Origin of the sequence: Streptomyces sp. NPDC006332 (genome assembly GCF_040612855.1) — a bacterium.
Taxonomy (GTDB): Bacteria; Actinomycetota; Actinomycetes; order Streptomycetales; family Streptomycetaceae; genus Streptomyces.
Map to the genome: position 1 here is coordinate 1 of NZ_JBEXRA010000044.1, position 56487 is coordinate 56487.

Annotated in this window: 47 protein-coding genes and 13 pseudogenes (1 of these 60 only partly in view); 30 read left to right on the top strand and 30 right to left on the bottom strand. The window is 69.2% G+C overall.

The window, feature by feature from the left end:
• Both ABZ027_RS31285 and ABZ027_RS31290 read left to right on the top strand, forming a co-directional pair.
• A pseudogene (locus ABZ027_RS31285) lies at nt 1-432 on the top strand (transcriptional regulator); the annotation flags it as partial.
• Between the two features lie 103 nt (nt 433-535).
• Nucleotides 536-1405, top strand: coding sequence for a helix-turn-helix transcriptional regulator (locus ABZ027_RS31290; RefSeq protein WP_356774145.1), 870 nt, complete (start codon nt 536-538; stop codon nt 1403-1405).
• Nucleotides 1406-1817: 412 nt separating this feature from the next.
• Here the strand turns inward: ABZ027_RS31290 and ABZ027_RS31295 are convergent, their stop codons facing one another.
• From ABZ027_RS31295 to ABZ027_RS31315, 5 genes are all read right to left on the bottom strand, one after another.
• Nucleotides 1818-1964 carry a hypothetical protein gene (locus ABZ027_RS31295; RefSeq protein WP_356774147.1) on the bottom strand — a complete coding sequence of 49 codons (147 nt, stop codon included), beginning with the start codon at nt 1962-1964 and terminating at the stop codon, nt 1818-1820.
• Between the two features lie 24 nt (nt 1965-1988).
• On the bottom strand, nt 1989-2858 hold the full coding sequence (locus tag ABZ027_RS31300; RefSeq protein WP_356774149.1) for a helix-turn-helix transcriptional regulator: 870 nt from the start codon (nt 2856-2858) through the stop codon (nt 1989-1991).
• Between the two features lie 169 nt (nt 2859-3027).
• A complete protein-coding gene (locus tag ABZ027_RS31305) occupies nt 3028-3726 on the bottom strand; it encodes a type 1 glutamine amidotransferase domain-containing protein (protein ID WP_356774151.1) in 699 nt (232 codons plus the stop codon).
• A gap of 25 nt (nt 3727-3751) precedes the next feature.
• The gene (locus ABZ027_RS31310) at nt 3752-4144 is read right to left on the bottom strand and encodes a nuclear transport factor 2 family protein (protein WP_356774153.1); all 393 of its coding nucleotides are present in this window, start codon (nt 4142-4144) and stop codon (nt 3752-3754) included.
• An 89-nt stretch (nt 4145-4233) separates the two neighbouring features.
• Nucleotides 4234-5226, bottom strand: a complete 993-nt coding sequence (locus ABZ027_RS31315) for an alpha/beta hydrolase (protein WP_356774155.1) — start codon at nt 5224-5226, stop codon at nt 4234-4236.
• Between the two features lie 236 nt (nt 5227-5462).
• Here ABZ027_RS31315 and ABZ027_RS31320 point away from each other — a divergent pair.
• Nucleotides 5463-5543, top strand: a pseudogene (locus tag ABZ027_RS31320) (hypothetical protein); the annotation flags it as partial.
• A gap of 216 nt (nt 5544-5759) precedes the next feature.
• On the opposite strand, the gene ABZ027_RS31325 reads toward ABZ027_RS31320, so the two are convergent.
• Both ABZ027_RS31325 and ABZ027_RS31330 read right to left on the bottom strand, forming a co-directional pair.
• Entirely contained in the window at nt 5760-6332 is a 573-nt protein-coding gene (locus ABZ027_RS31325; protein ID WP_356774157.1) for a TetR/AcrR family transcriptional regulator, read from the bottom strand.
• A gap of 117 nt (nt 6333-6449) precedes the next feature.
• Nucleotides 6450-6917 carry a helix-turn-helix domain-containing protein gene (locus ABZ027_RS31330; RefSeq protein ID WP_356774159.1) on the bottom strand — a complete coding sequence of 156 codons (468 nt, stop codon included), beginning with the start codon at nt 6915-6917 and terminating at the stop codon, nt 6450-6452.
• A gap of 93 nt (nt 6918-7010) precedes the next feature.
• Here ABZ027_RS31330 and ABZ027_RS31335 point away from each other — a divergent pair, with 93 nt between their 5' ends.
• Entirely contained in the window at nt 7011-7511 is a 501-nt protein-coding gene (locus ABZ027_RS31335) for a PaaI family thioesterase (RefSeq protein ID WP_356774161.1), read from the top strand.
• An 86-nt stretch (nt 7512-7597) separates the two neighbouring features.
• Here ABZ027_RS31335 and ABZ027_RS31340 read toward each other — a convergent pair whose 3' ends face one another.
• Together ABZ027_RS31340 and ABZ027_RS31345 are read right to left on the bottom strand one after the other, a co-directional pair.
• Nucleotides 7598-7978, bottom strand: coding sequence for a DUF6624 domain-containing protein (locus ABZ027_RS31340; protein WP_356774163.1), 381 nt, complete (start codon nt 7976-7978; stop codon nt 7598-7600).
• A 116-nt stretch (nt 7979-8094) separates the two neighbouring features.
• Nucleotides 8095-8583: a hypothetical protein gene (locus ABZ027_RS31345; protein WP_356774278.1), complete on the bottom strand. Its 489-nt coding sequence runs from the start codon at nt 8581-8583 to the stop codon at nt 8095-8097.
• Here ABZ027_RS31345 and ABZ027_RS31350 point away from each other — a divergent pair.
• The 3 genes from ABZ027_RS31350 (at nt 8526) to ABZ027_RS31360 (ending at nt 13635) form a co-directional block, all read left to right on the top strand.
• Nucleotides 8526-9236 (top strand): substrate-binding domain-containing protein, encoded by a 711-nt coding sequence (locus ABZ027_RS31350; protein ID WP_356774165.1) that lies wholly within the window; start codon nt 8526-8528, stop codon nt 9234-9236. The genes ABZ027_RS31345 and ABZ027_RS31350 overlap by 58 nt on opposite strands.
• A gap of 489 nt (nt 9237-9725) precedes the next feature.
• Nucleotides 9726-12818, top strand: a complete 3093-nt coding sequence (locus ABZ027_RS31355) for a glycoside hydrolase family 2 TIM barrel-domain containing protein (RefSeq protein WP_356774167.1) — start codon at nt 9726-9728, stop codon at nt 12816-12818.
• Nucleotides 12819-13197: 379 nt separating this feature from the next.
• A complete protein-coding gene (locus ABZ027_RS31360; protein WP_356774169.1) occupies nt 13198-13635 on the top strand; it encodes a VOC family protein in 438 nt (145 codons plus the stop codon).
• A gap of 516 nt (nt 13636-14151) precedes the next feature.
• Here ABZ027_RS31360 and ABZ027_RS31365 read toward each other — a convergent pair.
• On the bottom strand, nt 14152-15066 hold the full coding sequence (locus ABZ027_RS31365) for an MBL fold metallo-hydrolase (RefSeq protein ID WP_356774171.1): 915 nt from the start codon (nt 15064-15066) through the stop codon (nt 14152-14154).
• Nucleotides 15067-15554: 488 nt separating this feature from the next.
• Here ABZ027_RS31365 and ABZ027_RS31370 point away from each other — a divergent pair, with 488 nt between their 5' ends.
• From ABZ027_RS31370 to ABZ027_RS31380, 3 genes are all read left to right on the top strand, one after another.
• Nucleotides 15555-15764 carry a hypothetical protein gene (locus tag ABZ027_RS31370; RefSeq protein ID WP_356774173.1) on the top strand — a complete coding sequence of 70 codons (210 nt, stop codon included), beginning with the start codon at nt 15555-15557 and terminating at the stop codon, nt 15762-15764.
• A complete protein-coding gene (locus ABZ027_RS31375) occupies nt 15751-17142 on the top strand; it encodes an amidase (RefSeq protein WP_356774175.1) in 1392 nt (463 codons plus the stop codon). The genes ABZ027_RS31370 and ABZ027_RS31375 overlap by 14 nt, the downstream gene beginning before the upstream one ends.
• Nucleotides 17143-17207: 65 nt before the next feature.
• Nucleotides 17208-17771 carry a TetR/AcrR family transcriptional regulator gene (locus tag ABZ027_RS31380; RefSeq protein ID WP_356774177.1) on the top strand — a complete coding sequence of 188 codons (564 nt, stop codon included), beginning with the start codon at nt 17208-17210 and terminating at the stop codon, nt 17769-17771.
• 140 nt (nt 17772-17911) lie between these two features.
• On the opposite strand, the pseudogene ABZ027_RS31385 reads toward ABZ027_RS31380, so the two are convergent.
• Nucleotides 17912-18130 (bottom strand): annotated as a pseudogene (locus tag ABZ027_RS31385) (DSD1 family PLP-dependent enzyme); the annotation flags it as partial.
• Here ABZ027_RS31385 and ABZ027_RS31390 point away from each other — a divergent pair.
• Nucleotides 18086-18190: pseudogene (locus ABZ027_RS31390) on the top strand (NADP-dependent oxidoreductase); the annotation flags it as partial. The pseudogenes ABZ027_RS31385 and ABZ027_RS31390 sit on opposite strands and share 45 nt — an antisense overlap.
• A gap of 21 nt (nt 18191-18211) precedes the next feature.
• Nucleotides 18212-18561, top strand: a pseudogene (locus ABZ027_RS31395) (transposase); the annotation flags it as partial.
• A gap of 75 nt (nt 18562-18636) precedes the next feature.
• On the opposite strand, the gene ABZ027_RS31400 reads toward ABZ027_RS31395, so the two are convergent.
• The 4 genes and pseudogenes from ABZ027_RS31400 to ABZ027_RS31415 all read right to left on the bottom strand — a co-directional run.
• Nucleotides 18637-19374: a class I SAM-dependent methyltransferase gene (locus tag ABZ027_RS31400; protein ID WP_356774276.1), complete on the bottom strand. Its 738-nt coding sequence runs from the start codon at nt 19372-19374 to the stop codon at nt 18637-18639.
• Between the two features lie 110 nt (nt 19375-19484).
• Nucleotides 19485-19645 (bottom strand): annotated as a pseudogene (locus ABZ027_RS31405) (transposase); the annotation flags it as partial.
• 97 nt (nt 19646-19742) lie between these two features.
• Nucleotides 19743-20209: pseudogene (locus ABZ027_RS31410) on the bottom strand (MBL fold metallo-hydrolase); the annotation flags it as partial.
• Nucleotides 20210-20216: 7 nt separating this feature from the next.
• A pseudogene (locus tag ABZ027_RS31415) lies at nt 20217-20504 on the bottom strand (zinc-binding dehydrogenase); the annotation flags it as partial.
• A gap of 419 nt (nt 20505-20923) precedes the next feature.
• Between ABZ027_RS31415 and lanKC the strand changes: the two are divergent.
• Complete coding sequence (gene lanKC, locus ABZ027_RS31420; protein ID WP_356774179.1) at nt 20924-23575, top strand: class III lanthionine synthetase LanKC; 2652 nt, start codon at nt 20924-20926, stop codon at nt 23573-23575.
• Between the two features lie 25 nt (nt 23576-23600).
• The gene (locus ABZ027_RS31425) at nt 23601-23708 is read left to right on the top strand and encodes a SapB/AmfS family lanthipeptide (protein WP_356774181.1); all 108 of its coding nucleotides are present in this window, start codon (nt 23601-23603) and stop codon (nt 23706-23708) included.
• Nucleotides 23709-23857: 149 nt separating this feature from the next.
• Here the strand turns inward: ABZ027_RS31425 and ABZ027_RS31430 are convergent.
• From ABZ027_RS31430 to ABZ027_RS31445, 4 genes and pseudogenes are all read right to left on the bottom strand, one after another.
• Nucleotides 23858-24151, bottom strand: a pseudogene (locus ABZ027_RS31430) (transposase); the annotation flags it as partial.
• Between the two features lie 216 nt (nt 24152-24367).
• A complete protein-coding gene (gene fxsT, locus ABZ027_RS31435; protein WP_356774183.1) occupies nt 24368-26989 on the bottom strand; it encodes an FxSxx-COOH system tetratricopeptide repeat protein in 2622 nt (873 codons plus the stop codon).
• Nucleotides 26990-28990: 2001 nt separating this feature from the next.
• Nucleotides 28991-29205, bottom strand: a pseudogene (locus ABZ027_RS31440) (phosphatase); the annotation flags it as partial.
• A gap of 616 nt (nt 29206-29821) precedes the next feature.
• On the bottom strand, nt 29822-30202 hold the full coding sequence (locus ABZ027_RS31445) for a hypothetical protein (RefSeq protein WP_356774185.1): 381 nt from the start codon (nt 30200-30202) through the stop codon (nt 29822-29824).
• A 441-nt stretch (nt 30203-30643) separates the two neighbouring features.
• Here ABZ027_RS31445 and ABZ027_RS31450 point away from each other — a divergent pair, with 441 nt between their 5' ends.
• The 6 genes and pseudogenes from ABZ027_RS31450 to ABZ027_RS31475 form a co-directional block, all read left to right on the top strand.
• Nucleotides 30644-30937, top strand: coding sequence for a lamin tail domain-containing protein (locus ABZ027_RS31450; protein WP_356774187.1), 294 nt, complete (start codon nt 30644-30646; stop codon nt 30935-30937).
• Nucleotides 30938-31060: 123 nt separating this feature from the next.
• A complete protein-coding gene (gene dctA, locus ABZ027_RS31455; RefSeq protein ID WP_356774189.1) occupies nt 31061-32542 on the top strand; it encodes a C4-dicarboxylate transporter DctA in 1482 nt (493 codons plus the stop codon).
• The gene (locus ABZ027_RS31460; RefSeq protein ID WP_356774191.1) at nt 32542-33693 is read left to right on the top strand and encodes a glycerate kinase; all 1152 of its coding nucleotides are present in this window, start codon (nt 32542-32544) and stop codon (nt 33691-33693) included. Before dctA ends, ABZ027_RS31460 begins: the two co-directional genes overlap by 1 nt.
• A gap of 42 nt (nt 33694-33735) precedes the next feature.
• Entirely contained in the window at nt 33736-34635 is a 900-nt protein-coding gene (locus tag ABZ027_RS31465; protein ID WP_356774193.1) for a LysR family transcriptional regulator, read from the top strand.
• 112 nt (nt 34636-34747) lie between these two features.
• Complete coding sequence (locus tag ABZ027_RS31470; RefSeq protein ID WP_356774195.1) at nt 34748-35842, top strand: tartrate dehydrogenase; 1095 nt, start codon at nt 34748-34750, stop codon at nt 35840-35842.
• Nucleotides 35843-36182: 340 nt separating this feature from the next.
• Nucleotides 36183-36390: pseudogene (locus ABZ027_RS31475) on the top strand (cupin domain-containing protein); the annotation flags it as partial.
• A 111-nt stretch (nt 36391-36501) separates the two neighbouring features.
• Here the strand turns inward: ABZ027_RS31475 and ABZ027_RS31480 are convergent.
• From ABZ027_RS31480 to ABZ027_RS31495, 4 genes are all read right to left on the bottom strand, one after another.
• On the bottom strand, nt 36502-37581 hold the full coding sequence (locus tag ABZ027_RS31480; RefSeq protein WP_356774196.1) for an MBL fold metallo-hydrolase: 1080 nt from the start codon (nt 37579-37581) through the stop codon (nt 36502-36504).
• A gap of 78 nt (nt 37582-37659) precedes the next feature.
• Entirely contained in the window at nt 37660-39000 is a 1341-nt protein-coding gene (locus ABZ027_RS31485) for an MFS transporter (protein WP_356774197.1), read from the bottom strand.
• Between the two features lie 79 nt (nt 39001-39079).
• Entirely contained in the window at nt 39080-39859 is a 780-nt protein-coding gene (locus ABZ027_RS31490) for a class II aldolase/adducin family protein (RefSeq protein WP_356774199.1), read from the bottom strand.
• A 139-nt stretch (nt 39860-39998) separates the two neighbouring features.
• The gene (locus ABZ027_RS31495) at nt 39999-41621 is read right to left on the bottom strand and encodes a helix-turn-helix domain-containing protein (protein WP_356774201.1); all 1623 of its coding nucleotides are present in this window, start codon (nt 41619-41621) and stop codon (nt 39999-40001) included.
• Between the two features lie 153 nt (nt 41622-41774).
• Here ABZ027_RS31495 and ABZ027_RS31500 point away from each other — a divergent pair, with 153 nt between their 5' ends.
• Genes ABZ027_RS31500 through hpaD form a run of 5 tightly spaced genes read left to right on the top strand, consistent with a single transcriptional unit; the run spans nt 41775 to nt 47759 of the window.
• Nucleotides 41775-42851: a 2-dehydropantoate 2-reductase gene (locus tag ABZ027_RS31500; protein WP_356774203.1), complete on the top strand. Its 1077-nt coding sequence runs from the start codon at nt 41775-41777 to the stop codon at nt 42849-42851.
• Nucleotides 42852-42872: 21 nt separating this feature from the next.
• Complete coding sequence (locus ABZ027_RS31505) at nt 42873-44333, top strand: fumarylacetoacetate hydrolase family protein (protein WP_356774205.1); 1461 nt, start codon at nt 42873-42875, stop codon at nt 44331-44333.
• Nucleotides 44330-45256 carry a 4-hydroxy-tetrahydrodipicolinate synthase gene (gene dapA, locus ABZ027_RS31510; RefSeq protein WP_356774207.1) on the top strand — a complete coding sequence of 309 codons (927 nt, stop codon included), beginning with the start codon at nt 44330-44332 and terminating at the stop codon, nt 45254-45256. The genes ABZ027_RS31505 and dapA overlap by 4 nt, the downstream gene beginning before the upstream one ends.
• Nucleotides 45253-46752, top strand: a complete 1500-nt coding sequence (gene hpaE / locus ABZ027_RS31515; RefSeq protein WP_356774209.1) for a 5-carboxymethyl-2-hydroxymuconate semialdehyde dehydrogenase — start codon at nt 45253-45255, stop codon at nt 46750-46752. The genes dapA and hpaE overlap by 4 nt, the downstream gene beginning before the upstream one ends.
• Nucleotides 46749-47759 (top strand): 3,4-dihydroxyphenylacetate 2,3-dioxygenase, encoded by a 1011-nt coding sequence (gene hpaD / locus ABZ027_RS31520; protein WP_356774211.1) that lies wholly within the window; start codon nt 46749-46751, stop codon nt 47757-47759. The genes hpaE and hpaD overlap by 4 nt, the downstream gene beginning before the upstream one ends.
• A 210-nt stretch (nt 47760-47969) precedes the next feature.
• On the opposite strand, the gene ABZ027_RS31525 is transcribed toward hpaD, so the two are convergent.
• Nucleotides 47970-48329 carry a Beta-galactosidase C-terminal domain gene (locus tag ABZ027_RS31525; RefSeq protein WP_356774213.1) on the bottom strand — a complete coding sequence of 120 codons (360 nt, stop codon included), beginning with the start codon at nt 48327-48329 and terminating at the stop codon, nt 47970-47972.
• Between the two features lie 160 nt (nt 48330-48489).
• A pseudogene (locus ABZ027_RS31530) lies at nt 48490-48606 on the bottom strand (hypothetical protein); the annotation flags it as partial.
• Between the two features lie 26 nt (nt 48607-48632).
• On the opposite strand from ABZ027_RS31530, the gene ABZ027_RS31535 reads away from it, so the two are divergent.
• Nucleotides 48633-48923 carry a TetR/AcrR family transcriptional regulator gene (locus ABZ027_RS31535; RefSeq protein ID WP_356774215.1) on the top strand — a complete coding sequence of 97 codons (291 nt, stop codon included), beginning with the start codon at nt 48633-48635 and terminating at the stop codon, nt 48921-48923.
• Nucleotides 48924-49838: 915 nt separating this feature from the next.
• Here ABZ027_RS31535 and ABZ027_RS31540 read toward each other — a convergent pair.
• A complete protein-coding gene (locus ABZ027_RS31540) occupies nt 49839-50531 on the bottom strand; it encodes a helix-turn-helix domain-containing protein (protein ID WP_356774217.1) in 693 nt (230 codons plus the stop codon).
• Nucleotides 50532-50632: 101 nt separating this feature from the next.
• Between ABZ027_RS31540 and ABZ027_RS31545 the strand changes: the two genes are divergently transcribed.
• Nucleotides 50633-51571 (top strand): NADP-dependent oxidoreductase, encoded by a 939-nt coding sequence (locus ABZ027_RS31545; protein ID WP_356774219.1) that lies wholly within the window; start codon nt 50633-50635, stop codon nt 51569-51571.
• Between the two features lie 532 nt (nt 51572-52103).
• On the opposite strand, the gene ABZ027_RS31550 is transcribed toward ABZ027_RS31545, so the two are convergent.
• Nucleotides 52104-52826, bottom strand: coding sequence for a class I SAM-dependent methyltransferase (locus ABZ027_RS31550; protein ID WP_356774221.1), 723 nt, complete (start codon nt 52824-52826; stop codon nt 52104-52106).
• Between the two features lie 183 nt (nt 52827-53009).
• Between ABZ027_RS31550 and ABZ027_RS31555 the strand changes: the two genes are divergently transcribed.
• The 3 genes and pseudogenes from ABZ027_RS31555 to ABZ027_RS31565 all read left to right on the top strand — a co-directional run bounded on the left by ABZ027_RS31555 (nt 53010) and on the right by ABZ027_RS31565 (nt 54409).
• Nucleotides 53010-53627 (top strand): hypothetical protein, encoded by a 618-nt coding sequence (locus ABZ027_RS31555; RefSeq protein WP_356774223.1) that lies wholly within the window; start codon nt 53010-53012, stop codon nt 53625-53627.
• Nucleotides 53624-53939 (top strand): annotated as a pseudogene (locus ABZ027_RS31560) (Type 1 glutamine amidotransferase-like domain-containing protein); the annotation flags it as partial. The gene ABZ027_RS31555 and the pseudogene ABZ027_RS31560, both read left to right, overlap by 4 nt.
• A 266-nt stretch (nt 53940-54205) precedes the next feature.
• A complete protein-coding gene (locus tag ABZ027_RS31565; protein ID WP_356774225.1) occupies nt 54206-54409 on the top strand; it encodes a hypothetical protein in 204 nt (67 codons plus the stop codon).
• 283 nt (nt 54410-54692) lie between these two features.
• Here the strand turns inward: ABZ027_RS31565 and ABZ027_RS31570 are convergent, their stop codons facing one another.
• From ABZ027_RS31570 to ABZ027_RS31580, 3 genes are all read right to left on the bottom strand, one after another.
• The gene (locus tag ABZ027_RS31570; protein WP_356774227.1) at nt 54693-54956 is read right to left on the bottom strand and encodes a hypothetical protein; all 264 of its coding nucleotides are present in this window, start codon (nt 54954-54956) and stop codon (nt 54693-54695) included.
• Between the two features lie 770 nt (nt 54957-55726).
• Entirely contained in the window at nt 55727-56221 is a 495-nt protein-coding gene (locus ABZ027_RS31575) for an NUDIX domain-containing protein (RefSeq protein WP_356774229.1), read from the bottom strand.
• Nucleotides 56222-56466: 245 nt separating this feature from the next.
• On the bottom strand, nt 56467-56487 hold the 3' portion of the coding sequence (locus ABZ027_RS31580) for an NAD-dependent epimerase/dehydratase family protein (RefSeq protein ID WP_356774230.1). Its footprint extends 999 nt past the window's final position; 21 of the gene's 1020 nt are visible here — the last part of the coding sequence; its start codon lies off the right edge, out of view; the stop codon is at nt 56467-56469.

Sequence of the window (56487 nt, forward strand, 5' to 3'; positions counted from 1 at the left end):
GTCGCCCTGTTCACCGACTTCGCGAAGGTGCCGGAAGGCAGGCGGAACTGCGTCCGCATCCTCTTCACCGATCCCTCCATGCGGACGCTCTACGCAGACTGGCGAGCCGTCGCCCGTGACTGCGTGTCCCATCTGCGCAGGGAGGCCGCCAAACACCCCGAGGATCCGCAGTTGATCAACTTGGTCGGTGAACTCTCCGTGGAGGACAGGGAATTCGGTCAATGGTGGGGAAGTCGTTGCGCGCCGTCGCGCAGGGCGGGCGTCAAGAGATTCCGCCATCCCCTCGTGGGCGAACTCGTCCTGGACTGGGACACCCTCGTCTGCTGCGGCGATCCCGATCAGGAACTCGTCCTCTGGACGGCGGAGCCGGGCACGCCGTCATACGACGGACTGCGCGCCCTCGCCTCGCGGGCCACCGGTCTGCCCGGCTGATACGACGGTCTCACCGGCCCGCCGATTCGCGAAGGACAGACGACAGGCCTGGTAGAAAAACCTCCCCCTTACATTTCGGCTGAATACTGTGACACTCGCTGCCATGTACACCAAAGTGCGCTTTCCTGAACTGGGAGAATTCCTCAAGGTGTGCCGGGCCCAACTCAGCCCGCGGACCGTCGGTCTGCCCGAGTCCGGGACGCCCCGGCGAGTGCCCGGGCTACGCCGTGAGGAGGTCGCTCGACTCGTGGGGATCAGCACCCACGCCTACGCCCGGCTGGAACAGGGGCGAGCCCCGGTGTCGAGGTCGGTGCTCGCCGCGCTCGCCCACGTCCTGCACCTCGACGACGCCCAGCGCGACCACCTCTTCGAGCTGGCAGCGGGGGGCACGTGCGAACCGCGCCGCCGGCCGGTGCAGAAGGTGCACCCGCAACTCAGACGCATCCTGGACGAGCTGACCGCGACCCCCGCACTCGTCCTCGGACGGCGCCTCGACATCCTCGCCTGGAACCCCCTGGCGGCCGCTCTGCTCACCGACTTCGACAATGTGGCCGCCAAGAAGCGCAACTACGCGCGGCTGATGTTCACCGACCCCGCCTTCCGAGAGCTCTGCCTCGACTGGAGGACGCACGCCCGCACCTGCGTCGCCCATCTGCGCATGGAGGCCGCCCGGCATCCCAGCGACCCCGGACTGACGGCGCTCGTCGGCGAGTTGTCCGTCGCCGACGCCGACTTCCGGCAGTGGTGGGCAGGACGCCAGATGAACGGCCAGCTGATGGGCACCAAGCGGCTGCGTCACCCGATCGTCGGCGACCTCACCCTCGACTGGGACAGCCTGACCTGCACCGCCGATCCCACGCAGAAGCTGGTGATCGCGACCGCTGATCCCGGTACCCCCTCCCACGACGGGCTTCTGTTCCTGGCATCGTGGACCGCGGAGCAGGACCAGCCCGCACGGGATTCGGCAGCCTGAGGTCTCCGAGCCCAGGTGGCTCGCCGCCGGCCACAGGGTTGTCGGGACCGTGGAGGCTGGAGGCCACCCAGCGCGGCTGCCGGGGCCCGCCGCCATGGAGGGGCCGGACGCGGGGAGAGACGCCGCCTGCCCACACCCGGCAGGGCGCATGCTGGCGGTCCGCCGTGAGCCTTGCCACGGCCTTGCGTCCCGCGTCGGTGAGGGGCGGTTTCATGCCCTCGCGGTGCCCGTACGATGCTGTTCGAATACGACGCTGTTCGATCTCGTCCAGGGCGTCCTGGGACCACCGGCAGCGGCACCTCGCTGTACTCGACGAGCCGCGTCGGCGACAGCGACCGCGCCGGTCACAGCGCTCGCAGCAGCAGGGTGGGAGCTCGGCCGACTCACGATCGCCTCACGTGGTCACCGACGCTCAGGTCGTCTCGGTACCCGCGCCGATCTGGACCACGACGCCGGCGGCCTCCATGCAGGGAACGAACGGCGGTCGGGCGGGTCCGCTGGGCTGGAGGGCATCGACAGCGTTGACGGACGCGGCGCGCACCACACCGCCGGACAGCACTTGTGGACGGTCGTGGGGGAGGGCTCAGGTCGCCGCGTCGGATGCCGTCGGCTTCTGGTCGGCGGCCCAGGAGGCGAGGAGGCGCAGTCCGTCGTGGGAGGGGGTGCCGGGTTCGGCGTTCCACACGATGATGTGCTGGTCGGGGTCCGTGCCACAGGTGAGCGTGTTCCAGTCGAGGGTCAGCTCGCCGACCACCGGGTGCCGCAGCTTCTTGACGCCCTGGCCCCGCATCGCGACGTCGTGTTCGGTCCACCACTGCCGGAACTGCGGGTCACGGGCGGACAGCTCCTTGACCAGTGCGGTGAGGGGCTGGTCGTCGGGGTAGCGCGCGCTCTCCATGCGCAGTTGGGCGATGGCCAGCCGTGTGACCTCCTCCCAGTCGACGTACAGATCGCGCACCCAGGGTTCGGTGAACAGCAGCCGGACGAACACACGCTCCTGCTCGGGGTAGCGCCCGAAATCGGTCCACAGGGCGGCGGCGAGCTGGTTCCAGCCGAGGATGTCGGTGCACCGGCCGATGACGAAGGCCGGGGAGGCGGTGAGATCGTTCAGCATGCGCTGCAGTTGCGGGTCCACCTGCTGGCGCTCGCGGTACGTGGACGGGCGCACCCTCTCCTTCGCCGCGAGGTCGAAGAGGTAGGTGCGCTGATCGTCGTTCAGTCGCAGGGCCTGGGCGATCTCGTCGAGGAGGGGAGCCGACGCCTGGAGCCGACCCTGCTCGATCCGTGTGTAGTACTCGGTGCTGATCGCGGCGAGCAGTGCCACTTCCTCACGGCGCAGACCCTTCACACGCCGCCGTGGCCCGCCGCGGAGACCGACCTCGGAGGGGGTGAGCTCGGCCCGACGGGCCTTGAGGAACTCACCCAGCTCGTTCAGACGCGGATTGCGGTTCATGACCTCCAGCCTGGCACAGACGTTGCATCGTGTGAGGGGTACAGATCCTTCCCCTGTCTGATCGGCCAGTGGGCGACGGTCTCCTCTGGGTGTGGGCGGTACTGCAACGAGGCCGTCGGCCCGGGGCGCGAGAGTGCGTTGGGCCCCCGGCGGGAGCCTTTCCGGGGCGTCAGCTCAGTGCCTTGACCAGTTCCTGGGCCAGGGGGACCGCCGAGTACGGGTTCTGTCCGGTGAACAGGGTGCGGTCGACCTGGACGTACGGGGTGAACGGGTCGGCCTCACGGTAGTCGGCCTTGAGTTCGCCCACGAGGCGGTCCTGCAGCAGCCACTTCGCGCGGTCCGCGAGACCGTTCTGCCTCTCCTCGGCGTTGGACAGGCCGGTCAGGCGGTAGCCGGAGAAGGGGGACGAGCCGTCGGGGCCGATGGTGGCGAGCAGGGCCGCGAGGCCGTGGCAGACCAGGGAGACCGGCTTGCCGGAGGCGAGGCAGGCGGTGAGGAGCTTGCCAGAGGCGTCGTTGTCGGGCAGGTCCTCCATGGGACCCCAGCCGCCGGGATAGAAGACGGCCACGTAGTCGTCGATGTTCACGTCCTCGATGCGCATCGGGTGCGCCAGCTCGGTGGCCTCCCGCAGCGCGGCCCGCATGCGCTGGGCGCCTTCCTCGCCACCGTTGAAGTCGGGGGTGAGGCTGAGCGCGTCGGGGGTGGGCGGCACGCCGCCGGGCGTCGCCGCGGCGATCCCGTATCCGGCCTCCTTGAAGACCTGGTAGGGGCCGAGGGCCTCCTCGGCCCAGAACCCGGCGGGCTGGCGGGTTCCGTCGGCCAGCGTCCAGTGGTCGGACGCGGTGATCACGAAGAGGATCTTCGCCATGGGGAGCTCCTGATGAGGGGGAGTGTCAGGCCTTGAGGGCTTCCTGGAGGACGTGGCTGTCGGCGGCCTGCCGCATTTCCACGGCCTGGCCGTCACGGACGGTCCACAGGTGGATGAACCGGACGTCGGCCTTGTTTCCCGTCTTGGTCTCGGCGTGGTAATGGCCGTAGACGAAGACATGGCCGGTCTCGTCCGCGTAGAACTCCTCGGGCACCGCGCCGAAGGACTCGTAGTTCGGCATCGTCTTGCCGAAGAAGTCCTTGGCCACGCTGTCCCAGCCGTGGTAGACACCGCTGTTCGGGAAGCCCGGGGTGATGTCCCAGACGAAGTCCGAAGCCATCACCTCCTCGGTGACCTCGGGTGCCATTCGGGACTCGTAGACCCGGCGGATGAGGGCGAGACTCGGGGAATCGGACATGGTGTGCTCCTTGCAGGGTGGGGGCGTCGGGCGGGGGGCGAATGAAGGCGTCGGTCGGGCTCTGGGCTCCTCGAACGATTTCCTTCTGCTTAAAGGACGGCGAAGAACTTCACCATCTTGGTGAGCGCCTGGTCCATGTATTCGGGGACGTCGTACATGGCGATATGAGTCGCGCCGTCGACGACGAACAGTTCCTTCGGCCCCTTGGAAAGCTCGTACGCCTGGTCGCTGAACACCTTTGTGTCCGCCTTGCTCCCCGCGATGAGAAGCAGCGGCTGGGTCAGCAGTTCCGGAATTTGGTCGAACGCCGAGAACGCGTACATCTTGTCCATGCTGGTCAGCAGGAAACGTCCCTTCGAATTGGGGTGCTGACCACGCGGAGTCCGGTAGTAGTCGTATCCCTCACGCAGGAGGTCCGGGGTGTTGTCGTCGATCTCTTCCAGCGTCTCCGGGACGAACGGGGCGTAGACAGGATCTGCTCCCCTGGCCTCCGCCGTGCGCTGCTGAGCGACCATTTCCAGGGTCTTGATCTGCTCGGCCACCGGAGACAGGTGCCCCAGGAACCCTCTGGAGCCTTCGCCCATCGGAGCAGCGCTGACGGTGGCCACCGCCTTGAAGCGGCGTTCGGTCTGCGCCACGCTGATCGCGTAACCTCCGCCCGCGCAGATACCGAAGACGCCCATCCGCTCGGTGTCGACGTACGGGAGAGTGGTGAGGAAGTCCGCCGCGCAGCGGGCGTCCTCCACCCTGGTCGTCGGGTCTTCCAGGAGACGCGGTTCGCCGCCGCTTTCTCCCTGACAGGAGGAGTCGTAGACCACGGTGACGAATCCGTGGGCGGCCAGCCGCTTCGCGTACTGGCCGATGGTCTGTTCCTTCACGCCGCCGGCCGGGTGAATTCCGACGAGGGCCGGGTACTTCTTTTCTCTGTCGAATTCTTCCGGTAGGTGGACGTGCCCCGCGATTTCCACTGCCTTGTTCCTGAATGAAACAGTCTCGACCATGGCGCCTGTTCCTTTGTCGGCCGCGATCCGCCAATCGGCGGTCCGCACACCATGATTCGCCGGTGCCGAGATGATGTCCACTCGCGATAGGGGGAAGAAATTTTCCCCTGGATGTGAGACACCGGGTAGTCGACTCCCTGTCTCATTCCCCGCGTGCTTTCCCGTCTTCGCCTACGACCCCGTCGACGGCAAACTCGTTCTGATCAACGGTGTCCTCGGCGGGGTCGGCTCGCTGGCCGCCCAGCTTGCCCGCTGGCGCGGGGCCACGGTCACTTGAGCTCGAGCACGTCGACATCCACGGCTTCTCGATGGGCGGCATGATCGCCCAGGTGATCGTGCAGACTGACCCGCAGCTCGTCCGCAAGCTGATCCTCAGCGGCACCGGTCCTGCGGGCGGCGAGGGCATCAAGAACGTGACGGTGCTTCTCCAGGACCCGAAGCAGTTCCTCCCCTTCTTCACCCGCATCGCGAACGGGCGTCGAGCCGGGAAGGAGTTCCTGGCCCGCCTCAAGGAGCGCACCCGCGGTCATGCACTGCTGGGGTCTTCCAGACCGGTGTCGGGGGCCGCCATGCGCGACGTGTGTTTCTGGCTGGCGAAGCCCCGTCGGCGCATCTCAGCGCATGAAGGCGAGGCCGTTCTCGATGCCCTGCTCGAGGACCTCGTCGGCGAACTTCCGGTCGGAGAGGGCGCGGGACAGCTGCAGCGTTCCCACCATCATGGTGTAGAGCCCGATGGCCTTACCGCGAGCGGACTGCGGGTCCTCAGGTGACAGTCGGGCGGCGATCTCTTCGAGGATGTTCCGCGCGCCGTCGGTGTAGGCCTGCTTGGTTCCGTCTTCGCAGCGGCCGATCTCGTCGAGCAGGGCGGCGGAGGGGCATCCGGTGCCCGGGTGGTCCCGGTGCGCAGGCGACAGGTACTCGCGGATGAGGTCCTCGAGTCCAGCGCGGCCGGGCCGCAGTGTGCCGTACGCGGCGATCTGCGTGCCCAGTTGGTCGGCAATGACGTTGGCGACGAGGTCGTCCTTGGAGGCGAAGTGCGCGTAGAAGGCCCCGTTGGTGAGCCCGGCGTCCGACATCAGTGTGGAGATTCCCGAGCCGTCAATGCCGTCCTGCTTGAATCGCCGGCCGGACTTCTCGATGATCCGTTGCCGGGTCACCTGTTTGTGCTCCTTGGTGTAGCGCACCACGAGCTTCCTCCATTCGCTCCGCGAGGACATTGCCCCACGCCAAGCCTAAGGTATGACCTGACGCGCGTAATATCATGACCGTAGGCGATCACCGGCCCGCGAGTCCTGACCGATGGTTCAGGGCCGGCGGCGGGCGCCGGGTCCCAGCCGGGCGGTGACTTCCCCGGGGGTGAGGGTGGAGTGGTCCGCGGAGCACTCGACGACGACGCGGAGCGGGGCGTCGCAGTCGGTGTGGCGAACGTCCAGTACCGGGCCCTCGGGGCCGAGGGCGTACGCCTCGCCCCACTGACGCAGCGCCATCAGGACGGGCCACAGGTCCCAGCCCTTGCGGGTGAGCCGGTACTCGTTGCGGGAGCGGCTGCCCGCTTCCTGGTAGGGGACGGTCTTCAGGACACCGGACGAGACCAGTTTGCGGAGGCGGTCGCTGAGGACGGCTTCCGACAGGCCGATGTGGCGGTGGAAGTCGTCGAAGCGGCGGACTCCGTTGACGGCGTCACGCAGGATCAGCAGCGTCCATTTCTCTCCGACCACGTCGAGCGTGCGCTGGACGGGGCAGTTCTCCGTGCTCGCCTCAAGCCACTCCATCCCGCCATCGTAGGGGCCTGGCTTCGTCATTGACAGTCAGGTGAGCTCGCAACTAGCTTCATTTCTAAAAGTCAGATGGGAAGGCGCTGGGTCGTGGGCCGAACACGTACGTATCAATGGGAAGATCCCGCGATCCTGGCGGAAGCCGCCGGGCGCATGGCAGGCATCGATTTCCTGCGCGAGCTGCAGGCGGGGCGACTGCCGGGGCCGCCCATCAATTACTCCATCGACTTCACCCTGGACGAGGTGGAGCCCGGCAGGGCGGTCTTCTCGCTGACGCCGGGGGAGGAGCACTACAACCCGATCGGCAGCGTGCACGGCGGCATCTTCGCCACACTGCTCGATTCGGCTGCGGGTTGCGCCGTTCAGTCCACCTTGCCGCAGGGCGTGGCATACACCTCGCTGGACTTGACGGTGAAGTTCCTTCGGCGGATCACCGTGGACACGGGCACGGTGCGGGCGATCGGCACGGTAGTCAGCAAGGGGCGTCAAACCGCCCTAGCCCAGGCGCAGTTGTTCGACGGGACGGACCGACTGCTCGCCCATGCCACCAGTAGTTGCATGCTCTTCCCGGTGCCTTCCTCTCAAGGGTGAGCCTCAACGGCGATCGGTGAATCGAGCCCTGTCCGCGGCAGGTGAGCCCGGGCAGTGATCCACCGGACGCGACCGGGAAGGGGGCGTCAGGCCATGGAGAACTTGGCGACGTACTCGTCGAAGGGCTCGATGCCGACTTCCGCACGGAGTTCGTCCATGCGCTCGGGCTCTTCACAGGGCCACGGAACCGGCGCCCCGTCCTTCACGCCGGCGATCTGAGTTCCGTAGACTTGCTTGCGGCCCTCATTGACCAGCGTGCGGTCGCGCAGGAAGACCAGCTCGCGCGGCCTGGCCGAGCCTGCCGAGACCGCCTGCTGCATCAACTGCAAGGCGCGATGCTGAACGTCGAGCTGCCGGTCGGCGTGCTGAGCGATGAGCCATGCTGCGCGTGCGGCCTCCTCGCCGACCAGTTCCACCGCCAGCGCGGCAACGTCGTACGCCACTCTCAACTCCCAGGTCAGCTCCATGCGTTGCGTCCGCCGCAAGCCTAGAGGAGCAAATCGGGTGTAAAGGCAGTCGGCCGGAATGACTCAGAGCGGGCTCTGTCGGCGTGCGTGTGCCGGAAGAGCCCGCTCCGTGGTGTTCAGGACGCGGTGGTGAAACCAGGGAGGAAGCCCAGCAGGGGAACGATGGTCAGGCTGCATACGGCCATGGAGATCACGTTGCCGATGAAGGGGTGGAAGTCGTCCGGGAGCCGCTTGGAGATCCATGCCGCCAGCGGTGGGGCCGTGAGCGCCCCGAGCACCGCGCCGACGATCACGGCGGGCACGGTAGGGCCGTAGGTAAGGACGACCGCCGGTGCCGCCGAGACGACGGGGACGAAGGTGGGATACCAGCCTGCGGCGGCCCATCGGCGCTGATACAGCAGTACGCCGATGGTCGCGGTCAGGAACTGTGCGCTGAGGACCGCGGGGAGGAAACCGGTCCCGTAGACAGGGTTGAGCGGGTTGAGCAGATAGGTGAGGACAGTGCCGCCGATGAGGCAGATCGTGGCGATCTCGTTGCCGTAGAACTGTGCTTCGGAGAAGTCGGCGAGGACGCGGCGCACCACCCAGAGCGGGCCCTGCCGCATCGGCGCCGAGGCTTCCTGGTCGGCAGCGGTGGTGTCTTCCTGCCCGGCTCCGGATCCCCTTCGCGCTCGTCAACCGGCGAACGGGCGATCACCCCTCGGCAACCTGCGACGACTACCGTGGCGGCCGACTGGTCGCGGAGCATTTCCTGGAGCTCGGGCACGAACGCGTAGCGGTTGTCGCCGGGGAGCCGTACGCCAGCACGGGCATCGACCGGACAGCGGGATTCCGCGACCGCTACCGCGAGGCAGGGATTCAGCTCCCCTCCTCCCGGATCGTCCATTCCCGCTTCGATGCCGCGGGTGGCCGCCAGGCTGCCGAACAACTCCTGCGGGGGCGGACCCGGCCGACCGCCATCTTCGCCGTCAATGACTTCGCCGCGATCGGTGTCCTGGGCACCTTGCGCGATCATGGGCTCCGTCCCGGCAGGGATGTGGCGGTGGCCGGCTTCAACGACACACCACTGGCACGGGAGTTGCCCGTCCCGCTGACCACTGTCCGTTCCCCCATGCATGAGATGGGGGGTCTCGCCGTGGATCTGCTCGTCCGACTTCTCGACGGCGAGCAGGTGAAGTCCGAACGGCTGGCCCCCACTCTGGTGGTGAGGGCCTCCACCCACCTCGCCACGCTCTCGCCCGCCGTCACGGACCTGTGAGGGTCGGGGCTGGCCCCGCTGAGCGGCGCCTGCCTGCATCGACGGGATGAATCACGAGTAGTCGACTCAGTGGGCACCTCGTGCCGCGGCTGGCATCGTCGAAGGCGATCACCGCAGCGTTTCGCTGGGTGACGGGACAGCCTACCGAGGCAGGTTGGCTGTCGCTCCGGGTGGGCGGCGACGACGTAGCGCATGGCCGCCTGCACGGTGATGCCGAACAGCCGCATCAGCTTGAGGGGGCAGCGCTCTCGCACGCCTCGTTGAGGATCCGGTCCCGCCGGTTTCGATGGTCTCGGTGGGACAGACGGCGTCGTAGCGGGTGCGGAGGCTCGGTGAAGTGACCTCGGGCAAGGGGGAAATCCGGTCGTTGTGGCGACTGGGGCAGAAGTCACCGCCCGGACCCTTGACGGGCTCGTGTGGCAGCCCGTCAGAATCTGTTTGTTCGCGATCAGTTGTGAGTACTTCTGGGCCCAATTGAGGGAGAGCCGCATGCAGGTCACTCGCAGATCAGTCTTGCTCGCTTCCGCCGCGGCACCGGCGGCCGGAGCGCTGCTGGGCACCCCGGTGGCGCAGGCCACCGAGTCCGCGGGAGGCACGTCAGGCCGCAGCTTGGTCGCCCTGCGCGACGGCTGGCGCTTCGCGCTGGTCAACCCGGGCGGGATCACCGACCCGACGGGCGAGTACGCCGACGCCGCCGCACCCGGGTACGACGACTCCGGATGGCGGGAGGTGGCGGTGCCGCACGACTGGAGCATCGAGCTGGCGCCGACCACGCAGAACGGCACCACGAGCGGCACCGGCTTCTTCCCCGGCGGGCTCGGCTGGTACCGCCTCGCCTTCACCCTGCCGCCCGCCCTGGCCGGCAAGCGGATCTCGGTGGAGTTCGACGGCGTCTACATGGACTCGTACGTCTACTGCAACGGCACTGAGGTCGGCCGGCACCCCTACGGCTACACCGGATTCGCCTTCGACGTCACCGACCTGCTGCACGCGGACGGGACCACGGAGAACGTCATCGCGGTCAAGGTGCAGAACCGGCTCCCCAGCAGCCGCTGGTACTCGGGCAGCGGCATCTACCGCGAGGCCCGTCTCGTGGTCACCGAACCGGTGCACGTGGCCCGCTGGGGCACCCACGTCACCACGCCCGAGATCACCGACGAGCGCGCCATGGTGAGGGTGCGGACCTCCGTGGTGAACGAGACCGGTACCGCGCTGCCGGTGGAGATCCGGTCCCGGATCAAGGACCCGCGCGGTCGCACGGTGGCGCGCGTGGCGAGCACAGTCTCCGTCGAAGAACAGGCGACCGGGACGCAGGAACTCTCAGTTCCCGCGCCCCAGTTGTGGGACATAGGGTCGCCCCGCCGCTACACCCTGGAGACCGACCTGCGGGTCGGCGGCAGAACCGTCGACACATACCGCACCCCGTTCGGGTTCCGCACCTTCCGCTTCGACCCGGACGAGGGCTTCCACCTCAACGGCACCCACCACAAGCTCAAGGGCGTCGACCTGCACCACGACCTGGGCGCGCTCGGTGCCGCGGTCAGCAAGGACGCCATCCGCAGGCAGATGACGATCATGCAGTCGATGGGCGTCAACGCCTTCCGCACCTCCCACAACCCGCCCTCCCCGGAGATGATCGAGGTCTGCGAGGAACTGGGCATCGTGATGCTGGTGGAGGCGTTCGACTGCTGGAAGAGCCCCAAGACGCGCTACGACTACGGCCGGTTCTTCGACGAGTGGTCCGACCGGGACATCGCGGAGATGGTGCTCGCCGCCCGCAACTCGCCCGCCGTCGTCATGTGGTCGATCGGCAACGAGATCCCCGAGTTCACCGCCACCGCCGGGCTGGCCATCGCGGACCGTCTCATCGCGGGCATCAAGGCGCTCGACGACACCCGCCCGGTCGTGATCGGCTCCGACCGGCACCGCAGCGTGCCTGCCGAAGGCTCCCCGGCCGACCTGATCCTCGCCAAACTGGACGGCCTCGGCCTCAACTACAACACCGCCAAGTCGGTGGACGCCCTGCACGCCCGCTACCCCCACCTCTTCCTCTTCGAGTCAGAGTCGTCCTCGGAGACCTCGACCCGCGGCGCGTACCAGGAACCGGAGCACCTCAACACCGGCGAGAATTACACCCCGGGGAAGCGGGCGACCTCGTCCTACGACAACAACCTCGCCTCCTGGACCATGAGCGGCGAGTACGGACACAAGAAGGACCGTGACCGCAAGTGGTTCGCCGGGCAGTTCCTGTGGTCCGGCATCGACTACATCGGAGAGCCGACGCCGTACGACGTCTTCCCGGTGAAGGCGTCCTTCTTCGGCGCGGTCGACACGGCCGGGTTCCCCAAGGACATGTACCACCTGTTCCAAAGCCAGTGGGTCGACGAGCCCATGGTCCATCTACTGCCCATGACCTGGAACCACGAGGAAGGTGACACGGTCGAGGTGTGGGCGTACTCCAACGTCGGTACCGTCGAGCTGTTCCTCAACGGAAAGTCCCTGGGCACAAGGAAGTTCGACACCAAGAAGACCGTCGACGGTCGTGGGTACCTGGAGACCACCGAGGCGACCGGCGACGACAAGACCTTCACCGAAGGCCCCTACCCTGGCAGTTACACCAGTCCGAACGGCAGCGCGGGCAAGCTCCACCTGACCTGGAAAGTGCCCTACAAGCCGGGCGAGTTGAAGGCGGTGGCGCGCAGGCACGGCAGGGTGGTCGCCACCGACGTGCTGCGCACCGCCGGCGCGCCGCACGCCGTACGCCTCACCGCCGACCGCACGTCCCTGGCCGCCGACGGCCGTTCCCTGGTCTTCGTCACCGCCGATATCGTCGACGCCCGCGGGGTGGTGGTGCCCGACGCCGAGGACCTGATCGCCTTCGACGTGAAGGGCGGCTCGCTCGCCGGACTCGACAACGGCCGTCAGGAGAGCGCCGAGCGGTATCAGGCCCGCACTCGGACCGCCTTCCACGGGAAAGCGCTCGCGATCGTGCGGTCCGGCCCGAAGCCCGGAACCCTGAAGGTGACTGCCCGCGCGGCGGGTCTGAAGACGGGCACGGTGAACGTGCGCACCACGCCTGCCCGATCGGCAGCCACCACCCCGGCCGTCGTCTTCGAGCCCGACTTTCCTCAGTTGCCCAACTATCCGCACGGAGACGCCAGTTACTCCGGGCGCCCTGACACCCTGCCCGCGGCCATGCTCGACGGCGACCCAGCCACGGGCTGGTCCAACGCCTTCAGTAAGGCGGCTACGGCCCTGCTGCCCGCGTTCGGCGGGGCACGCGCCGAGGACTGGGTCTCCGTGGACTTCGGACGCACGCGGACCTTCGACCGCGTGGAGGCCTCCTTCACGCTGAGCGCGACCCACAGCCTGCCCGCCTCCGTCGGGGTCGAGGTGTGGGACGGGGGTGCGTACGTGCCGGTGAATGGAGCGGCCGTCGACTGGGGCACCGCCTCGGACGCTCCCACAGTCATCACCTTCGACGCCGCACGGGGCTCCCGGCTGCGGCTCGTGTTGACCAGCGCGCACCCGGGCGAGGCCCGCGGCGCGGTGCGCATCAGCAAGCTGGAGGTACCCGGCTGAGAGCAACGGGCCCCGCAGCGTCATTGAACCCTCCGGACGGGAACCAGCCCCGTCCGGAGCGTTGACGGAATGTCATGCCTCAAACCGGCCGCCCTTGAGCAGGGGAAGAAGGGCCTGTGCCGGTGAGTCCCGCGAGCTTCCCCGCCGCGCCCCCACGCCGACGAGATCCGCAAAGCTGACCCGCACACAGCTCCAGTCCGCCCTCAAGTGAGCCGACTGCGCACGGGCGGCACGCACGCCGCACACGTCCAGGCTGTGGCTCGGGCCTGCTCATCTGTCGGGCGGCGGGTACACGTTCGACGCTGGGTGTCTCTCCCTGGTACACGGTCGCGTCCTTGCCTGCAGTACCCGATCAGCCCCGCTCGGTAGCATGCAACGCATGGCCATCAAATTTGAGAACGTCGGCATCGCCGTTCGCGACCTCGAAGCGACGATCTCCTTTTTCACCGACCTCGGCCTCACGGTGGTCGGCCGTGACACGGTCAGTGGTGAGTGGACCGACACTGCTGTCGGCCTTGATGGCAATCACGCCCACATCGCGATGCTCCAGACGCCAGACGGTCACGGTCGCCTTGAGCTCTTCGAGTACATCCACCCCGAAGCGATCGAGTCGAAACCCACTCGTCCCAATGAGATCGGCATGCATCGCGTCGCCTTCTCAGTCGACGACATCGATGCGGCCCTTGAGGTAGCCGCGAGGCACGGATGCCGTCCGCTTCGCGGTGTGGCGACCTATGAGGACGTCTACAAACTTACGTACGTCCGCGGTCCCAGCGGCATCATTGTGATGCTCGCCGAGGAGCTGAAGAAGAACTGACGGCCGATCGGGCCAATGAGCTTCGCGTTGTCACGAGGCGAGCTGCCCGCCACCGGCGGAGGCACTTTCCAGGTGCACAGGCGTAGCGGGTCCCACGAGCGTGTCCGCGTCGAGGGCGGCGGTCGCGGGGTGATGTCGCAAGCCGTGGTGAACTGCTGGTCGAGACGGTTCGTGAGACCTGGACGTCGCCCCGGCGGTCGCGCTCGGCGGTGAGTGCCTCGCGGATGTCGCGAGGTTGCGGTGCGAGCCGGGTCTTCGGGCGGTCGTCGAGCGGCTGCCGAAGCGATACTGAGCCCAAGATGCACAACAACTGCCGTGCCACCGGCGGTGAGGAGTGGACCGGGACGCTGAGATGGCGGTGTAGCCGGCCGCACAGCTGCTGCGGCGTTCGGATCAACCTGGGTAACTCTGGGTTGCGGAGGATCTCCCAAGAAGATCGGCCCGTAACGGGAGTGCTGTCCGGCCTTGTCCGGCCGTGGGGAGGGCCGGCCGGACAAGGGCTGGGCCGACACCGGATCAGTGCGGGTCGGCGGGGACGGGCGAGAGCCGGTAGGCGCCCTCATGGGTGACGACGCGGCCGGAGGTGGGCGGCGCGAAGTGGGTGCCCAGGACGAGGGTGTCCGTGCCGGCGAGCGAGCCGAGCAGCGTGCGGCGCGAGGCCTCGGACCGCTCGGGGTCGATGTCGACGCAGGCCCCGATGGCGGGGTGAGCGAGCTGGACGGGGTGGTGGATGCAGTCGCCGGTGATCAGAGCCGTCTCTCCGCGGCTGGTCAGCTCAACGGCGACGTGGCCGGGCGTATGCCCGGGGGTGGGGATCAAGCGCAGGCCCGGGACGACCTCGACGCCGTCGGCGGGGACGTCGACGAGGTCGAGCAGCCCCGCCTCCTCCACCGGGATCACGGAGTCGCGGAACATCTGCTTGCGCGCCTCCTCCATGTCGTACCCGGCCCAGAACTCCCGCTCGACGCGCGAGGTCAGGTAGCGGGCGTTGGGGAAGGTGGGGACCCAATCGCCGTTCACCTGGTGGGTGTTCCAGCCGACGTGGTCGGCGTGGAGGTGGGTGAGGACCACCAAGTCGACGGAGTCCGGGGGGAATCCGGCGGCCGTCAGACGCTGAAGGTAGTCGGTGTTCAGGTTGTGCCAGGCGGGGTTGGCCCGCTCCTTGCCGTTGCCGATGCCGGTGTCCACCAGGACACGCAGCCCGCTCACGGCGAACGCGAAGCTGTGGCTGTCGATGTGCAGGATGCCCTCGTCGTCGGCGAAGTGGGGGCGCAGCCAGTCCTGCCCGGCGACGACGCCTGGGGTGGCGCCGGGCAGCAGCCAGGGTCCGGTGGCGGGCGGCAGGAGAACCTCGTCGATGCGGTGGACGGTGACGTCGCCCACGGTCCAGGAGGGGATGGCGGTCGGGCCCGTGGCGGGTGCGGTGCTCATGGTCGGTCGTTTCCCTGTGTCTCGTTACGGAAGGTCGTTGTGTGCGCAGTGGCCGCCTCGCGTCTCGGCCGCTCCGGCACGGGGTGTCGCCCGAGGTGGTCGGGAAGCGTTCCGGTGACGAGAAGGGCAACCAGCGGCGTCAGGGAGTAGGCGGTAGGACCACGGGGATGGTGAGGGTGGACAGGTCCTAGGCGGCCTGGTACTGGGGGGCAGAGGAGCGTCGGCGCACTGGATGCCGCGAGGACGGCGGCCAGGATCGCGGCGTCCAGGACCAAGGACGCCGCGCCGGTGGGCGGCCCGGGTACGGGATCCCGGCTGGCTGGATTGCGCGGGTGCGCTCGGCGTGCCGGTGGACATGGGACTCCTTGGCTTAAACGCAATGGGTTTGCTTTAACGCGACCGTAGGCTCTACGGTCGATTAACGCAAACTCTTAGCTTTTGATGCCTGGGGTTGCCTCGTCCCTCCAGCTCCTGAGGAGAGAACGTCCATGTCCTCCGCCGAACTCACCTCGCCGGAAGCCGCCCGCTGGGCCGCCCGTGCCGGGCTCCCGCTGCCTGCCGACCGCAACGCCGCGGTCGCAGCCACCGCCAACCACATCCACTCCGTCGTCGCGGTCCTGCGGGAGCTGGACTTCGGCGACACCCCGCCCGCCCCCGCCTACCGCGCTGAACAGGAGAACCACGATGCAGCCGTATGAACTGCCCCTGACCGCGGCCGCCGACGCGGTCCGGGCTCGACTGCTGTCCCCCGTCGACCTGGCGGACTCCGTCCTTGAACGCATCGCACAGGTGGAGCCGCACCTCCAGGCCTACGTCACCGTCGCCGCCGAGCACACCCGGTGGGCCGCGCGCCAAGCCGAACACGACATCGCGGCCGGCCGCTACCGTGGTCCGCTGCACGGCATCCCGATGGGCCTCAAGGACCTGATCGACGTGGCGGGTGCGGCGACGTCGGCCGGCTCCCGCGTCCGAGCCGACCACCGCGCGCAGGCCGACAGCACCGTCGCCGCCCGTCTGTCGGCCGCCGGAGCCATCCTGGTCGGCAAGACCCACACCCACGAGTTCGCCTACGGGCTGATCACCCCGCAGACCAACAACGCCTGGGTCACCGGCCGGGTCGCCGGCGGCTCCAGCGGCGGATCCGCCGTCGCAGTCGCCGCAGGAACCGCCACCTTCGCCCTGGGCACCGACACCGGCGGATCGATCCGGGTGCCCGCCGCGCTGAACGGCGTCGTCGGTCTCAAGCCGACCTACGGCCTCGTCCCCCGCTACGGCGTCACGTCCCTGTCCTGGTCACTGGACCACGTCGGCCCGATCACCCGCACCGTCGAGGACGCGGCCCTGGTTCTGACCGCTCTGGCCGGACGCGACCCCCGAGACCCCGCCTCCCTGACCGCACCCGGCACGGACTACCGGCCGGCCCCCGACGCGGATCTGACGGGACTGCGCGTGGGCGTGCCACGCAACCACTACTTCGACCACGTCGACGAGGAGGTGGAAGTCGCTGTACGGCGCGCGATCGACCAGCTTCGGTCCCTCGGCGCGCGCCTCGTCGAGGTCGAGATCCCCATGACCCGCTACATCCAGGCCACCCAGTGGGGCCTGATGGTGCCCGAGGCAACCGCCTACCACGAGAGCGCCCTGCGCACAGCCCCCGAGCTCTACCAGGCAGACGTCCGCATCCTCCTCGAGGCCGGCGAACTGATACCCGCCGGGGACTACCTGCGCGCCCAGCGCTCCCGCACCCTCATGCGGCGGGAATGGGCGCGCATGCTGCGCGAGGTCGACCTGATCGTCGCTCCCACCGTCCCGGCGACCGCGGTCAAGGCCGGACAGGAGGCGATCACCTGGGCCGACGGCACCGTCGAGGGCGTCTCCGACGCCTACGTACGCCTCTCGTCCCCTGCCAACATCACCGGGGTGCCGTCCCTGTCGGTCCCCGTCGGCCGCGATGCGGCGGGCTTGCCGATCGGCATGCAGCTGCTCGGGCGACCGCTCGGAGAGAGCGTGCTCCTGCGAGTCGGTCACGCCTACGAGCAGACCCAGCCCGCCCGCGAGCTCGCGCGCGCGGCGTGAAGAAGACCTGTCGCACGGAGGTAGGGGATCGCTAGACGCAATGACTTTGCTTTAAGGTGGGTTTTATGAGCAGGCAGATGGTGCGCCCCGGCGGGCGCAGCGCCCGGGTCCAGGCATCGGTCCACGCCGCCGTGCGCGAACTCGCGTCGGAAGTGGGCCGGGACGCCCTGACCGTACCGTTGATCGCCCAGCGTGCGGGCGTGACACCGTCGACGATCTATCGCCGCTGGGGGGATCTGCAGGAGTTGCTGTCGGACGTGGCGGTCGAGCGTCTGCGGCCCGACACCGCACCCGACGATCACGGTGCCCTGTCGTCCGACCTGACGGCATGGGCCGAGCAGTTCCTCGACGAGATGGCCTCCGCCGCCGGCCGCGCCTACATCCGCGACGCCCTGCTCGGCGACCCGGACGGCAGCAACGCCGGCCAGTGCTCCGCCTACGCCGCCGACCAGATCATTCTCATTCTCACCCGAGCGGCCGAACGCGGGGAGAAGATGCCCGACGCCGAGACGGTCATCGACCGCGTCGTCGCGCCCATGATGTACCGCATCCTCTTCCGCCCGGACGGACTCGACGCAGCGTACGCGCGCCGACTCGTCGCGGAGGTCCTAGGCCAGACCGGCCCATGACCAGGTGATCGCACCGGCTTGCCCCGCCGGCAGCGCCTGCGACGTCCGAGCCTGGGAGCCCGGCAGGACCTCGCCGCGTCCCCAGTCCTCCGGCGGACGATCCTGAGGGCGCCCCGGAGCACTTCCCGAGCGTGCAGAGGTCACCAGCTGGTGACGCATTGTCGGAAAGCCTCGATCACGGACGCGCCGCCTGTGCTCGCATTGTCGCCGATGACCGGTAGCCGTGGTGCTGGGCGGCGGTGGCGCAGACGCGGTTGGGCAGGATGCGCAGGCCGTCTGTCAGCTGCGGTGCCGCGGTCGCGAGACATGGCCGTCCAGCCGCCGTCGGTGAGGATCCATCCGTACTCGGGGCGGTGGCCGAAGTCGGCGAGGGCGTCGACAGGGACGAGGTCGGCGACCACGTTTTCGGCGAAGGCTTCTAAGCTGAGTTCGCCGATGTGTCGGCCGCCGCGTTCGCCGAGCAGTACGGTGCGAAGTACCCCAAGGTCGTCAAGCGGCTCACGCGCCGAGGGAGACCTGCCGGCGTTTTTCGACTTCCCCGTCGAACACTGGATCCACCTGCGGACCACGAACCCGATCGAGTCGACCTCGGAACGTCCGGCTACGCACAAGAGTCACCAAGGGCGCCGGCAGCCGGGCCGCCGCACTCGTCATGGTCTTCAGACTCATCGAGTCCCCGCAGGAACGCTGGCGGGCCGTGAACGCACCCCACCTCGTCGCCCTGGTCCGGGCCGGCGCCCGCTTCGAACGCGGCCATCTCGCCGAACGCACCGAGGCGGTGGCGGCTTGAGGGCCGATGGGCCCCGGGCCCGGGAGCCTTCCACGATCTGTCGGAGGGGCCGGGGTGACCGGGGCTCGTCCAGGGTCAGTCGGATGTCTGACGCAGGACCAGGCTGACGAAGCCCCACGTGTCGCGGTAGACACGCAACCATTCGGTGCGGCGGGTCGTGGCTGTCTCAAGCACCTGCGAGCTGTCCGGGTCCGCAGGGTGGTCCAGGGCCCATGAGGCCAGCGACCCCCAGCAGGCCCACTCGTAGTCGTCCAGCTCACGACGCGTGCTGACATGCCCGTGGACGGGAGTCCACCCGTCGGCGACAACGCGGTCCAGGGTGGTCGCCAGGTCGGTGAAGTCCCCGAGCATCTCGACGGCCTCCTGTGACGGCTCACGTTCCCAGAAACCCTCACCGATCAGGACGCGTCCGCCCGGAGCCAGATGCTTACGCGCCGCCGCGAGGGTGGGCAACAGGCCGCCGAAGGCATGCGCGGCCCCGACGCTGAGTACCAGGTCGAACGAGCGTGCGGAACGGAAGTTCGCGGCCTCCTGTTGGTGCAGTGCGAGGCGGGTTTGGAGGCCCAGACGGCTCGCGGCCTCGCGCGCCTGCTGGAGGGCATCCTCGGAGATGTCGACGCCCTCGGCGTGCAGTTGAGGGTGCGCAGTCAGTGCGCGCAGAAGCCATTCCCCGCCGCCGCAACCCAGGTCGAGTACCCGCTCGTCGCCACGTGGGACACAACGTTCCAGTAACTGTCGCACCGAGTCGTCGTCGAGCGGAGACTTGATCGGGTGGTTGGCATGGGCGAGCCTGGAGATCTGTTCACGATTCACCGGCGCAGCTTGACAGCGCCGGAGGTCGCACGCACCTCGATTTTTTTCTGCGGACTGGACGCCTGTCAGGCACTCGTCGATCGACAGGTATTGACAATGACTCCGGTGCCCGGCGCAAGCCCGGCGAAGGCGGCCAGTCGGTCCGGCGTTGTGAAGAAGGTGACGTCGCGCTGCCGAGCCCGGCGAGGAGCTCGACGCCGAGGAGCGGTCCGATGCCGGGCATGCTCGTGATGATCTCCGCGAGGCCGTGGGCACGGAATCGGGCCTCGATGCCGACATGGCCGCCGCTGTCGAGAGTCTCGCGCCACCGACGCGTACGGTGCCCGGCGGCTACGGCTACACCAGCGGCTTTTCCACTGGATGCATGCGTCGAGGTGCGGAGCTTCGGCTCCGACGGTGGGGTTGTCTCCGTGGCCGGTCCGCACCGTGGCCTGCCGGGGCAATATCAGCAGACGGTCACGGATCTGAGCGGGTGATCGTCGGGAAGTGGGAGTACGGGCGCCCCGTGGCCCCAGGATCGCCCTTGAAGAGGGTGTCCCCAGTGAACACCGTGGCCAGCTCCTCGGGGTACAAACAGATGTCACCTTGCGTGTGTCCTGGAGTGTGCAGGACTGTCAGTTCGGTCGAGGCGACGCTGAGTCGGCGAAGGTCCGAGAGACAGCCGTCGGGATCACGGTCGGGCCTTCCACGGCAGCCGGGCGTCCAGGTGCAGGTAGATCGCGGCGCCGGTGAGGTCGGCGAGGGCTGGTGCGCCGTCGATGTGGTCCACCTCCCAGGTGCCGCCGTCCAGGCTGAACTGGCCGGAGGTGACGAGGCGTTCGATAAGGGCGGCCATCACAGCACGGTCGTCCGACGGCGTCGATCACCACATCCGCGCCGAAACCGCGGGTCAGTTCACGGATCGCCTCGACGGGATCCGTCTCTTTCGAGGTCACGGTGTGGGTGGCGCCCATGCGCCGGCCGGTCTCCAGCTTCCGGTCGTCGATGTCGACGGCGATGATCTTCGCCGCGCCGGCGAATCGGGACCAGGCGACCGCCGCGTCCCCGACCCCGTCGCAGCCGATCACGGCGACGGGGTCCCCGCGGCCGACGTTCCCGGTGTTGAAGGCGGCTCCGATGCCCGCCCTCATGGAACGCACGTACGCTTTCGCATCCGTGCCCACCGCCCGCCTGTGGGCACGGTGCGTCGCTGTGGCCACCGTGCCCGGCCTGCGTCAGGACAGCGCGATGAGCGGCTTCGGAGCCGGGGTCCGCCGTGGCGTGATGGCCACTGAGCAGTTCACGCAGATCGCCAACGGGTTGTTCCGCGACAGCCGGATCTCGTAGCCGTTGTCGCACCGGAGGACTCCGGTCGGGTGATTTGTCGTACTGGAGGGTCTGGTGGCGTGTGCCGGCGGGCAGGCTGGCCAGCAGGCAGCACAGCGGTGGCGCTGACTGCCGTGACGGGCGGGCCGGAAGACGGCCGCCGGTCCCGAATCGTCCCGGTGAAACGGCTGTGTCCCGGCGTCCACGGGGCCGGACCGCCGTTCGCGCTGCGCAGGGAGCTTCCATGGAGAAGGGGTACGAGGCTTTCGTCCTGGGCGACTCCTGCTTCTACGACCGCCCGGACAGGGCTTCCGCGACGCCTGTGTCCTACGCGGCGGCCGAGCGGCCGCTGCCGGAGGGGTGGCAGACCACGGTCTTCGGGGACTGGCTTGCCTTTCACCCACCCGCGGCGGCGGGGTGCCGCAAGCCGTTCCAGGGCTGGAAGGTCCATGTCTCGGCGACCCAGCACAACGCCGAGAAGGTCGCGTCGACGGTGTGGACGTACTGCACGGAACGGGCTGTCGCCTTCAAGTTCGTGCCCCGGCCGCACCTTTGGCACCTCCGCAACAGCAAGTACGCCGCCAGGCACGGGAGCGGGAAGTTCGCCACGCTCTACCCGGCCGACGAACGGCAGTTGCACACCGTCCTGACGGAACTGGGGAGCCTGCTCGAGGGCGAGCCGGGCCCCTACGTCCTCACCGACCTGAGGTGGGGCGACGGTCCGCTCTACGTCCGGTACGGTGCCTTCACGCTCCGGTACTGCCTCGACGAAAGCGGCGTGCGGGTACCGGCAGTCGAGAACCGGGAGGGAACGCTCGTACCCGACCGGCGCACGCCTTCCTTCCGGGTGCCCGCCTGGGTGGAACTGCCGGCGTTCCTGGAACCCGCGCTCGCCGCCCGCAACGCCGTCACCACCGCCGGCCTTCCCTACCGGATCGACCAGGCGCTGCACTACTCCAACGGCGGTGGTGTCTACACGGCCACCGACACCCGCACCGGTGACAAGGTCGTCCTGAAGGAGGCCCGACCGCACGCGGGGCTCGCCGCTGACGGCGCCGATGCCGTCACCCGCCTCGCCCGGGAGAGGAACGCCCTGCAGCGTCTCGACGGCCTCGGCGTCGCGCCCGGTTTCAGGGACTGGCTGGTCGTGGGGGATCACCGGTTCCTGGTCATGGAGTTCCTGCCCGGCACGCCCCTCAACGAGTGCCTGGCCCGCCGCTTCCCGCTCTACGGGCCGGCTCCCGCACCGGCGGACGTGGCCGGCTACACGGCGTGGGCCATGGACATCCACCAGCGGGTCGAGCGGGCCGTCCGGGCCGTGCACAGCCGTGGACTCGTCTTCCACGACCTGCACCTGTTCAACATCATGGTCACCGACGACGGAACCACACGGCTCCTCGACTTCGAAGCCGCAAGCGATGCCGCGACCTCCGGGCGCCAGACCATGGCCAGCCCCGCCTTCGCCGCGCCCCCCGACAGGCGGGGCGTCGCCGTGGACCGCTACGCCCTGGCCTGCCTGCGCCTGGCCCTGTTCATGCCCATGACCTCCCTGCTGGCCATCGACCGGACCAAGGCCGTCAGCCTGGCCAGGGCGATCACCGAAGTCTTCCCCGTCCCGCGGGAGTGGCTCGCCGAGGCGGTGGCCGAGATTCTCCGGCCCGCCGCCGGGGCCCCCTCGGCAGGACACCTTCCCGCCCAGCCCGTACAGCACGACCCCGGCACGACGGTCCCGCCCGCCGACTGGCCCCGAAGCCGTGACTCGATGGTCCGGGCGCTTCTCGCCAGTGCCACCCCCCACCGCGGCGACCGCCTCCACCCCGGGGACATCGCCCAGTTCGGTGACGGCGGAGGGCTTGGCCTGGCCCACGGCGCCGCAGGAGTCCTCTACGTCCTCGACGAAGTCGGCGCCCCTCGCCACGAGGCGGGTGAACGATGGCTGCTGGAGCGCACGGAGGCGCCGAAGCCGACGACGCCCCTCGGTCTCTACGACGGCCTGTCCGGCGTCGCCTACGTGCTGGACCGCCTCGGGTACCGGGACCGCGCCCTGGAGCTGATCGACCGCATCCTCCACGCACCCTGGGAGCAGCTCGGCACCGACCTGCACGGTGGCCTGCCCGGCATCGTCGTCGTGCTGAGCGACTTCGCCCGGAGCGCCGCTGACAGCACGCTGGAGGGCCTTGCCCTGAAGGGCGCCGACATCCTCGCCGACCGCCTCTCCCAGTACGAGTCCACGCCTCATCGGCGCGCCGGTCTGATGCGCGGCCTCACCGGCACCGCCCTGGCCTTCCTGCGGCTGCACGAACACACCGGTGACACACGCCTGCTCGACCTCGCCCGCCGCGCGCTCGCCTCCGACCTGGACCGCTGCGTGAGCACCGACCACGGCCTGCACGTCGGCGAAGGCCGGCGCTCCCTGCCCTATCTCGGCGACGGCAGCGCAGGCATCGGCATGGTCATCGACGACTACCTCGCCCACCGTGCGGACGACGACCTCCTCCGGGCACGTTCGGCCATCCTCACCGCCGCGCGCAGCACCTACTACGCCCAGCCCGGCCTGTGCCAAGGCAGAGCCGGACTCCTGCACCACCTGGCCCGGACACCCGGCAACGAACACCTCCGGGCCGACATCGACTCCCACGTCCACCGCATGCACTGGTACGCCATGTCCTACCGGGGGCACCTGGCCTTCCCCGGACACCAGATGATGCGTCTGTCGATGGACCTCGCCACCGGCACCGCCGGCGTCCTCCTCGCCCTCGACTCCGCCCTGGGCGGCCGACGCTCCGCACTTCCCTTCCTTCCCAGCCCCGCCCTCCTCGGCGGCACGCCCGGGAACACCGCCGGGACACGGACCACCGGCCACCCCCCATGCTCGCCGGCGACCACCCGGCGATGACCCGCGAGAAGGAAAGGAACCCATCATGATCCTGCTCGACCTGCAGACCCTGGAGCCGGAGGAGACCCCGGAGGTGCAGGACGCCTCCATCGACATCGGGGACAGCGCCGTCAGCCTCCTGCTCTGCCTATAGGCTGCCAGCACACCCAGTGACCCCGCTATTGGACGCCCCACAGGGCCGCCGGCAGCACCGCTCCGCCCGAGGTCGGCACAGCGGTGCTGCCGGCGACTGGAGGCTCTGCCGGGGACCGGGCCGGGGCTCGCGTCGGTGTGGCAGCCGCGTTCGTCGGGGACCTGCGCCGCCCGGCAGCGGTCCCGATCGGACGTCCATGCTCTGGGCAGGTAGAGCTCCCGGTCCGCCAGGGCCCGGACGGAGCCGGTGGCGTAGGCGGCGAACACCCGGATCTGACAGGTGTCGATCATTCCCGAAGCGCCGGTGTATTGCCGGCCCACCCCGGCCGACGTGGTGCCCTTCTTGATGAACCCGGTGTCGTCGATGATCAGAACCCCTCCTGGGCCGAGCCGTCCGCCGACGTAGGCACGGACATCGTCACGCAGAGCGTCCGCGTCCGGGCTGCTCCGCCGGCCACCCCGTCGCATGGGCGTCGTTCGACGAGGGCCACATCGCCGCACCCCAGGACGGCGCCGACGGCGACAGCGGCTCCAGGACCTGGGTACCGGGTGAGATCTGGACGTTCTTCATCCGGTTCTGACACCTTCGCCCGGTACCGGGTCAGACACCGCCCACCGTCAGCGCTCTGTTGCCCCTCGCCGCCGCCGGGGTCAAGTTCACTACCGACGGATGCGCCACCCGCCGGCTCGTCTGGTTCTGGTACGCGTTGTGAGTGCGGCCTGCGCCGCAGCGAGGTTGTCGCGGCTGGTGAGGGTGTCGGGGTGGTCCGGTCCGAGGACGCGCTCGCGGTCGGCGAGGGTCCGGCGGTGGAGGTCTGCCGCTTCCGGGTACTTGCCCAGGCCGCAGAGGGTGTTGGCAAGGTTGCTGCGGCTGATGAGGGTGCCGGGGTGGTCCGGACCGAGGACGCGCTCGCGGTCGGCGAGGGTCCGGCGGTGGAGGTCTGCGGCCTCCTGGTACTCGCCGAGGCACTCCAGGGCATAGGCGAGGCTGCTTCGGCTGGTGAGGGTGTCGGGGTGGTCGGGTCCGAGGATGCGCTCCCGGTCGGCGAGGATACGGCGGTGGAGGTCTGCCGCTTCCCGGTAGTGGCCCAGGCCACGCAGGGCGCTGGCAAGGTTGTTGCGGCTGTTCAGAGTGCGGGGGTGGTCGGCTCCCAGGACGCGTTCGCGGTCGGTGACGTTACGGCGGTGGAGGTCTGCGGCCTCCTGGTACTCGCCGAAGCCCTCCAGGGCATAGGCGAGATTGTTGCGGCTGATGAGGGTGCCGGGATGGTCGGGACCGAGGATGCGCTCCCGGTCGGCGAGGGTACGGCGGTGGAGTTCTGCGGCCTCCTGGTAGCGGCCCAGGCCACGCAGGGCGTAGGCGAGGTTGTCGCGGCTGGTGAGGGTGTCGGGGTGGTCCGGTCCGAGGATGCGCTCGCGATCGGTGAAGGTACGGCGGTGGAGTTCTGCGGCCTCCTGGTAGCGGCCCAGGCCACGCAGGGCGCCGGCGAAGTTGTCGCGGCTGGTGAGGGTGTCCGGGTGGTCCGGTCCGAGGACGCGCTCGCGATCGGTGATCGTACGTTGGTGGAGGTCTGCGCCTTCCTGATACCGGCCAAGGTCGCGCAGGGCGAGCGCGAGGTTTTCGCGGCTGAGCAGGGTTTCCGGATGATCGGGGCCGAGGTGACGGGAAGCGGCATCGAGAATGTGCTGGTACAGAAGGCGTACCTCGGTGGCGGCACCGGCATCGTTCAGAAGGTCGGCCAGACGCTTGAGGGGTGCGCAGTCGACAGCGAAGTTCTCACTGGTGGTACGAGACAGGATCAGCGGCAGGTGCGGAGTGAGGAGACGAGCGGTGGGCCAGCCGGCGCGTTCGGTCCGGACCGTCTCGTCGACGGCGCGAGTGAGGTGGGCGTGCAGGGCGATCAGCCACGGCCCCCGGTCGCTCTCGGGCAGGGCGAGAGCCATGACTTCACGGACCAGCGGATGCAGCACGATGTGACCGACGCTGATTGAGTCCGTCCCGCCGCCCGCGGTGTTCGCTGTTGCGGAGGCGAGGAGGCCGTACTGGTATAGACCAGCGAGCGCGGTCTCCAGCGCCTGGGCCGTGACGGCCTGGCCGGTGGCGTCGGCCAGAAGCCCGGCTGTGATCAGCGAACGAGGGATGGGGGCGGCTTCGAACAGGGCCAAGAGGTGGAGGAGAGGGCGGGCGTGGGTGGAGCCGTCGGCGTGGAGCTGGTCCAGGGAAAGGTCCCAGGTGTGACGGGCGACGGCGCGGGCGATGGCGGGGTCTGCGGCCTGGGGGTGGGAGGCGCCGATGAGGTCGCCGAACTCCCGCTCCAGGGCGTCGTGGTAGGCAGCGAAGGTGGTATAGCGGCTGGTGAGGGATGCGAGGTAGTGGCCGGCAGCGTTCAGAGCCAGCGGTAACCCACCCAGCCGCGCCCCGAGCGCTCGGGCCTCATCAGCCGTCCCGGCGTCCGGGGCCGCGTCCCGCAGGACCGACCCTGCCGCGACATCGTCCAGGGGCTGCAGGTGCACGATCTCGGCTTGGGGGCCCCAGGTGGCGGGGGATGTGTCACGGCTGGTGACGAGGAGCAGGCCGGACCCACCGGGGCGCAGCCATCCCCGGTAGACGGCCACCGGATCACTGTGCGTACCCACACAGGCGGGGGTATCGACGTTGTCCACGACGATCACCCATCCCGTCGTCGACGTCAGGTGCTCCCAGACGACATCGACCAACACGGTCCGGCCCTGCTGGGCTTCGTTGAGGCGGGTGTCGGCGAGTCCGAGGATCTGGGCGATGCGGGTGAGGTCGTCGGCGAGCCGGGCGCGGTCGTCCTGCCAGCGCACCCAGAACACCGCCTGTCCTGCCTGCTCGGCCTGGCGGGCGGTTTCGGCGGCGAGCGTGGTCTTGCCCAGGCCGCCCGCCCCGCACACCACTGCCAGTCCATCGCCGCCTCCCCGAACGAGCCGCCGCAGCGCGGCCAGTTCCTGGTCGCGGCCACGTACGGGGGTTTGCGGCCGGGGCGGCTGGTAGGAGGAATGCCGGGCCGCGGCAGAGATCCAGTCCCGGCCGGTCCCGCTCCCTCCTGTCGGCGCCTCCGAGCCCGCAGGGGTGCGGAGGGCATAGAGGGAGACCAGCAGGCTGATCAGGCCGATGACGCCGCCAGCGACACTGGAGGTCTGATCCGCCCTGTCCAGCCCGAAGCGCGCGCCCGCCCAGACGATCAATCCCAGCAGACCGGCCGACAGCAGCGTCAGCAGCAGGCGCCCCAGCACCCACTGCCATCGCCCTGTGCCCACATTCCTGGCCCACCCCGTCACCACCACGCGGCCCCCTCTCATTACCTTCTGCGACCGAAGCATCACCCGAGGGTGGTTGCGCCCGGGCCCAGATGCAGACTTTGGTACGCAGCCGTGACCGCTCCGGGCATGCAGGTGCGGGGGATCGTGGCGTGGACCTTTCAATCGAACGACATCGTCACCCTCTGCGCCCGCTCCCCAAGAAGGGTGCCTGAACCGAGAACTGACACCGGTCAGGTGCCCACGTTTTCGGTGCCGTCATGGTGGCTGGCATCGGAGGGTTTCAAGGGTCAGCGAAGTAGGCTCCTGCCTATGGGTGCGTTCTTACCGTTCCTGATCTTGGTTGCGATCCTCGCAGTGGTCCTGGGCTTCTTTGCGTGGCTGGCATCACGTATTCGTCGCCGGGGCCTCGCGGGCGGGGCCATGAGTGCAGCCCTGGCCTCGTACGAGGAGGCGTTCCGTATCACGGCTCACCAATCTCACGTTGAGATCCGAGCTCAGGCGGAGCGCAGGGCGCCGATCCTCTCGCCTGATGATCACTGGGGGCGAAGCCCTGGCGAAGCCGGTCCTGCAGAAGCAGAGGATCGTCGGCCGCTTCGGCCGCGTTCTCGCCGGTCACGACGGGGTCATGGCCGCTGGGCCGTTCGGCTGAGGCGCGGTCGTTGACCAGTGGACACAGCGTTGGTGGTTGCGGCAGTAGCGATTGCGCTGGACGTCGCGGTGTTCCTGGCAGATCGTGTTCTGCTGGCGATAGAGCCAAGGGGCAAACGGTCCACATCGAGCAGTGGCACGCCCGGTTCAACGAGCGGGTAGATCGGGAGAGTTCAGAGCCTGCGGGTGATGTGCTGCTCCCACCGGTAGACCCAGCCCTCGTGCTCGGGGATGCCCGGGGCGGGCACGGCCTGCGCCCTCGGGCAGCGTGATCTCTTCCGGGCCCCTGGAGGATGTCGAGCACGTCGAGGATGTGGCCGGTGCCGCGGACGAGGCGGAACATCTCGGAGATGTGCACGGTCTCGCCGGGACGGGCGTAGCCGAGGAGCGCACGGAACTTCGGACGATGGAGGGGGTGGAGGCGACTGGATTTGCCTGGGTCCTCCTCGGGCGGAAGGTCGGACCCTATCTGTCATAAAACCCTGTCAGTAATCGCCATCGGATCTGATTGGATCGGGCCGCCGCGAACCCCAGGTGTGGCCCAGCGTTGAAAATGCCGACGAAGGCGAAGTTCACGATGCCGACGAATGTGACGGCGACGCCCCACCTGCAGGACACCCGTGGCCAATGACCCATCGCGAAGGAACTGAACAAATGCCGCGTGCAGAAAGCTGCCGATGCCTTGTCCCCAAAAGGGCAGGGCGGACGTGAATCTGGTGGAGCTGACCCACAGTTGTGGCATCGACGTCGGCTTCGTAGGGAGGGCCCATAGCTAAAATGCCCACCAACTCGCCCTCTCGTTCCGCGCACAACACAGTCCGGTCGCTGGACTGGACGGCACGCATCCAGCTCTCCCGCCGGCTGGAGCGCGCGTCGGGGGAAATGAGCTCCACGTCCGACACTCCGCCTGCCTGGTAGTACGCCGTTCGTGCCAGAGTGTGCAGGTCAGTGATCCTGTCCACGTCATCAGGGTTCGCAGTTCGCAAGAACGTCTGAGGAGTCGTCATGATCCGGTGACGCGCTTACCGGGATCAATGGTTCCCCTCAGAGGATCCGTGCTGGTGGTTCAGTCGCCGACCACCTCGCTCACGGACGCGCGGGCGGCGGGCTGGTCGACCAGGTCCTTGCCGGTCGCGAAGGAGGCGACGAGGGCCTGGAGGGCGAGGTTGTCGTGTGGCTCAGCGAGAGGGCGTCCTCGGGGAACAACTGGTCCGGGGGCACGGCGATCTTTAGGTGGTGGGGCGACGTAGCTCGGAGCCGTTCGAACAGCGCAGACTGGCACACGACAGTCCCACGCGGGCTTGTACCGAACGCATCCAGAGGGCCTGCGGCACCGGGCTCGTACCGGAGGTCGAAGGCCACATAGACGCCGGTCCGGGCCTCCTCGTCCTCCAGCTCGTGCAACGTGGCCAGGCACTCGCGCGGATCGTGGTCCGCACCAACCTGCGTGAACGTCTCCATCGGCCGCGTCCGCAGTGCCACCCGGTAGACCCCCTCCGCATCAGTCCGTACAGCTCCGCCCAGGTCGCCCAGACCCGACGCTGGTTGCTCACCGCGTCGATCAACGGGCCATCGACGTCTAACGAGCGTACTTACCGCGCAGTTCACTGGTCACGCATCATTCATGCCAGCCCGCAGGCAGGCATAGCGGGACAGCCTTTGGGTGGTCCGGCGCGTGTTCAACAGTGGGGCACGCCGTTCGGTCGGCTGCCTCGCCGCTGGGTGAACCTGGTGTCGAGTGACGTCGACCTGGATGCAGGCGTCGCCGCAGTCTGACTTGTCTGGCGTCCTGGATCCGCGAGAGCAGAGACGCATACCTCACTGACTGAGCGTTGCGGCGAGAAGCGGCAGCGCACAGCTCGTGGGAGTGCGTCGTGCGGTGACCTGCCAGCCGAGAGGCTGACGGTGGGCCAGCTGGGGCAGGTCAGCATGATCGAGCTCGGCGGAGGCGCAGGTTGCCTGAGTTTCGCCTATCGCCTTCGGCATCGTCATCCGGACTTCTTGGGGATCGTGGGTCGGGTGTCCCTGTCCACGGGCCAAGGGAGATACGTCCGCTCCTCGTGGCTGTGGAGGTGACGGCTCGGAACTCTCCAGGTTTGGCCCTCACGACAGTAGACCGAGTGTGTGCCAAGCTCTCCCGCCGACGCGGGAGAGCTCGGCGCTGCCTACAGACGGTGGCCTTCAGGCGGTGCCCTTTATCCAGTCATCGCAGTAACGGACTTTGCCGTACTGGCCCTTCTGGCTGCACGCGCGGAAGTAGACGACCTGACCTTCCCGGTAGTCCTCGTAGCGAGCGGCAGGCCAATCCTGGCCGCTCCAGTGCATGGTCTCGACCTCGTCGCCCTTCTTCTTGTACTGAAGCGCGACCCCGATTCCTTCCGGGACCAAGTCCTTGAGCTGGTACCAGTCGCCGTAACTGTGGAAGGTCGCCTTGGCGGTGGTGGTCGTGTTGTACGAGGTGTACACCTTGTGACCAGCCGCACTCGCGGGCGCGGCCGCGAGCGTGGCCGCAGTGGCCCCCATGGCCACCGCCGCGACGACGGTTCGCAGAGCTGTACGCAAGTCAGAGTCCTCCATTGGTTGTCGATCTTGAACCCTAGAGAGGCCGAGGAACGTACGTGGCGGCTTTCACGACTCCTCCCGCACACGGTCAACCCGCCTACGCAAGGTGACTCCTTGATCGAGGAGGTGCGGCCAGTCCGGCCGCCATCCGAACACCGCACCCGCCCTTCACGGTGGCCGTGAAGGCCGCCTGGGGGAGGGGGTGCCCGCACCATCAGGGCGACTTCTTGTCCGCTTCCGCATCTGCCGCCGCCCGCCGCCCGCTGTCTCGCCGCCGCCACGCTCGCGGCCGGCGCTCGGCGCTCGGCTCTCGGTGGCGGCGCTGCCGGCGTCCGCGGCCGACCACGCCCGCCCGCACCACCCGAGCGTGGAGATCTCGGCTGTCCAGTACGACTCCCCGGGACGGGACGACTCTCCAACCGCTCGCTGAACAAGGAGTGTGTGGAACTCACCAACACCACACGCCACGCGGTCAGTCTCGACGGCTGGACCCTGAAGGACGACTCCGGCTCCACCTTCACCTTCGACCACTACCGTCTGGCCGGGCGTGCGAGTGTCCGCGTCGACACCTCTGAGGGCCGCGACACCCGCGCCGACCTGCTCCAGGACCGCCGCGCCTACGTGTGGAACAACGACCACGACACCGCGACCCTACGCAGCGGCAATGCTCCTGGCGCGACCGGCTCTGAGAGGCAGGGTTGCGTCGAAAGAGCCTGCTGCCTGTGCCGGTACTGATAGGTCCCACCTATACGGGGCATCGATTTTTGGTCGTGGACCCCTCATCTGTGGCCCGGTTCACTGTGGCGAAAGTCGGCGCGGACCGATCGGGCTCGGTGTCGCGCGATCAGGGAGGCTGCAATGACGCATACCCCGGGCAACGGACGAGCCGAACAGGCCGCGCGTATCGCGGCGAAGCCGTGGTACCGGCAGTTGTACGTCCAGGTGCTGGTGGCGATCGTGATCGGCATCGTGTTGGGCTGGAAGTGGCCGGATCTGGCCACCGACATGGAGCCGATCGGCACGACGTTCATCACCGCGATGAAGATGCTCATCGGCCCGATCGTCTTCCTGACGATCATCGGCGGCATAGCCGGAGTCGCCGACCTGAAGAAGGTCGGACGCACCGGCATCAAGGCGCTGACCTACTTCCAGGTCGGCACCATCCTCGCCTTGCTCACCGGTCTCGTGGCGATCAACCTCTTCCGGCTCGGCGACGGCGTGCACGCCGACCCGTCGACACTGCGGACGTCGGGCGACGCGAGCCAGTACATCGAGAAGGGTGAGCACCAGCACTGGTGGGAGTTCCTCACGAACCTGGTGCCGAACAGCTTCTTCGGCCCGTTCGTCGAGGGCGACATCCTCCAGGTCATCTTCCTGGCCGTGACCTTCGGTATCGCGCTGAAGATGGTGGGGAAGACGGGCGAGCCGCTCATCGCGGCCGTGGGGCAACTGACCGAGGTCGTCTTCAAGGTCCTGTCCTTCGTCATGAAGGCCGCGCCGCTGGGTGCCTTCGGTGCGATGTCGTACGCCATCGGGAAGTTCGGCCTGTCCACGCTGACCAGCCTCGGTTCGCTGATCCTCCTCTTCTACGTCACGTCGGCGCTGTTCGTCGTGGTCGTGCTCGGCGGTGTGCTCGCCCTGTACGTGCGGCTGAACATCTTCCAGCTCTTCCGCTACTTCAAGGAGGAGTTCTGGCTGATCCTCGGCACCTCGACCGCCGAGCCCGCGCTGCCTGGGCTGATGCGCAAGCTGCAGTTCATGGGGGCGGAGCGGTCCACGGTCGGTCTGGTGGTGCCGACCGGCTACAGCTTCAATCTCGACGGCGCGGCGATCTACCTCTCGCTGGCCACCCTCTACATCGCCCAGGCCACCGACACCTCCCTGTCCATCGGGCAGCAACTTGGGCTCCTGGCGGTCATGTTGCTGACCTCCAAGGGCGCGGCAGGCGTCGCGGGCGGTGGTTTCATCGCCCTGACCGCGACCCTGTCGACGGTCGGTACCGTCCCGGCAGCGGGCATCATGCTCATCTTCGGCATCGACAAGTTCATGTCCGAGTGCCGGGCCCTGGTGAACTTCTTCGGCAACGCCGTCGCCACCCTGTTCATCGCCAAGTGGGAGAACGGCCTGGACCTGGAGCGGGCCCGGCTGGTGTTGGCCGGCAAGGCGGGCGAGCCGCCTCTGACCACCGAAACCGAAGACGTCATCATCGAAGCCGAAGCCGAAGCCGAAGTCGAAGCCGAAGCCGAAGTCGAAGCCGAAGCCGAAGCCGAAGCCGAAGCCGAAGCTGTCCGGCCGGTCGCCGCGTCCCCTGCCCCGCAGACCGCCCAGGTGACGTCCTGATGGTGTCCGTACTGATCGCCCCGGACAAGTTCAAGGGCTCCCTCAGCGCCGACGAGGTCGCCCGCGCACTGGAACGCGGGCTGCTGGAGGCCGCCCCCCTGACTCGGGTCGTCCGACTCGCGTTGGCGGACGGCGGCGAGGGGAGCGTGGCCGCCGCCTGCGCGGGCCGGTTCAGCTGCGAGAAGACCACGGTGACCGGGCCGACCGGTCGGCCCGTCACGGCCGAGGTCGCGGTGCGCGGCCGTACCGTTCTCATCGAGGCGGCGGCCATCTGCGGACTCGGGATTCTGCCGGGCGGGCGCAAGGCGCCCCTCACGGCCGCCAGCCAGGGCATCGGCGAGGCCGTTCAGTACGCGCTGGCGGGCGGGGCGGACACGATCGTCCTCGCGCTCGGCGGAGTGGCCACCACCGACGGCGGCGCGGGCCTGCTGCAGTCCCTCGGTGCGACGCTGGCCGGGGAGGACGGCACACCGATCGGCCCGGGCGGCGCAGGACTCGCCGCTCTCCGCACGGCTTACCTCGCCGAGGCCCGCGCGGCCTTGGCGGGAGTGGACCTCGTCCTCGCCACCGACGTGGACAACCCGCTGCTCGGGGCGGGCGGCGCGGCCGCCGTCTACGGCCCCCAGAAGGGGGCGACCGCGAGCGAGGTGCGGGAACTGGACGACGCGCTCGCCGGCTTCGTACGGCGACTGCAAGCGGCGGGCGTCGTGGCAGCGGCAACTCTCGCCGATGTCCCCGGCGCCGGAGCGGCCGGCGGCCTCGGGTATGCCGGGATGCTGCTGGGCGGGCGGGTGCGCTCGGGGGCCGACTACTTCCTCACCCTGCTCGGTGCCGACGAACTGCTGGCCGGGAGCGACTTCGTCATCACCGGCGAAGGCAGCCTCGACGAGCAGTCCCTGTCGGGCAAGCTGCCCATCGCGCTCGCCCGGCGGGCCCGTCGCCAGGGCACACCGGTGCACGCGGTGGCCGGCCGCTGCGCTCTTCCCGCCGACGGGACCGCTGCCCACTTTCGCTCCGTCCAGGCCCTCACGGACCTGACCGACCTGGACTGCGCGAACGACAGCGCCCTGTCGGCGCACCTGCTCGCCCAGTGCGGGCGGACCCTCGCCGGCCGCTGGATCGGACGCGGAGGAACCGAAACCGGCAGATAGGCTCGCTCCGCCCGTCGTACCAACACAGAGCGGGGAGACGCCGTGGACGCCCGGCAACTGGAGTACTTCCTGGCCATCGTCGAGCACGGCGGTTTCAGCAAGGCCGCCGCCGCCCTCCACGTGGCCCAGCCGTCGCTGTCCCAGGCGATGGCGAACCTGGAGGCCGATCTCGGGGTGGCCCTCTTCCACCGCGTGGGACGGGGCGTCGTACTGAGCGAAGCCGGCCAGGAACTTCTGGAGCCGAGCCGGCGCGTGCTGAGGGACCTGGCCGCCGTACGGGACACCGCGGCCGCGCTCGCCGGGCTGCACGGCGGCAGCGTCGAGGTCGCCACCATGCCCTCACCCAGCATCGAACCGCTCACCACCCTCATCCAACGCTTCACCGAGCTGCACCCGTCGGTGACGGTGAGCACCCAGGCCGCCTTCACTCCGGACGAGGTCGTCTCCCTGGTGCGCAGCGGCGCCTGCGAACTGGGCCTGCTGGGCAGCGCCGCCCCCGTGCACCCCTCCGGGCTGGACGTCCTGCACGTCGAGGACCAGCCGTTCGTGGTCGTCGCCGCACCCGGCGGGACGATCGAGGACGACGTCACGATCCGGCCCGAGCACCTGGCCGGCCAGAAGCTCATCGCCTCCCGCACCGGCAGCCTGATGCGCAGCATCGTGGACGACATCACGGCGGGAAGCACCGGCACGGAGATCGTGACGGTCGTCGACCACCGCACGTCGATACTTCCGCTGGTCCTCACCGGGGTGGGAGTCGCGGTCCTGCCCTCCTCCTGGGCCCGGCTGGCCCGCCGCTGCGGTGCCGTGGTCGCCCCCATCGAGCCGACCGCCCACCTCCACGTGGCCATGGTCAGCTTGCCCGCGCACCTGACACCGGCCGCGCGGGCGTTCCTCGCTCTCACCAGGTCGCTGGCAGAGCGGCGGGCACGCCCCGCCTGACGCGGGACCGATCGGCGACGCCTATACGTCGTATTGAAAGCAGGTCTTGGACGCGCCGTGACGTCGGTGTGTTGACTCGAACCGACCGCACGAAAGCGAGCCGGAGGCACCCATGACAGCCGCACCCCGCACGTTCCGCATCGCCGCCATCCCCGCCGACGGGGTGGGCAAGGAAGTCGTCGCCGCCGGGCGAACCGTCCTGGACGCCCTGGCCGAGAACTCCCAGGACTCCGCCGCCCCCTTCGCCTTCGCCTGGGAGGAGTTCCCGTGGGGCTGCGACTTCTACGAGCGCACCGGCAAGATGATCGACGACGACGGCCTGGAGCGGCTCAAGGACTTCGACGCGATCTACTTCGGCGCGGTCGGCTGGCCCAATGTCCCCGACCACATCAGCCTGTGGGGACTGCGCCTGAAGATCTGCCAGAACTTCGACCAGTGGGCCAACGTCCGGCCCGTGCACTTCCTGCCGGGCGTCCAGAGCCCGCTGCGCAAGGCCGACGACACGGACCTCGACTGGGTCGTCGTCCGCGAGAACAGCGAGGGCGAGTACGCGGGCCTCGGCGGCCGCAACCTCGGTGGACGCGGGCCCGGCGGTGAAGTCGCCGTCCAGTCGGCCCTGTTCACCGAGGTGGGCTGCGAACGGATCATGCGGTTCGCCTTCGACCTGGCCCGTACGCGCAGCCGCCGCAAGGTCTCCTCGGTGACGAAGAGCAATGCCCAGCAGTACGGCATGGTCCTGTGGGACGACGTCTTCAAGCGTGTCGCCGCCGACTACCCGGACGTCGAGACCGAGAGCGTGCTCGTGGACGCGATGTCCGCGAAGTTCGTCCTCAAGCCCGAGGATCTCTCGGTCGTCGTCGCCTCCAACCTCAACGCCGACATCCTCTCCGACCTCGGCAGCGCACTGGCCGGCAGCCTGGGCCTGGCAGCGAGCGCCAACCTCAACCCCGAGCGCCGCTTCCCCAGCATGTTCGAGCCGGTCCACGGCTCCGCCCCGGACATCGCCGGGCAGGGCCTGGCCAACCCGATCGGCGCGGTCGGCAGCGCCGCGCTGATGCTGGAGCACTTCGGTCTGCCCGACCAGGCGGCCCGCCTGAACAAAGCGATCGAGGTCACGACCGCCGCGGGCATCCTCACCCGCGACGTCGGCGGCACGGCCACGACCGAGGACGTGACCAAGGCGCTGATCGACGCGCTCAACGCCTGACAGTCCGCAGCAAGCCGCGACCGTCACCGTGGGGTTCATGAACGCCCTGGAGTTGGTGGCGAGGACGGATGTCACCTGGTTGCGGATCGCGGCTTCGGCGTCGGTCTCCGCTCGACTGCTCATGCCCCGGCTTGCGCTCCGCTCGCCGCGTGCCGACTGCGTCTCGTCGTCCACTCGAGGGGGAAGCCGGGATCAACCACCCAGTCCAGTAGGCCTGTGGGGCGGCGACGGGGACGGAACGTGGGAAGGATGTCCTGCGCTTCCGCTGCGCCGTCGCCGCACGGCACGGCACGGTTCCAGGCAGCCGCGGCGGTGTCGGAGATGCCGGACACACACGATGGGCACCGAGCGCCGGGCGATGGCGCTGTCCAACCCGGGACAGTCCGGGCTGCCGTACGCGACTCCCACACTGTGGGCCGCGATCCAGTACCTGAGACCGCGCGAGGGCGCCCCCTCGCACCGGCACAGTCAGGGGCCCCCGGTTCGTCGTGGACGGCGAGGGCGTGTGGACGAATGTCGACGGCGACCGCTACGAAGTCCCCCTGGACCACGCCCAGGTGGAGCGCTGACGTCCTCAAGCAGGAGTCGGGCGCGGCTCCACCAGCGGCCGACGGTCACCGCTGCGCGGGCAGGCGGTGACCGTCTTGTGCACGCGAGGTTCAGCAACAGCCTGTCGTACGCGTGCTCGTGGCAGACGTCGTCGTCATTGCGGGGGTGGCGGCCTCCTGGTCCTGGGCGATGCGGCCGCGCAGCATGGTCTCCACGATCTTCATGTAGCGCTGTGCCGCCGAGGTGCCCACGATGAACGGGTTCTCGCGACCGTCAGGCGCACTGCGCAGCTGCTCGATGCGCTCGAGGCCGTAGTCGGCGAAGCCGTGGTTGCTGAGTTCGATGTCGACGCCTGCCCGCCTCATCCGGGAGGCGAAGGTGAGGGCGGAGGAGAGGTAGGTCTCCTTGCTCGCGGTGGCCGCGGGCGGGTTGGTCCCGCCCCACAGCATCGCGGTGTGGGCGCGGCCCCGCCAACGGGCCGGGAAGATCGGCGAGATGGTGCCGGGTGTGTGGCCCGGCGTGTGGTTGAGTGTCACGGTGGTACCGCCCACCGTCAGCTTCTGGCCGTCGGCGATGTCCAGGTCGCGGGCGGGCGCGTTGGCCGGGTTCGTGGAGGCGACGAGGTCCCAGTCGGCCGGGGCCATCATGACCCGGCTGCCGTACTGGTCGGCCAGGTACTGGGCGCCACCGAAGTGGTCGCCGTGGCCGTGGGTGACGACGACGTACTTGATCGTCGAGGGGTCGGCCCCGAGGCTGCGCAGTCCCGTGACGATGTACTGCTCTGCCTCGTCCGGTGTGTTGAGGGCGTCGACGAGGATGATGCCGCCCGGGGTGAGGATCGCTGTGGCGGACACAAAACCGACGCTGAGCACGGCGACGTTGTCGAACATCCGCATGGGAGCGGGAGCTGGGGGCCTCGGCGGTGTGTAACCGGCGGTGAGCGCGCCCACGATGCTCTTGAGGTTCGGGGTGTCGCCGGCCAGTTCGGCGGCACGGTCGAAGTAGTCCTGCGCGGTGGGACCCGCGGACGCCGAAGTCTCGGCGGAGGCGCGCTCGGGAAGCAGCGACGCAGCACAGGCTGTGACAGCCGCGGCAGCGCCGAGCTGCCAGAAACGGCGACGTGTCAGGGCTTCGTGCGGGTGGACTTCGGGCGATGCCGGCTGAGTGGGGTCAGCCTGCGGCTCGTTCATGGGGGAGCTCCTCGAAATGGGGGGATGGGGGTGGTGTCGTCAGGCCTGACCGGCGCTCCGTCGCCGGTCCGCGGCTCCTCAGGCGGTCACGACCGTCTGCTCGTCCTTCTCGTCGGCTTCGGCGTCACTCAGCGGCACACCCCGGCGTTCTTTCAACAAGAAGGTGACGGCGAGTCCGACCACGGTCACCGCCGCGAGGTAGACGGCGACGGAGTACACGGTGCCGGTGCTGGACTGCAGTGCTTCGGCGATCATGGGCGCGAAGGCGCCGCCGAGTACGGCTCCGATGGCGTAGGACAGCGCCGCACCGCTGTACCGGACGGCGGTGGGGTACAGCTCCGCGAACAGTGCGGCCTGTGGCCCGTAGGTGAGTCCGAGGCCGATGCTGTACAGGACGAGCGCAACCACGATGAGCCCCGTGTTCGCCGTGTTGAGCAGCGCGAAGAACGGGAACATCCAGGCGAGTTGGACGACGAAGCCGATGCGGTAGACACGCAGGCGACCGATCCGGTCGGACAACCGGCCGCCCGCCAGGGTGCTGGCCAGCCATCCCACGGCGGCGACCATCACACAGATGAGGATCACCGTCGGGTCCATGTCCAGATGGTTCACGGAGTAGCTCTGGACATAGCCGCCGGTGGTCATATAGCCGACGGCGTTGTTGGCGGCGAAGAGCAGGGCGCCGGCCACGACGAGCGGCCAGTGGTGTTTGAACAGGGTGGCGAGCGGGGCGCGCGACTGGTTCCCGGACTTCTTCAGCTCCCGGTAGACGGGGCTTTCCTCGACCTTGCGCCGGATGACGAACCCGGCGGCGACGAGGACCACGCTGAGCAGGAAGGGGATGCGCCAGCCCCAGGCGAGGAACTGGTCGTCCGTCGTCAGGGCGGTGACCGCGGCGAGGGCACCGTTGGCCAGGAGCAGTCCCAGCGGTGCTCCGAGCTGAGGGTAGGAACCGAACCTGCCACGCTGCCCGGGCGGCGCGTGCTCCACGGAGATCAGCGCGGCGCCGCCCCACTCCCCGCCGGCGGACAGGCCCTGGAGGATCCGCAGGAGGACCAGGATGACCGGGGCGCTCATGCCGATGGAGGCGGACGACGGTACGAGGCCGATCAGGGTGGTGGAGACGCCCATGAGCAGCAGGGTGGCGATCAGCATCGCGCGCCGGCCGAGCCGGTCGCCGAGGTGTCCGGCGAGTGCGGCTCCGACAGGCCGGAAGAAGAAGCTGATGCCGATGGTCGCGAAGGAGATGACCAGCGAGTCCTCGCCGAGACCGTCGAAGAACTGGCTGCCGAACACCAGCCCGGTGCACAGGGCGTAGATGAAGAAGTCGTACCACTCGATGGTGGTGCCCGCCATGGCGGCGAGCGCGACGGTGCGGTGCTGACTCCGGGTGCCTGATGTCTGAGCGGATGGGGACATGGGGAGTCCGATCGTCGTCGGGTCGTCGTCGGGTCGTCGGGTCGTCGTCGGCCCGGGGAGCGGGAGGGTGGGGAGGGTGTCAGACGGCGTAGTCGGGGGCGATGCGGTCGATCCTGCGGCGCAGTGCGGCGAACAGGGTCCTGCCCGCCTTCGTACGGTCGCCCATCTGGAAGGACTCCTTGGTCGAGCGCACCGCCGCCTCCCGGCTCACCGGGGTCAGCGGCTGCCCGGCCTGCTGGGCGGCGAGCTGGATCTCGCAGGCCCGTTGGAGAGTCCACAGGGTGGCGAAAGCCGCGGGGACGGTCGAACCCACCGCCAGCAGGCCGTGGTTGCGCAGGATCATCAGGTCGCGGTCACCGAGGTCGGCCACCAGGCGTGGCTTCTCCTCCGGGTCGACGGTGATGCCCTCGAAGTCGTGGTAGGCGACCATGTCGTGCAGTTGGGCGGCGTAGAAGTTGTCCGGGTCCAGGCCGTCGCGCAGACAGGCGACTCCGGTGCCGGCGGTGGTGTGGGTGTGCATGATGCAGTGCGCGTCGGGCCGGTTGGCGTGGATCACCGAGTGGATGAGCAGTCCTGCCTCGTTGACCGGCCAGTCGGAGTCCGACAGGACGTGGCCGTCGAGATCGATCTTCACCAGGTTCGAGGCGGTGACCTCGTCGTACATCAGGCCGAACGGATTGATCAGCAGATGTCCGTCCTCGCCGGGCACCCGGACGGTGATGTGGTTGAAGACCATCTCCACCCATCCGAGGTGGTGGAAGACGCGGTAGCAGGCGGCCAGTTCGAGCCGCGCCTGCCACTCCGCCTCGCTCATGCGTGCCGGTTTCGCGGTGCTGGTCGGGGTGTCCAGAACGGTCACTGCCGTGCTCCTTGATCGCTGCGTGGGCGTCGCCGGTGCGAGGCGACGGCCTCGGTGTGCAGGAGCATGGGTGCGCGACCGCTCGGGAGCCAATGTCGGGGTCGACAGTGAATCCGGTCGGGTGGTGTCCGATGCGACATCAGGCTGTCGTCGGCGGCTCCGACATGCGGGAGATCGCCGTCAGTTCGAGTGTCAGCAGCAGGCGCCGAGTCGGATCGGAGAGCGACACGTCGAAGAGTTGCTCGGCCCGGCGCAGCCGTAACCGCATCGTGTTCTGGTGGATGTGCAACTCGGCGCTGGCCGCGGCGACGTCACCGAAGTGCCGCAGATAGGTGAGGAGTGTGGCGCAGTAGTCGGTGGCGTGTTCGGCGTCGTGGGTCCGCAGGCGTTCCGCGACGCCGGTGCGCAGTTCGGCGTCCTCGCGTACGGCGCCGACGAGCCGCCGCAGCACCAACTCCGGCCGCAGGTCCTCGGAGTGGTACGAGCCGGAGCCGGCGCGCTGCTCCCGCAGGTGGTCGAGCGCTGCGTCGATGTCGCGGCGGGCCGCGACCAGGGCGGAAGTCGTCCCGACGGCGGGGGAGTCGACCGCCGTGAACGACCGGTGCAGGCTGTGCCGGACCCGGTCAAGAAGGTGGTTCAGCAGGGCACCAGGGGACACGGAGCCGGAACCGGCGCTCGGCAGCAGGACGTAGACGCGGTCGTCGAGCAGCGCCGCCGCCGGTTCGTACCCGAGGGAGCGGCCGTCGAGGACAGCCAGGTCCAGGGTCCGCAGCAGAACGGCGCGGCGGCGGGCCGCGGTGCCCGCCTCCCATGACTCCTCGCTGCCGCGCGCCCCCGCGGTCTCGGCCAGCCCGACCAGCACGGCGGGGAGCCGGACACCGCCGGGCGGGTCGCCCTGCGCCGAGCGGCCCTCCAACGCGTGGCGCAGGGCGCGGTCGCGGCTCTCCTGCTCGGCGTCGACCTGGCGGCGCAGCGCCAGCATGTGCAGCGCCGCGACCCGGGCCGCCTCCTGCAGGGTGGGCCCGCAGTCGGTCGCCGCGGCCTCGTCGGGAAACGCGACCCACAGGGAACCGAGGACGTCCTCGCCCGCCCTGATGACCACGGCCGTGCGCGGCAGATCACCGGGCCGGTTCTGGCGTACGACCGTGTCGCTCACCCATACCTCCCGGTCCAGGTGATCGGCGAGCGCGTCCTCGGGCACCCGCCTGCCCAGGATCCCGCGCCGCCGGGTCTCGTCGATGGGCTGGTCGGGCAGGTTCGAGTAGGCGACCACCACCTGCTGCGTGTCCATGATCGCGACAGCACCGCCGACGATCCCGGCGACCGCGTTGGCCAGGGAGAACAGGTCGCCGCCCGTCGCCCCACCGCCCGGGTCCGCAACCGTCTCGCGTGCGGCCAGGATGGTCGTGATCAGACGTTGCACGCGCGTCCAGGGCACCCGCGGATCGACGGCCAGGACGGGGACGCCCGTCTTGTCGACCTGCGACGACACCTCCGGTGGCGGGGGAGTGGGGCACTTGACGGCGAGTGCGCAGGACTGGTTCGCGGCCGTTCTCAGGGCCGTGCTCAACGCGACACGGTCGGCTATGTCCAGGCCGACCCCGAGCAGCAGGTGCCCGGGTGCGGCGGTTCCGAGGGCCTCCGGACAGTCCAGCAACTCCGCCCCACTGACGCGCCATTCACCCCCACCTCCGTCCGTCAGGAGGTTGATGACGCCGCCTTGCAGGGCCTCGACGAGCTGGTCGAGGGGCATCGCGGTCATGGTGACCCTCCCTTCGAGTGATGTCGGAATCTACATCACTCGATCCTCGTGGGTGTAGGTGTCGACATTGTTGTGGGCCCATGATGCGGCGCATGCTCGCTGCGAACGGCCACACCGGTCCATGGACCCATCCGACAAGGAGGTGCGACGGCGTTGTCGCATCCGCCCGCATCCCCACCGCCCCGCCGGCCACCTCGGATCACCGTCGTTGGCCCGGGAGCCGTCGGTGCCACCCTCGCCGGGGCGTTCGCCGCTTCGGGCGCGGAGGTCTCCCTGCTCGGACGGCCCGGCCCGCACCTCGACGCGATCGCCGCGCAGGGGCTCCTGCTGCGCGGCCGGAACACGGAAGTCGGCCGGGAAACGGGAGTCGGCCGGGAAATGGAAGTCGAGACCCGTCACCGCTTCCCCACGGCGTACGACGCCGGGCGGCTCCCCGTCCCGGACCTGGCCGTCGTCTGCGTCAAGAGCCTGCACCTGCTGCCGGCCGCCCGCTCCATCCGCACCTGGCTCAATCAGCACGGCACGGACGTGCTGGTCGTGGCCAACGGAGTGCCCTGGTGGCTCCCGTCCACCGTCGAACGCGCCGGGGAAGACCCGGTGCTGCGATCGGTCGACCTCGACGGGGAACTGCTGCGGCTCCTGCCCGCCGAGCGCCTGATGTCCGGTGTCGCGCACTTCAGCAGCGCGGTCGAGGGGCCGGGCCGGGTGACGCACCTCAGCGGTGACCGGCTGATCATCGGCGACCCGGCAGGCGGGATCTCCGACCGTGTCCACCGATGCGCCGCGGCCCTCTCCGCGGGCCCTGTCCGTCCGGAACCCAGCGCGGACATCCGCCGGGACGTCTGGGAGAAGCTGTTGGGCAACGTCAATCTCAACCCCGTCAGCGCCCTCACTGGTGCCACCGTCCTCGACATCCTCGACGATCCGGACGTGCGGCACGTCTGCGCCGCCATGTTCGACGAGACCGCAGCCGTCGGTACGGCACTGGGCATCGAGAGCGCCATGACGGCCGACGACCGGCTCGACATCGCCCGCAAGCTCGGCGCGTTCCGCACCTCCATGCTGCAGGACGCGGACCGGGGCCGCCCCCTCGAACTCGACGCGATCATCGGTGCCGTACGTGAACTCGCGCGCCGCACCGGTGTCCCGTCCCCCTCCCTCGACGCGATGCACGGACTGCTCGCCCTGCGCGAGCGGGTCCGCGGCCACGGCGAGACGTCCGACAGCTGAAGGAGCCCGGTGTCACATCCCTTGGGGAACCCCCCATCGAAGATCATCGCCGTCCACCTCAACTTCCGCAGCCGCGCCAAGGAGCGCGGCCGGACCCCGGCTCATCCCTCCTACTTCCTGAAGCCGCCGTCGTCATTGGCCGGGACCCAGGAAGAGATCGTCAGGCCGCGGGACTGCCGGCTCATGGGCTTCGAAGGCGAGATCGCCCTCGTCATCGGCACGCGGGCCCGACGAGTGCGGCCCGAGGACGGCTGGCGCCACGTGCGCTGGGTAACCGCGGCCAACGACGCGGGCGTGTACGACCTGCGGTACGCCGACCGCGGCTCCAACCTGCGCTCCAAAGGCGCGGACGGCTTCACCCCGATCGGTCCACGGCTGCTGGACGCCACCGAACTCGACCCCGGCGCACTGCGGTTGCGGACCTGGGTCAACGGTGAGCCCGCTCAGGACGACACGACCGACACCCTTCTCTTCCCGTTCGGCGAGCTGGTCGCGGACCTGTCCCGGCTTCTCACCCTGGAACCCGGCGATGTGATCCTCACCGGCACCCCGGCCGGCGCCTCGGTCGTCCAGCCGGGAGACGTGGTCGAAGTCGAGGTCAGCGACGGCCAGTTGAGCACCGGAGTGTTGCGCAACCCGGTCGCCGACGCCGATCACGACCTGGAGCCGTGGGGCGCGCGGCCCAGGGCGGACCGGGCAGAGGAGGAGGCGGCGTACGGAACCTCGTACACCCCGGAGCGGCTGCTGGACGACGGCCTCGCCGCCGGTCTCCGCTCGGTGGCCGTGGCGACGATCAGCGCGCAGTTGCGGAGGCGCGGTCTGCCGCACATGTCGGTCGACGCGGTACACCCCGCCACGCCCGGCACCCGCATGGTGGGCGTCGCGCACACCCTGCGCTATCTGCCCCTGCGCGAGGACCTGTTCGAGAAGTACGGCACCGGCATGAACGCCCAGAAGCGGGCGATCGAGGAGCTCCGGCCCGGACATGTGCTGGTGATGGACGCCCGGCGGGACACCTCCGCCGGAACCCTCGGCGACATCCTCGCCCTGCGCGCCCAGCAGCTCGGTGCGGCCGGGATCGTGACCGACGGAGGGCTGCGGGACAGCGTGGCCGTCGCCGCGCTCGGACTGCCCGTGTTCCACGGCGGAGCCCACCCGTCGGTGCTCGGCCGCCGCCACGTCCCCTGGGACACCGGTGTGCCGGTCGCCTGCGGCGGGGCGTTCGTCCAGCCCGGCGACCTGATCGTGGGCGACGACGACGGCGTGGTCGTCGTACCCCCCGACCTCGCCACCGAGTTGGTCGCCGACTGCCGGGAGCAGGAGAGGCAGGAGCGGTTCGTCATCGAGCAGGTGCGGGCCGGGGCGAGCGTCGACGGGTTGTACCCGCTCGGTCCGGCATGGCGTGAGCGGTACCGCACCTGGTGTGCCAAGAACGAGGCCGAGAACACCGCGAAGAACGACATCGAAGGAGATCAGGCGTGAAGTTCCGCAGCGACCCGTCCACCATCCGGGGTTCGATCGCCCCGGTCGTCACCCCCTTCACCGCCGAAGGGGCGGTGGACCACGACAGCCTGGCCGGGTTGATCCGCTTCCAGTTGGAGTCGGGATCGCACGGCATCTCGCTGGGCGGTTCGACCGGGGAGCCGAGCGCGCAGAGCGTCACCGAGCGGATCGCCGGGATGCGTACGGCGGTCGAGGTGATCGCCGACCGTGTGCCGTTCCTTCCCGGCACCGGCTCGCACAAGCTCGACGAGACCCTCGAACTGACCACTGCCGCACGGGAGTTGGGGGCGGACGCGGCGCTCGTCATCACCCCGTACTACGCACGGCCCACCCAGGAGGCCCTCTACCAGTGGTACGCGACGGTGGCCCGGGAGTTCCCGGACCTGCCGATCGTCGCCTACAACGTGCCCTCGCGCACGGCCGTGGACATCGCGCCGGAGACGGTCAAGCGGCTGTTCAGCGACTTCGAGAACTTCGTCGGTGTGAAGGAGACGACCAAGGACTTCGAGCACTTCTCCCGCGTGCTGCACGCCTGCGGACGCTCGCTGCTGGTGTGGTCCGGCATCGAACTGCTGTGTCTGCCCCTGCTGGCGCTCGGCGGCACCGGCTTCGTCTCCGCCGTGGCCAACCTGGCCCCGACCGCGGTGGCACGGATGTACGAGCTGTGGGAGGCAGGCGAATTCGAGGCCGCCCGCGACCTGCACTACCGGCTGCACCCGCTGGTCGACCTGCTGTTCGTGGAGACCAACCCGGTACCGGCCAAATGGGTCCTCGCCCGGCAGGGCCGCATCGCCTCCGCCCATGTCCGCCCGCCGCTGACGACGCCCACCGAGGCGGGCCTGACGAGGATCCGCGCGCTGTTGGCCGAGGGCGGCGACCTGACCGCACAGATCGGAGCATGACCATGAGCGCCGAGAACAGCATCGACAACATGCCGCCCGTCATCCCGCACTGGATCGGCGGCGAACCGGTCGACAGCGCCGACGGGCGGACGTTCCCCGTGGCCGATCCGGTGTCCAACACGCCCTACTCCCGGGCCGCGCGCGGCGGGGCGGCCGACGTCGAACGGGCAGTGGCCGCCGCGCGGTCCGCCTTTCCCGCCTGGTCGTCTCTGGGCAGCCGGGAGCGAGCCGACGTGCTGGTCAGGATCGCGGACGCGGTCGAGGCCCGCCACGAGCGGCTGGCGTCCTTCGAGTCGTACGACACCGGGCTCCCCATCACCCAGGCCCGCGGCCAGGCCCGACGCGCCGCCGAGAACTTCCGCTACTTCGCCGACGTGATCGTCGCCCTCGGTGAGGAGGCCTTCCGACAGGGTGACGAGCAGTTCAGTTACGTGGTGCGAGAGCCGGTCGGCGTGGCCGGACTGATCACACCGTGGAACACCCCCTTCATGCTGGAGAGCTGGAAACTGGCCCCGGCCCTGGCCTCCGGCTGCACGCTGGTCCTCAAGCCGGCCGAGTGGACCCCGCTGTCGGCCTCGCTGTGGCCGGAGATCTTCGCCGAGGCGGGCGTCCCTGCGGGCGTGGTGAACATCGTGCACGGCATCGGAGAGGAGGCCGGTCAGGCCCTGGTCGACCACCCGGACGTACCGCTGATCTCCTTCACCGGCTCCACCGACACCGGCCGCCACATCATCCGCGCCGGCGCCCAGCACCTGAAGACCACCTCGATGGAGCTGGGCGGCAAGTCCCCGGCCGTGGTCTTCGCGGACGCCGACCTCGAAGCCGCCCTCGACTCGGTCGTCTTCGGGGTGTTCTCCCTCAACGGCGAACGCTGCACCGCCGGTTCACGGGTCCTTGTGCAGCGTCCGGTGTACGAGGAGTTCACCCGCCGGCTGGCGGAGCGGGCGGACGCCGTCCGTGTCGGGCCGCCCTCCGACCCCGCCACCGAGGTGGGCGCACTGGTCCACCCCGAGCACTACGCACGCGTCCTGAACTACGTCGAGATCGGCAGGAAGGAGGCACGCCTCGTCGCCGGCGGCACCCGGCCCACGTATCTGGCGGACGGCAACTACCTTCAGCCGACCGTCTTCGTGGACGTCGAGCGGGATGCCCGCATCTTCCAGGAGGAGATCTTCGGCCCGGTCGTCGCCGTCGCGCCCTTCGACGACGAGTCCGAGGCCGTTGAGCTGGCCAACGCCACCCAGTTCGGTCTCGCCGCCTACATCTGGACCTCGGACCTCAAGCGCGGCCACCGTATCGCCCACGCCGTCGAGTCCGGCATGGTCTGGATCAACTCCCACAACGTACGGGACCTGCGCACGCCCTTCGGTGGGGTCAAGGCCTCCGGCGTAGGCCGCGAAGGCGGCGCTCACAGCATCGACTTCTACACCGAGTCGAAGATCGTCCATGTAGCCCTCGGTGACGTGCACACCCCCCGCTTCGGAGTCGCCCGATGACCACCGCGCACCCGGATGCCCCGGACGTCGTCCGCTCCGCCTACGCCCAGCTGGCCGTCACCGACCTCGCCGCGTCCCGCTGGTTCTGGGTCGACATGCTCGGTTTCCACATCCAGTACGAGGACGCCGGCACCCTGTGCTTGCGCGGTACCGACGAGTTGACCCACCACTCCCTGGTCCTGCGCAGGGGCGAGCTCGCGGCCCTCGACCACATCGCCTACCGCGTCCGCACCCCCGAGGGCGTCGACAGGGCGGAGAGGTTCTTCCGCCAACTCGGCTGCCCGGTACGGCGCATCCCGAAGGGGGAGGGCACGCCCGGTGTCGGCGACGCCGTCCGCGTCATCGACCCGCTCGGCTTCCCCGTCGAGTTCTTCCACGACATCGAGCACGCCGAGCGGTTGATCCAGCGCTACGACCTGCGCCACGGCGCCGAGGTCGCCCGCCTGGACCACTTCAACATCTGCACGCCCGACATCCCCGCCGCCTACGCCCACTACAAGTCCCTGGGATTCGGGTGTTCGGAGACCATCGAGGGGGACGAACACGAGCTGTACGCGGCCTGGATGTACCGCAAACAGACCGTCCACGACGTCGCTTTCACCTGCGGCGCCGGGCCCCGCCTCCACCACCTCGGCATCGCCACCCACGAATCCCACCAAGTCCTGCGCTGCGCCGATCTGTTCGGCTCGATCCGCAAGGAACACCACATCGAACGCGGTCCGGGACGGCACGGCGTCTCCAACGCCTTCTACCTCTACCTGCGCGATCCCGACGGCCATCGGGTCGAGATCTACACCTCCGACTACTACACCGGCGACCCCGACCACGAGACGTACCGCTGGAACGTCCACGACGACCGCCGCCGCGACTTCTGGGGCAACGCCGTCATCGAGTCCTGGTACAAGGAGGCCACCCCTGTCCTCAGCCTCGACGGGAGCGCACAGCTCGTCTCCGACGCCCTATTGGACGAGTCCGCCGTGCAGGTCGGCGCCGACGGCCTCGGCTGACCCGCCGACGTCCGGGAGCGTTGGGCTCCAGGTGGAGGCAGAGTCGAGGCGTGGTGTCGGCCTTGCCCAGCGCCGGTAGGCGCCGGACATGCGGTCTCCGGCCACCACCACCGCTTGATCACCGGGATGCCCAGCGGCTTCGACACAAGTGGAGGCAGCCGGGCCGCGCACCTTGCGTGGTGCCGCGGCCCGCTCACTTCCCCGGACGCGTCAGCGGGGCTCGCGGACCAAGGCGACTCCTCCCGGTGGGACGGTGACGGTCCCGGTGACCGGTGTGCCGGTGAGGAGTTCGAGGCCTTCGGCGGGTGCTTCGGCGCCCTTTCCGGTGTGGTTGACGAGGAACAGGTAGTCGGCCACCGTGCCGCGGCGCCTGACGACCTCGATCCCAGCGGGTGCCTGGTGTTCCGGTGTGACGTCGGCGTCCTGGCGGACGCGGTGGAGCAGGACGGCGAGCGTGTCCTGGTCGGGGTGGGTGGCCACATACCAGGCGGTGGTGTCGCCGTGTCGGTGGCGAGTGACGGCGGGGTGGCCCGCAAGGGGGCCCTCGGCGTAGGCGGCGACGGCCTGCACGCCCGTGAGCCGAATGCGTTCCGACTACAGGTCGGCCGCAGCGCCCGACGCCACGTCGCCGGTCAGGCCCATTGTCGCTTCCGGCAGCAGGGGGGAAGGGCTCGTCGGTGACCACGGCGAGGACATCGCGGAACGCGCCGGGGTAGCCGCCAAGGTACACATGGGCGTTCTCGTCGACCATGCCGCTGTGGAAGCCGACGGCAGGCGTGCCCCCGCGTTCGGCGAACCGGGCGAGGTTCGCCGAGGCTGCCTCTGGGTGGGACTTGGCCAAGGGCAAGACCTGCGGCCTGCCGGTTCGTGGGCGTGTCCAAGACGACCCTCTACCGACGCTGGCCGACCAAGCAGGAACTGTTCATCGACGCCGTACGCCGCCGGGTGGACTTCTCCTTCGCCGTGTCCGACCAGGGCAGTTTCCGCGCCGACGTTCTGGAAGCGCTGCGGCTGGTCAGTACTGGCTCAAGCGGGACGGCGCCATGCTGCGCAACCTCGTGGACGCGGGCCGTCATGACGCGGACCTGCGCGAAGCGACCTAACGGCAGCTGGGGGAGTTCTGCCTGCTGGTCGAGCATGGAGGTGCGGGTCACCCCGGGGTGACGGTGTTGACGCGTACGCCCTGGGGTCGAAGGCTGCCGCAAGCCCTCAACATCACCAGCGGACGCGGCAACGAGCCCACGACGTCGCGGCCCTGATCGCGTTCCTCCTCTCCGACGTCGCCGGCAACATCGTCGGCGCCGAATACGTCATCGACAGCGGCATGCTCAAGGCTCTCCGACCTTCCCGCCGGGAAGGCGTATCGCATCGCGTCCGCGCTGACCCGCACGGACCGAGCGTGACTCCAGCACCCGATCGCCGCCGCCCACGCCAGTTCGCGGGTCCGAGTGCGAGGTCGCGGCCACGGGTGCCGCCGTCGACGTGATCCAAGGTGGAGCCCTCCCGACCGCGGCCGACGCAGTCGCCCCTCCTCGGGTCCAAGACGGTGTTGTAGACGGCTTGCAACGTGGTCCGAGAGATCCCGGCTCCTTCCGCGGTCTGCCGTTCGCCGGCGTGATGCGGCGGGCTACCCGCGATTCAGCGAAGGCCAGGTGTGGCCGCGGCGCGCGTCCGTCCCTGCTCTCCGCGCCAAGGCGTGGTCTCGATGCGGTCGCGTACCGGGAGCCCAGCCCCCGGTGGTGGCGACCGCTTGCCTCTGCAACCTGTCCTGCAGGTCACAGCCCCATCGACCCTCCCGCGCCGTGCCCCCGCCTGAGCATCCCCGGCCCGGCCAACCCACCTGCACGCCCATCTCGGCGGCAAGGGACCGGCGCCTACCAGGCGAAGGGCATCGTGACCGAGGACCGCACTGACCGGCATCAGCGGCGGATCTTCGCCTTTCGTGCCGTGATCAGTGGCTGTCAAGGTCAAGGGCCGTCTCCGCACCCACATCGCCATGGCCCGCGCACGGACCGCCAACCGCCCTGTCGGCAGACTCCGCCATGGTGTTGACGCGTACTGCGGCCAAATCCGCCGCCCTCAGGCGGTGTCCGGGCCTGCTTGTGAGAGGCGGACCATGGCGCGGTAGAGGGCGGTGGGTGCTGGGGCTTCGGGCATCGGGGGGATCGGTGCGCCGGGCGTGGCGTAGGAGCGGATCATGTGGCCGACGAGGCGGCGCCAGGTGTCGGGGGCGGCGTCGCCGGTGGCGGTGACGACGCCGGCGTTGGCGATGAGCAGGATGACGACGTCCTGGGGTGTGAAGTCCTCGCGCAGGTGCCCGGTGTTCTTGGCGCGGGTGATGAGTTCGAGCAGCCGGTTGTACGCCTCGGCGCGGCGGGCCTCCAGCGCCTTGGCGGCGGGGAAGGTCATGGTCAGGACGTCGGCGAAGCCGCGGTCGGCGGCCTGCATGGCGCAGACGGCGTGGATGTAGCCGGTGAAGCCGCGCCAGGGGTCGGGGTCGGCGAGTGCCTCGGCGACGGCATCGACGTAGGCGTCCATGCGGTCGGCGAAGACCGCGTTGACGAGTTCCTCCCGGCTGGCGAAGCGCCGGCCGAGCGTGGCTTTGCCGACGCCTGCCTCGCGGGCGACGGAGGCCATGGAGACGCCGAGTCCTTCGGTGGCGTAGAGGCGGCGGGCGGCGGCCAGGATGCGGCAGCGGTTGCGTTCGGCGTCGGCGCGCAATCCTGTGCCGGGCTGCAGGCACGGCGTCTGGTCGGAAGGTGGCGAGGTCACCCACCCACTCTACCCAAGTGGAACGTGCGGCCCGTTTCCTGTTGTACGGTGGGCGACAGGAAAGTGGGACGCCTGGCCCACTTACTTGGAAGGGTGTTGTCATGCGTGCTGTCGCGCTCGAATCCGTCCCCTCGGCCCCTGCCGTGACCGATGTGGACACTCCTCGCCCGCAGGCCGGGGAACTGCTGGTCAAGGTGGCCGCTGCCTCGCTGAACGGCATCGACATCGCCACCGCCGCCGGCTACACGCAGGCGTTCATGGAGCACCGGTTCCCGCTGGTCCTCGGCCAGGACTTCGCGGGCACCGTCGAGGCGCTCGGTGAGGGCGTGGACGGCTTCGCGGTCGGCGACGAGGTCTTCGGTGTTGTGCTGAAGCCGTACCTGGGCGCCGGTTCGCTGGCGCAGTACGTCACCGTGCCCGCCGGACACGGCGTCGCCCGCATCCCCGAGGGCCTGACGGTGGGGGACGCGGGCGCGCTGGCAGTGGCCGGGGCCACTGCCCTGATGAGCCTGGACGCGGTGGCCCTGGCCGAGGGCGAGACGCTGCTGATCTCCGGGGCCGCCGGCGGGGTGGGTTCGCTCGCGGTGCAGCTCGCCGCCGCCCGGGGCGCGAAGGTGATCGCGACCGCCCGCCCCGGCGCACAGACCGACTTCGTCACCGGCCTGACCAGCACGGAGATCCACGTGGTCGACTTCACCGCTGACCTGGAGGGACAGGTCCGCGCGATCGCCCCGGAGGGTGTGGACGCGGTGCTGCACCTGGCGGGCGACGGCGCGGCGCTGGCTGCTCTGCTGCGGCCGGGCGGACACCTTGCCTCCGCCACCGGCCTGAGCCAGGACGACGTCAAGGTGCAGGACGTCACCGTCCACACGATCATGGCCACCCCTGGTCCGAATACCCTGACCTTGCTGGCCGAGCAGGTTGCCTCGGGTGCCCTGCGCGTGCCGGTCACGGCCACTTACCCGCTGGAGCAGGCCACGGAGGCGTTCGCCGCCTTCGGCGCCAGCACCCCGGGCAAGATCGCCGTCTCCTGCTCCTGACACACGTCCAACGGAAGAGAATCCACCGTGCCCGCTATCGCCGTCGTCGGCGCGGTCCCGGTATGGGCCTGGCCATCGCCCGTTGGCGTTTGAGGAGGCTCGTAGTCCGCCGGGACTTGGGACAACGCCGCTATCCGTTCGCGCATCTTCGCCGCGACGTCCTCGTAGAAGGGATCTGGGCGGTGAGGTTGTCGATGACGAAGCCGGCTGCATCAATCGCCCGAACCGTCTCGCGGTCGGCACGCAAGCTGTTGGCGTGGCCTCGATCGCGGGCAGGTACAGGGTCTGGACGGTGGAACCCGCAGCCTGAGCACTGGAAGCGGATGGGGCATGCGTGTCCGTCGGCCTCGACGTTGGTCGGTTCGGTGCAGCCGCCGAACGGCACGGCCACCGACCGTTGTTCGTAGGCGGTCGACGAGCAGAGTGTCGCGGGTTCCCCGGGCGGTCAGGCTGAGTGTTTTGACCGCCTTGCGCTCGCGTTCCAGTGAGACTAACGGTGACGTCGGATACTGGAAGTGTCTGAATGCCTGGCTCAGCCCAGTGTGTGACGGGGGGTGTCTCCAAGCCCGGTGTTCATGCTCCGCGCCTGGACAGCTAGCACGATCGGAGTGGGCTCACCGACCTCGGCGAACCTCTCGAATGTCAGGCCCGCAGCGAGGAACGCGTGCATCAGCTCGGGCAGCGGCTGGTGGGCGGCGCCGACCTTGTCGCGCACGCCCCCGTCTGTCCAGGACGCCTTTGTCCAGTTGCTGTCGAGGTAGCCCGGATGGATCACCACCGCATTGGGATTGAGGCGGTCGGCGAAGCCGCCGCAGAAGCAGGGATGGACACCGATGTGCACGAACACACCGCCGGGGCGCAATACCCGGGCCACCTCTCGCAGTACCGTCGGATAGTCGGGCATGTCGGTGTGGACCATGATGGCGATGACGGCTGGCACGGAGCCGTCCCGAACCGGCAGCCGCTCGGCATCGGCCAGCGCGATGGGTAGGCGGCCCCGGGCATGCCGCAGCATCCCGGCGGACAGGTCAACGCCGACAGGTGTCCACCCCAGTTCCCGGACGCCCGCGGCGTGAACGCCGGTGCCGCAACCGATCTCCAGACAGGCGCCGCTGCCCGCACCGAGGAGATCATGCAGGACGTGGCCAAGGCTTAGGGGATTGCCGTCCGCTTTCGCAGCGCCCGCTCGCTGCCCGCCGAGGAACTCTTCCTCGTACCAGTCTGCGATCTCGTCGTATGCCGCTCTCAGTGCCATGGGCTCCTCCTCGTTCTGAAGCATCGACCCGCGATGCCTCAGAGTCTTCCCAGGGAGGGCTGCTGGGTGCACGGTTTCACGGTCGGCGTAGTTGGGCAAGGCAACCGACTCAAGGTCGCTGACCTGTGATTACCGTCGGCTGACTTCGGCGGCATAGGCGGCCCGGTCACCTGCGGAGAGCCGTTGCCAGGCGACCGCGACGTCGGTGTGGATGCCCAGGGTGCGGGCGGGATCGCGGCGGGGATCTCGATGGCGACATGGAAGAGCGCGGTGCTGCGGGCCTGGTTGCACCGGATCCCGAGCGGCTTCAGTCGGCTGCGTCAGCTGTGTGGTGCTGAACGGCCGTCCGGGCTGGCCGCCGGGGAACAGCCATGGAGACGGGGCAAGGGCGCCGATGGTTGCGTGGCCCTTGCGGTTCGCCACGACGGTGCGGGCCAGCTGGGCGACGGGCTCGGGCAGGTGGACTGGAGAATCGCCGATATGGAGACGTACTTCCTGGGCGCCGACTCCGAGGTCTTCGGTGGTCAACCGGTGGACTGCCGATGGTCCTTGGGCGTAGAGGAGGAGAAGCAGTACTGCGAGGCGGTCTTCGGGTATGAGGGTGTCGTCGTGCAGGAGCCGGGCGGGCGGCCTTCCAGCAGTGCTCGTCGTCGAGCGGCTGGCTGGGCCGTTCCAGTGGTCTGCTGCTCGGCAGGTACGACGACGGGCGTCGCGCTGGTGGAACCCGAGCTGGTGGTGGACGTCGGCCTCCTCGCTGTGCGTCCGGGTCTCCGAAGAGGTGTTGCCGCAGAGCAGCGTTGAGGACGCAGCCATGGTGGGCTGCCATCTATTTGGTCGCAGATGAAGACGGGCTGCTCGACGACTGGCTGCTAAGCAGGTGAGGTGTGGAGCCCTCGACCCAAGGTGTGCTTCGCTCCAACTGCCAGTGGCGACGCGCCTGCATACGTTGATCAGTTCTTGACCGCGTTCAAGTCACGCAACTGTGAGGCGTCTATCTTGTCGTTGTTCCGGCTAGAGCTGGCCGAGGAGGCTCTGCGGGCGTTTCTGCTCAGCCAGGATGTCGTCTACGTCGGCGGCGGCACAGCGACGGCTTCGCTGCTCCGGGTGGGCCGGCTGCGGAGACGGTGGGGCCGGCGGCGTCGTATGCGCCGCTGTCTCGCCGGGTCCCCGGGGCCGCGTCGCAGGTGCAGCAGACACAGGGGGCGCCGTTGGCCGGGCCCGATGGCGACGACTGTTCCGGACCGAGGAGTGCAAGAAGGGCCTGGGCAGCAGTAAGGCGTTCTATGTGAAGTCGCGGTTCGCCGTGTCAACGGGGCGTCATTCCTGCGGACTTGGGTCCGCAACAACCAGCCGGTCGGCGAGAGCATTTCAACGTCCGGGTGGTCGGCACGATCGCCAAGAACAGCCGCACCATCAGCTTTCAGTACTACTTCACCGACTTCGTCACGACCGGCACGACCGGCGCGGCTGCGATGCCGATCACGACGAAGGGCAACATCCCGCAGAGCTGGCCCAGCGCCTATGAGGGGGCCGCGGAAATCTACTATGGCCCGGAGGCGCAGAAGTTCAACTTCTCCGCGTAGCCGATCGCGAAGGCTGACAACCAGGCAGGCGGGCTCATCCTGAAGAGCTTCTACGCCAAGAAACCGCATCATCGGCAGGCTGGATGACGGTTTCATCGTGAAGTTCGTCGGCTGGTCCGGCACGGGTTGCGGCGTGCTCAAAAGCCGCGGAACATCCCGTCGTCGTCGATGGCGTCGGCGAACTCCTCGAAGTCCATGTTCGCGCCCGAGAGGTTGTTCTCGATGCTCCACAACTCTGCTGCTACCACACGGACACAACGCGGACGCTCAGCCTGCAAGTCCATCACGAGGAGCGGCCGTTCAGTCGAGGTGAAAGCTGAAGAGTCCGCCAGGACCAGAAGTGGATGCTGATACTCCGAGGGTTCAGGTCGAGGGCCCGGTCGGGTGTCAAGCCCTCGTACCTCCGGTCATCGACGAGTGCGACGTTGGCCAAGAACCCGTCCTGGCTGGGAGAGAACAGCGCCTCCCGTAACTCCTCCCAAGCACCGTCTGCCGAGAAGTCAGTGCGCACAACGAGGGCTTCGAAGGTGACGGGGAACTGATTCATACGCGGACAGTACCGCCAACCCGGTGAACCAATCCGGCCACAGCCTAGGGGTGTGGAAGTGGGCTTGCCCCGGTGTTCCCAGTGCCGGAAGAAGCGTTGTACTCCGGCTGCGGGTCCGCCGGTTCACCTGTCAGAACGCCGCGTGCGGACGGCGGACCTTCGTGGAGCAGATACCTGGCCTGCCCCGCCGGCACGGTCGTCAGCGAACTGAGCGGCTGCGCTCCACGATGGCCCCGGTGGGGCTCGCCCTGGCGGGCCGTGCCGGTGCCCGCCTGGCTCGCGTCTTCGGGGTGTCGACCAGCCGCAGCACGGTCCTGCGGCTGGTCGACGCGCTTCCCGAGCCGCAGCCTCCTGCTCGGCGGGTGGCCGGCGTCGATGAGTACGCCACCTGCAGGGGCCGCCACTACGGCACGGTCACCGCTGGAGCGAGGGCCACACGAATGCCTGGCAGCTGTGGGAAGAGATCGACTAGCTCGGCTACAAGGGCAGCTACCAGACCGTTCGCGCCTACCTCTACAAGAAGCGCACGTCACCGCGGCCGGCGAGGGCGTGGCCGCCCTCGCCACAGGCCGTCGCCGGCTGGATCCTCAGCCGCCCCGAAGCATTCGCCGAGACGAGCAACTCCAGCTCAAGACCGTCTGGGACCACTGCTTCGAACTGGACGCCCTCGCCCGCACGTCCGCTCGTTCGTGACCATAGATGTTCGGCCGCGCGGGCTTCGCCCTCCTACGAAAACGAGTCCTGCTCGCGCCATGACGCGGGCTGTCTGCTCAGAGGCCGAGCAGCACAGGGCCGGCTGGAACACCAGAGGTGATCAATGCCGTCAAAGGGGTCGCAAGATCGCGGGGGGAAAACAGGTCTGGACCGTCATAACTGGCGACTTCCTGCGGGTGCCACCACTCCAGTCCGCTGATGTTCTCCGCGGCGAGTTCGTCGTCGGACAGCGTCCCGCGCGGGTTGAACCCCGCTGTCCGCACAAGGAAGTAGTCATTGACGACGCCGTCGTAGCCCGATGCGTGCCCAGGCGCCACCACTTCCTGGTGCCACACGTGCGGGGGATCGGTACTCAGCGCGAGGCCCACCTCTTCCCGCAGTTCGCGACGTAGTGCGGCAAGTGGCGTCTCGTCCTGTTCGATTCCTCCGCCCGGAGCTGCCCACACCACCGTTCCCACTGGCTTCGGAATTGCGAACCGACAGAGAAGTATGCGGTCGTTCTCGTCGAGGATGATCGCGCGCACTGAGTGACGCAGGTTCACGGATGGCATTGGGGCACACTAACCGCCTGGGGCAAGGGTGATGTGATCGAACAGGCGGGCCGACTCAGTAACTTTCCGTCACCGCCCATGAAACCTGAGCCAGTTTTCTGCCGGTCCCGGAGGGCGCTGAGGAACGCCCGCGGTCGGCCGAGACTGCCTGAGGGCAACTTCGGGTTCCCGAAGGCGTCCTGGGGTGGTGCGAGGCCGTCACCTGGCCTGGCCGCTCTGCACACGGCGTGGTTTCCAGGGTGGCCTCAGACGAGTCCGCGCTCGGC

What these genes read in the sequence shown, in the direction of transcription:
- ABZ027_RS31290 (WP_356774145.1), top strand. Translation starts at nt 536, where the DNA reads ATGTACACCAAAGTGCGCTTTCCTGAACTGGGAGAATTCCTCAAGGTG.
- ABZ027_RS31300 (WP_356774149.1), bottom strand. Translation starts at nt 2,858, where the DNA reads ATGAACCGCAATCCGCGTCTGAACGAGCTGGGTGAGTTCCTCAAGGCC.
- ABZ027_RS31305 (WP_356774151.1), bottom strand. Translation starts at nt 3,726, where the DNA reads ATGGCGAAGATCCTCTTCGTGATCACCGCGTCCGACCACTGGACGCTG.
- ABZ027_RS31310 (WP_356774153.1), bottom strand. Translation starts at nt 4,144, where the DNA reads ATGTCCGATTCCCCGAGTCTCGCCCTCATCCGCCGGGTCTACGAGTCC.
- ABZ027_RS31330 (WP_356774159.1), bottom strand. Translation starts at nt 6,917, where the DNA reads ATGGAGTGGCTTGAGGCGAGCACGGAGAACTGCCCCGTCCAGCGCACG.
- ABZ027_RS31340 (WP_356774163.1), bottom strand. Translation starts at nt 7,978, where the DNA reads ATGGAGCTGACCTGGGAGTTGAGAGTGGCGTACGACGTTGCCGCGCTG.
- ABZ027_RS31345 (WP_356774278.1), bottom strand. Translation starts at nt 8,583, where the DNA reads ATGCGGCAGGGCCCGCTCTGGGTGGTGCGCCGCGTCCTCGCCGACTTC.
- ABZ027_RS31355 (WP_356774167.1), top strand. Translation starts at nt 9,726, where the DNA reads ATGCAGGTCACTCGCAGATCAGTCTTGCTCGCTTCCGCCGCGGCACCG.
- ABZ027_RS31360 (WP_356774169.1), top strand. Translation starts at nt 13,198, where the DNA reads ATGGCCATCAAATTTGAGAACGTCGGCATCGCCGTTCGCGACCTCGAA.
- ABZ027_RS31365 (WP_356774171.1), bottom strand. Translation starts at nt 15,066, where the DNA reads ATGAGCACCGCACCCGCCACGGGCCCGACCGCCATCCCCTCCTGGACC.
- ABZ027_RS31370 (WP_356774173.1), top strand. Translation starts at nt 15,555, where the DNA reads ATGTCCTCCGCCGAACTCACCTCGCCGGAAGCCGCCCGCTGGGCCGCC.
- ABZ027_RS31375 (WP_356774175.1), top strand. Translation starts at nt 15,751, where the DNA reads ATGCAGCCGTATGAACTGCCCCTGACCGCGGCCGCCGACGCGGTCCGG.
- ABZ027_RS31380 (WP_356774177.1), top strand. Translation starts at nt 17,208, where the DNA reads ATGAGCAGGCAGATGGTGCGCCCCGGCGGGCGCAGCGCCCGGGTCCAG.
- lanKC (WP_356774179.1), top strand. Translation starts at nt 20,924, where the DNA reads ATGGAGAAGGGGTACGAGGCTTTCGTCCTGGGCGACTCCTGCTTCTAC.
- ABZ027_RS31425 (WP_356774181.1), top strand. Translation starts at nt 23,601, where the DNA reads ATGATCCTGCTCGACCTGCAGACCCTGGAGCCGGAGGAGACCCCGGAG.
- dctA (WP_356774189.1), top strand. Translation starts at nt 31,061, where the DNA reads ATGACGCATACCCCGGGCAACGGACGAGCCGAACAGGCCGCGCGTATC.
- ABZ027_RS31460 (WP_356774191.1), top strand. Translation starts at nt 32,542, where the DNA reads ATGGTGTCCGTACTGATCGCCCCGGACAAGTTCAAGGGCTCCCTCAGC.
- ABZ027_RS31470 (WP_356774195.1), top strand. Translation starts at nt 34,748, where the DNA reads ATGACAGCCGCACCCCGCACGTTCCGCATCGCCGCCATCCCCGCCGAC.
- ABZ027_RS31480 (WP_356774196.1), bottom strand. Translation starts at nt 37,581, where the DNA reads ATGAACGAGCCGCAGGCTGACCCCACTCAGCCGGCATCGCCCGAAGTC.
- ABZ027_RS31485 (WP_356774197.1), bottom strand. Translation starts at nt 39,000, where the DNA reads ATGTCCCCATCCGCTCAGACATCAGGCACCCGGAGTCAGCACCGCACC.
- ABZ027_RS31495 (WP_356774201.1), bottom strand. Translation starts at nt 41,621, where the DNA reads ATGACCGCGATGCCCCTCGACCAGCTCGTCGAGGCCCTGCAAGGCGGC.
- hpaE (WP_356774209.1), top strand. Translation starts at nt 45,253, where the DNA reads ATGACCATGAGCGCCGAGAACAGCATCGACAACATGCCGCCCGTCATC.
- hpaD (WP_356774211.1), top strand. Translation starts at nt 46,749, where the DNA reads ATGACCACCGCGCACCCGGATGCCCCGGACGTCGTCCGCTCCGCCTAC.
- ABZ027_RS31545 (WP_356774219.1), top strand. Translation starts at nt 50,633, where the DNA reads ATGCGTGCTGTCGCGCTCGAATCCGTCCCCTCGGCCCCTGCCGTGACC.
- ABZ027_RS31550 (WP_356774221.1), bottom strand. Translation starts at nt 52,826, where the DNA reads ATGGCACTGAGAGCGGCATACGACGAGATCGCAGACTGGTACGAGGAA.
- ABZ027_RS31570 (WP_356774227.1), bottom strand. Translation starts at nt 54,956, where the DNA reads ATGAATCAGTTCCCCGTCACCTTCGAAGCCCTCGTTGTGCGCACTGAC.
- ABZ027_RS31575 (WP_356774229.1), bottom strand. Translation starts at nt 56,221, where the DNA reads ATGCCATCCGTGAACCTGCGTCACTCAGTGCGCGCGATCATCCTCGAC.